Source organism: Pedobacter sp. (assembly GCF_040513095.1).
GTDB lineage: Bacteria > Bacteroidota > Bacteroidia > Sphingobacteriales > Sphingobacteriaceae > Pedobacter.
Map to the genome: position 1 here is coordinate 1 of NZ_JBEVDX010000106.1, position 41,378 is coordinate 41,378.

General features: G+C 44.2%; 30 protein-coding genes. 13 read left to right on the top strand and 17 right to left on the bottom strand.

Annotation, left to right across the window (positions count from 1 at the left end; translation table 11 throughout):
* Nucleotides 1–210 precede the first annotated feature (210 nt).
* The 5 genes from ABWY16_RS12725 to ABWY16_RS12745 form a co-directional block, all read right to left on the bottom strand.
* Nucleotides 211–1,311, bottom strand: coding sequence for a glycoside hydrolase family 43 protein (locus ABWY16_RS12725; protein WP_353905022.1), 1,101 nt, complete (start codon nucleotides 1,309–1,311; stop codon nucleotides 211–213).
* A 21-nt stretch (nucleotides 1,312–1,332) separates the two neighbouring features.
* Complete coding sequence (gene uxuA / locus ABWY16_RS12730; RefSeq protein ID WP_353905023.1) at nucleotides 1,333–2,505, bottom strand: mannonate dehydratase; 1,173 nt, start codon at nucleotides 2,503–2,505, stop codon at nucleotides 1,333–1,335.
* A 30-nt stretch (nucleotides 2,506–2,535) separates the two neighbouring features.
* The gene (locus tag ABWY16_RS12735) at nucleotides 2,536–3,282 is read right to left on the bottom strand and encodes an SDR family NAD(P)-dependent oxidoreductase (RefSeq protein ID WP_353905024.1); all 747 of its coding nucleotides are present in this window, start codon (nucleotides 3,280–3,282) and stop codon (nucleotides 2,536–2,538) included.
* The gene (locus ABWY16_RS12740; protein WP_353905025.1) at nucleotides 3,272–4,312 is read right to left on the bottom strand and encodes a LacI family DNA-binding transcriptional regulator; all 1,041 of its coding nucleotides are present in this window, start codon (nucleotides 4,310–4,312) and stop codon (nucleotides 3,272–3,274) included. Before ABWY16_RS12740 ends, ABWY16_RS12735 begins: the two co-directional genes overlap by 11 nt.
* A 106-nt stretch (nucleotides 4,313–4,418) precedes the next feature.
* A complete protein-coding gene (locus ABWY16_RS12745; protein WP_353905026.1) occupies nucleotides 4,419–5,447 on the bottom strand; it encodes a LacI family DNA-binding transcriptional regulator in 1,029 nt (342 codons plus the stop codon).
* A 117-nt stretch (nucleotides 5,448–5,564) separates the two neighbouring features.
* Between ABWY16_RS12745 and ABWY16_RS12750 the strand changes: the two genes are divergently transcribed.
* Genes ABWY16_RS12750 through ABWY16_RS12760 form a run of 3 tightly spaced genes read left to right on the top strand, consistent with a single transcriptional unit; the run spans nucleotide 5,565 to nucleotide 10,093 of the window.
* On the top strand, nucleotides 5,565–7,040 hold the full coding sequence (locus ABWY16_RS12750; protein ID WP_353905027.1) for a xylulokinase: 1,476 nt from the start codon (nucleotides 5,565–5,567) through the stop codon (nucleotides 7,038–7,040).
* Nucleotides 7,041–7,061: 21 nt separating this feature from the next.
* A complete protein-coding gene (xylA, locus tag ABWY16_RS12755; protein ID WP_353905028.1) occupies nucleotides 7,062–8,393 on the top strand; it encodes a xylose isomerase in 1,332 nt (443 codons plus the stop codon).
* An 11-nt stretch (nucleotides 8,394–8,404) separates the two neighbouring features.
* A complete protein-coding gene (locus ABWY16_RS12760) occupies nucleotides 8,405–10,093 on the top strand; it encodes a sodium/sugar symporter (protein ID WP_353905029.1) in 1,689 nt (562 codons plus the stop codon).
* A 69-nt stretch (nucleotides 10,094–10,162) separates the two neighbouring features.
* Here ABWY16_RS12760 and ABWY16_RS12765 read toward each other — a convergent pair whose 3' ends face one another.
* The 3 genes from ABWY16_RS12765 to ABWY16_RS12775 are packed head-to-tail and all read right to left on the bottom strand — an operon-like array spanning nucleotide 10,163 to nucleotide 17,082.
* Nucleotides 10,163–12,139, bottom strand: a complete 1,977-nt coding sequence (locus tag ABWY16_RS12765; protein ID WP_353905030.1) for a sialate O-acetylesterase — start codon at nucleotides 12,137–12,139, stop codon at nucleotides 10,163–10,165.
* A 9-nt stretch (nucleotides 12,140–12,148) separates the two neighbouring features.
* Entirely contained in the window at nucleotides 12,149–13,903 is a 1,755-nt protein-coding gene (locus tag ABWY16_RS12770) for a RagB/SusD family nutrient uptake outer membrane protein (RefSeq protein ID WP_353905031.1), read from the bottom strand.
* A gap of 17 nt (nucleotides 13,904–13,920) precedes the next feature.
* Nucleotides 13,921–17,082, bottom strand: a complete 3,162-nt coding sequence (locus ABWY16_RS12775) for a SusC/RagA family TonB-linked outer membrane protein (RefSeq protein ID WP_353905032.1) — start codon at nucleotides 17,080–17,082, stop codon at nucleotides 13,921–13,923.
* A 474-nt stretch (nucleotides 17,083–17,556) separates the two neighbouring features.
* Here ABWY16_RS12775 and ABWY16_RS12780 point away from each other — a divergent pair, with 474 nt between their 5' ends.
* On the top strand, nucleotides 17,557–18,675 hold the full coding sequence (locus tag ABWY16_RS12780) for an endo-1,4-beta-xylanase (protein WP_353905033.1): 1,119 nt from the start codon (nucleotides 17,557–17,559) through the stop codon (nucleotides 18,673–18,675).
* A 3-nt stretch (nucleotides 18,676–18,678) separates the two neighbouring features.
* Entirely contained in the window at nucleotides 18,679–21,537 is a 2,859-nt protein-coding gene (locus ABWY16_RS12785) for a glycosyl hydrolase 115 family protein (RefSeq protein WP_353905034.1), read from the top strand.
* Nucleotides 21,538–21,832: 295 nt separating this feature from the next.
* Here ABWY16_RS12785 and ABWY16_RS12790 read toward each other — a convergent pair whose 3' ends face one another.
* The 5 genes from ABWY16_RS12790 to ABWY16_RS12810 form a co-directional block, all read right to left on the bottom strand.
* Nucleotides 21,833–23,089, bottom strand: a complete 1,257-nt coding sequence (locus ABWY16_RS12790) for an MFS transporter (RefSeq protein ID WP_353905035.1) — start codon at nucleotides 23,087–23,089, stop codon at nucleotides 21,833–21,835.
* A 21-nt stretch (nucleotides 23,090–23,110) separates the two neighbouring features.
* Nucleotides 23,111–23,335 carry a hypothetical protein gene (locus ABWY16_RS12795; protein ID WP_353905036.1) on the bottom strand — a complete coding sequence of 75 codons (225 nt, stop codon included), beginning with the start codon at nucleotides 23,333–23,335 and terminating at the stop codon, nucleotides 23,111–23,113.
* Nucleotides 23,336–23,484: 149 nt separating this feature from the next.
* Nucleotides 23,485–24,219: a DUF4198 domain-containing protein gene (locus ABWY16_RS12800; RefSeq protein ID WP_353905037.1), complete on the bottom strand. Its 735-nt coding sequence runs from the start codon at nucleotides 24,217–24,219 to the stop codon at nucleotides 23,485–23,487.
* Between the two features lie 26 nt (nucleotides 24,220–24,245).
* Nucleotides 24,246–26,645 (bottom strand): TonB-dependent receptor domain-containing protein, encoded by a 2,400-nt coding sequence (locus ABWY16_RS12805; RefSeq protein ID WP_353905038.1) that lies wholly within the window; start codon nucleotides 26,643–26,645, stop codon nucleotides 24,246–24,248.
* 97 nt (nucleotides 26,646–26,742) lie between these two features.
* Entirely contained in the window at nucleotides 26,743–27,471 is a 729-nt protein-coding gene (locus ABWY16_RS12810; RefSeq protein ID WP_353905039.1) for a hypothetical protein, read from the bottom strand.
* A 512-nt stretch (nucleotides 27,472–27,983) separates the two neighbouring features.
* Here ABWY16_RS12810 and ABWY16_RS12815 point away from each other — a divergent pair.
* Together ABWY16_RS12815 and ABWY16_RS12820 are read left to right on the top strand one after the other, a co-directional pair.
* Entirely contained in the window at nucleotides 27,984–28,136 is a 153-nt protein-coding gene (locus ABWY16_RS12815) for a hypothetical protein (RefSeq protein ID WP_353905040.1), read from the top strand.
* A gap of 8 nt (nucleotides 28,137–28,144) precedes the next feature.
* Entirely contained in the window at nucleotides 28,145–28,867 is a 723-nt protein-coding gene (locus ABWY16_RS12820) for a type 1 glutamine amidotransferase domain-containing protein (RefSeq protein ID WP_353905041.1), read from the top strand.
* A gap of 126 nt (nucleotides 28,868–28,993) precedes the next feature.
* On the opposite strand, the gene ABWY16_RS12825 is transcribed toward ABWY16_RS12820, so the two are convergent.
* Complete coding sequence (locus ABWY16_RS12825) at nucleotides 28,994–29,650, bottom strand: phosphatase PAP2 family protein (RefSeq protein WP_353905042.1); 657 nt, start codon at nucleotides 29,648–29,650, stop codon at nucleotides 28,994–28,996.
* A gap of 103 nt (nucleotides 29,651–29,753) precedes the next feature.
* On the opposite strand from ABWY16_RS12825, the gene ABWY16_RS12830 reads away from it, so the two are divergent.
* From ABWY16_RS12830 to ABWY16_RS12845, 4 genes are all read left to right on the top strand, one after another.
* A complete protein-coding gene (locus tag ABWY16_RS12830) occupies nucleotides 29,754–30,818 on the top strand; it encodes a DUF6588 family protein (RefSeq protein WP_353905043.1) in 1,065 nt (354 codons plus the stop codon).
* 112 nt (nucleotides 30,819–30,930) lie between these two features.
* Entirely contained in the window at nucleotides 30,931–32,526 is a 1,596-nt protein-coding gene (locus tag ABWY16_RS12835) for an ankyrin repeat domain-containing protein (protein ID WP_353905044.1), read from the top strand.
* Complete coding sequence (locus tag ABWY16_RS12840; RefSeq protein WP_353905045.1) at nucleotides 32,526–33,014, top strand: DUF2271 domain-containing protein; 489 nt, start codon at nucleotides 32,526–32,528, stop codon at nucleotides 33,012–33,014. The genes ABWY16_RS12835 and ABWY16_RS12840 overlap by 1 nt, the downstream gene beginning before the upstream one ends.
* A gap of 15 nt (nucleotides 33,015–33,029) precedes the next feature.
* Nucleotides 33,030–35,228 (top strand): PepSY domain-containing protein, encoded by a 2,199-nt coding sequence (locus ABWY16_RS12845; RefSeq protein WP_353905046.1) that lies wholly within the window; start codon nucleotides 33,030–33,032, stop codon nucleotides 35,226–35,228.
* Nucleotides 35,229–35,236: 8 nt separating this feature from the next.
* On the opposite strand, the gene ABWY16_RS12850 is transcribed toward ABWY16_RS12845, so the two are convergent.
* Both ABWY16_RS12850 and ABWY16_RS12855 read right to left on the bottom strand, forming a co-directional pair.
* Nucleotides 35,237–36,226: an FAD:protein FMN transferase gene (locus ABWY16_RS12850; protein ID WP_353905047.1), complete on the bottom strand. Its 990-nt coding sequence runs from the start codon at nucleotides 36,224–36,226 to the stop codon at nucleotides 35,237–35,239.
* A gap of 70 nt (nucleotides 36,227–36,296) precedes the next feature.
* On the bottom strand, nucleotides 36,297–38,744 hold the full coding sequence (locus ABWY16_RS12855) for a TonB-dependent siderophore receptor (protein ID WP_353905048.1): 2,448 nt from the start codon (nucleotides 38,742–38,744) through the stop codon (nucleotides 36,297–36,299).
* Nucleotides 38,745–39,007: 263 nt separating this feature from the next.
* On the opposite strand from ABWY16_RS12855, the gene ABWY16_RS12860 reads away from it, so the two are divergent.
* Together ABWY16_RS12860 and ABWY16_RS12865 are read left to right on the top strand one after the other, a co-directional pair.
* Complete coding sequence (locus ABWY16_RS12860) at nucleotides 39,008–39,682, top strand: response regulator transcription factor (RefSeq protein WP_353905049.1); 675 nt, start codon at nucleotides 39,008–39,010, stop codon at nucleotides 39,680–39,682.
* Nucleotides 39,682–40,932 carry a sensor histidine kinase gene (locus ABWY16_RS12865; protein ID WP_353905050.1) on the top strand — a complete coding sequence of 417 codons (1,251 nt, stop codon included), beginning with the start codon at nucleotides 39,682–39,684 and terminating at the stop codon, nucleotides 40,930–40,932. Before ABWY16_RS12860 ends, ABWY16_RS12865 begins: the two co-directional genes overlap by 1 nt.
* 80 nt (nucleotides 40,933–41,012) lie before the next feature.
* On the opposite strand, the gene ABWY16_RS12870 is transcribed toward ABWY16_RS12865, so the two are convergent.
* Nucleotides 41,013–41,378 (bottom strand): TonB-dependent receptor domain-containing protein (locus ABWY16_RS12870; protein WP_353905051.1); only part of this gene is annotated, 366 nt, incomplete at its 5' end.

The following is a 41,378-nucleotide window of genomic DNA, read 5'->3' on the forward strand; positions in this document are numbered from 1 at the left end:
CTATGAGAGACAGCGTAATTGCACCAACGATCAATACGACTCAGATTGACCCGGCAATCGCCGCCAATCTGAATATTGTCATTAAAGAAGCTATTCCTGCGAAGTTAAAAGTAACTATGAGTAATACTTTTGGTTTCGGCGGACATAACGGAACGGTTGTTTTTAAAGCATTATAAATTCTTAAGGGCGCCATTTCCTGGCGCCCTGCTTTTACTTTTTGTACGGACTGATCGTTCTGATTGTCCCGTCAGCCTCATGTTGGAGGGTAGTTACCTTTATATTTCTTAAGTGCGTTTTGCCATTTGACAATTGCGTATCATGATAAAAAATAAGCCATTTTCCTTTGTATTCTATAATGGAGTGATGGGTTGTCCAGCCCACTACAGGCAGCATTATAATTCCCTGATAGGTAAAGGGGCCATAGGGCGAATCCCCTATTGCATACACCAGCTTATGGGTGTCACCGGTGGAGTAAGAAAAATAATACCTGCCATTGTACTTATGCATCCAGGAGCCCTCAAAAAACCTGCGGTCGTGATCTCCGCCCAGTAAGGGCTTACCATCTTTATCCAGGATCAGCACATCTTTTACTTCCCCGGCAAACTGCTTCATATCAGGACTGAGTTTAGCAATTTTCGCCGTGAGCGCAGGTTCTTTATCTTTCCCCAAATCTGTCTTGGAGCCATTCGCCGCGTATTGTCCATTGCTCCATCGCTGCAGCTGTCCGCCCCAGATTCCACCAAAGTACATATATGTGCTTCCGTCAGTATCAGTAAATACAGCCGGGTCTATGCTGAAACTGTTTTCTATTGGTTTTTTTTCTGCTGTGAATGGCCCTGCGGGTGTGCTTGCTGTTGCTACCCCAATCCTGAAAACGTCCTTTTTGTCTTTAAGCGGAAAATAAAGATAGTATTTTCCATTTTTGAAAGCGGCATCCGGTGCCCAGAGCTGCCTTCCGGCCCAGGGAATATCTTTAACTGTTAAAGCCACACCATGATCTGTTACCTGTCCGCCAATGCTGTCAACTGAGAAAATGTGATAATCATCCATTGCAAAATGATCACCATTGTCATTCTCAGGTATGCCTGCGTCAATATCATGCGAAGGGTAAATGTAAATTTTATCCTCAAAAACATGCGCAGAAGGATCGGCAGTGTACATTTTAGTAATCAGTGGCTTTGAGATCGCTCCATTAAAAGCAGTGCTGTCTGCAGGAGCTGCAGTTTTCTTTTTTTCCTTACACGCTGTCAGTACCAGCAGAGGCAGGCTAAGCAGCAGAAGCAGTTCCTTGTTCATCAGTTTATACATCATATTTGGTTTTTCTATAGTTATTTATTGTTCAAGCGACCTTCCTATTCCCAATTCCAGTCCCCTCAGCTCTGCCAGGCCTTTTAAACGCCCGATAGCAGAGTAGCCCGGGTACGTCTTCTTATGCAGGTCGTCCAGCATCTGGTGTCCATGATCAGGCCGCAGCGGCAGCGGCACGCCGGTTTGCTGCATCAGTATCACCAGTTTTTTCATCACTGCAAACATGTCCACGTCCCCACTCAAATGCGCGGCTTCATAGAAGTTGCCTTCCACATCCTGGGTTGTATTCCGTAAATGCACAAAATGGATCAGCTTGCCATAACGGGAGATAATTCCGGGAAGGTCATTTTCCCGCAGCACACTGAGCGATCCAGTGCAGTAACAAAGTCCGTTCGCTTCTGAAGGGCACGCGTTTGTAATAAAATCGAGGTCTGCCTCGGTGCTGACTATCCTGGGTAAGCCGAGAATAGGATATGGTGGATCATCTGGATGGATAGCCATTTTAATACCTGCTGATGCTGCCGCAGGAATGACCTCCCTCAGAAAGAAACTGAGATTTTCCCGTAAAACCGCAGCATCTATAGCTGCATAGGCTTTCAGGGCTTCCAGGATAATTGCAGGTGTAAATTGTACATCAGAGCCGGGCAAACCCAATAAAACACTGTTAAACAGGTAATCTTTATCTGCTGTGCTCATGGACTCAAATTTTGTCTTAGCCAAGCTGGTCTCTTCTGCACTGTACTCCTTTTCTGAACCTGGCCTCTGCAGAATGAAAAGATCAAATGCAATGAAAGCAGCCTTTTCAAACCGGAGGGCTTTACTGCCATCAGGCAAAGTAAATGACGGATCAGTCCTCATCCAGTCGAGCACAGGCATAAAATTATATGTTACTACTTTCAGCCCCGCTGCCGCCAGGTTCTGCAGACTTACTTTATAATTTTCAATCAGTTCCATGTAATTGCCGTCACGCCGCTTTATAGCTTCATGTACAGGCAGACTTTCAACTACATTCCATTCCATCCCGGCATCTGCAATGACATTTTTACGCAGCAGGATTTGATCAACGGTCCATATTTCTCCTACGGGAATATGATGTAACGCAGTAACTACGGCCGTACATCCTGCCTGACGGATATCCTGCAGGCTTACCGGATCAGAGGGACCAAACCAGCGCATACTTTGTTCAAATTGTATCATGAGCTTTGCAATCGATTGTCAAATTATTCATTAAAATCCGATAGAATTACCTCCATCAACCGGAATGACTACTCCTGTCACATATTTGGCACTTTCAGAGCTCAGGTAATAAACTGCATCAGCGATGTCCTCAGGTAATCCCAGATGCCCCATCGGTGTGCGCGACAATACTTTGTTTTTCCGCTCAGGATCGTTATCAAGTGCTTTGGAAGACATGTCTGTTTTGATGAAACCGGGAGCAACGCAGTTAATCCTGATCCCCAGTGGTGACAATTCAACAGCCATAGCCTTTGTCATTCCTTCAATTGCAGACTTGGCTGCCGTATAGGCAATCACTTTCGGTATTCCATACTGAGCTGCCATCGAACTGATATTGACTATTGACCCGCTGCCGGCACTGTTCATGACTTTTGCCACTTCCCTGCTTATTGCAAAAACAGCTAGTACATTGGTTTGGATCACATGTAAAAATTCATCATCCGTCACTTCCAGGAAGGGCTTCTTATGATTGATTCCGGCATTGTTTACCAGGATATCAATCTGGCCAAATTCAGCGGTAATCTCCTCCACAAGGGCAGGTATAGATGTAATCTGCTGCAGGTCCAAAACCTTGTAACTGCATAAACTGCCCAGTTCTGCGGCAGTATCCCTGAGATTTTCTTCGTTTCTTCCGATCATTACCGTAGTGATCTGCTCCGCCACCAGCTTCTTTGTGATCGCCAGGCCTAAGCCTGCAGCACCCCCGGTAACAATGGCTACTCTCTTTTTATTGGTCATTTGACTTCTTTTTTAATGATGATTCCCTGATCACCAGTTGCGATTTTAATATGATAGTATTAGCCAGTGCAACATCACTTTCCCCCCTGATATGGGTTACCAGGTGACGGGCAGCGATTTTCCCCATTTCTTCACCGGGGTAATTGACGGTTGTCAGCATTGGTTCAGAAATCCGGGAGATCACATCATTGTTAAAGCCGGCCACAGCGATATCTCCGGGTATTTGAAGCCCGGCATCCTTGAACACTTTCATGCAGATTACGGCTGAAAGGTCGTTCGCAGCAAACAGTGCATCGGGCCTCACTTTCATCTTTAAGATCTCCCTGGCAGCACTGACTGACGACTCTTCAGTCAGGTCTGTCTCAAATACTATCTGCTCATCATAAGGGATCTGGTGTGCTGCAAGCGCATTCATATAACCAGCCTTCCGGTCATGGTATACGTTTCGCATCAGGCTTCCCGTAAGATGCGCAATCTTGCTGCAGCCCTGTTCAATCAAATGCGAAGTAATGTCATATCCGGCTTTTGTATTATTGATCACAACTTTATTAAAATCGTCATTTTCAATTACCCTGTCTACAAAAAGCAGGGGAATACTGTGCCTGATATAGCCATCGAAATGATCCAGGCTTCTCGTATTGGCCGCAAGATTGACAATAAGCCCGTCCACCCTGTTGTGCAGCATGGCTTTTGCATATTTTATTTCATTCTCCTCCAGTTCAAGCGACTGGCTGATGAGCATATTATAGTTGGCACTGTTAAGCTCCTTTTCTATTCCGGCAAGTATAGCTGAGATAAAATAACTGTTTAACCTTGGTACAATGACCCCTATTGTATTGGTTTTCTGGTTACGCAGATTTCTTGCGAAAGTATTGAACCGGTAACCCATTTCATTCGCTGTATCAAATATCTTTTTCCTGGTCTTTGGGTTCACTGCAGGATTATCCTGCAAGCCCCTGCTAATGGTTGATGGAGCCAGTTTCAGACGCTCAGCGATATCATAAATAGTAATAATCTTCTCAGCCTTCATATATAGACAACCTAAATCAGGGTCTAAAGTAGTAAAATTTTACTAAAATGCAATCCGTTGCATTATTAAAACATCAAGAAAACCACAGCTTTACAAAAACTGTATTTTAGCTTCTGCTGGTCGATTTACGGACGATGAGTTTAGGTTTTATACTCACAATTTTTGGCTCCACACCATAGTCAAAAGCTTCCATTTCCTGGAAATAAAGATTAGCAATCGTTTTACCCATACTTATACTGTATTGATCTATAGTTGTGATCGAAGGGCTGGTAATTTCAGTAAAAGGCTCATTGGAGTAACCGCATATGCCAAGTGTTTCCGGAACGGCTATCCCTTTATCAGTAGCTACTTCAAGCACTCCCAGGGCAGAGAAATCGGAGGTTGATGCGAATATGGCATCAGGTGGATCAGGCAGGCTCAGCAATTCCAATGTGGCCTTTGCACCCAGTTCTTTAGTCCAGGCATTTTCACACATCAGCTCCTCTAAAACCGGAAATCCAGATTTACGGATTGCGCTGAGATATCCTTCTTTCCGCTGACGGAAAATATCTATATCCTGCGGTCCTTCCAGTAAGGCAATTCTTTTGTACCCCTGTGCTACCAGGTGCAGCACTGCTTCCTGCGAGGCACGTTCATTGTCGTTAATTACCTTAAAAGTATCCAGTTCATCCACTACACGGTCAAACTGGATCAGACGGATATGCCTGTCCAGCACCTGCTGAAGGTGCTGATAAGAGCCTGTTTCGGCAGCAATGGAGATTATAATGCAGCTTACATGCTGGTTGATCAGCGCATTGACGCAATCAACTTCACGGGCGTGGAGCTCGTTCGACTGGCATATGATCAGGTTATATCCCTTTTTATAAGTGACCTCTTCCAGTCCGGCGATAATATTTGAAAAAAAATTCTGATTGATCCTCGGCACCACTACCCCTATCGTAGGATTATTGCCCTTCCTTAAATTGGAAGCCATCGCATTTTGCTGATAGTTCATTTCCGCAGCAGTCTTCAGTACTAATGCCTTGGTTGCAGCGTTTACTTTTGAGCTGTTGCTCAATGCCCGGGAAACAGATGAAGCTGCTAAATTGAGCTTCTGGGCGATATCATAGATAGTTGTTCTTTTCTGGCGTTTCATTATAAATACAAAAATGTAAAAAATAATCGGGCAATCGATTGCATAATAAAAATATTAACCTAAATTCGTTTTCCGTAACCGGGTATAAACTTAACAATTGCAATAACAACCACATATATGTTATTACTAGGAATAGATATTGGAACGTCCTCTATAAAAGTAGCTGTTGTAGATGCAGCAACTCAGCAAGTTGTCAGCTCAGCACAATTTCCGGAAAAAGAAAGCTTAATCACCGCACTGCAGCCGGGCTGGGCTGAGCAGTCACCAGAAATGTGGTGGGATCATGTGCAGCAGGCCTTTGCCATTTGTAAGGCTACAGGCAAATTTGATGCGCAGGATATTTCATCAATAGGTATTGCTTACCAGATGCATGGATTGGTATTGGTAGACAGGGAGCAAAAACTGCTGAGAGACAGCATTATCTGGTGTGACAGCAGGGCTGTAGAACTTGGCAATGCCGCATTCGATGCCCTGGGGCATGACTTTTCACTGTCGCACCTGCTCAATTCACCGGGCAACTTTACTGCTTCGAAACTGGCTTGGGTAATGCACAATGAACCAGAACTGTATGCTAAAATCGATAAGGTTATGCTTCCGGGGGATTTCATTGCTATGAAACTGACTTCTCAGATTACCACCAGCATTTCTGCGTTATCGGAAGGAATCTTCTGGGACTTTCAAACCAATAGTTTATCAGCAGAACTGATGAATTACTATGGTTTCAGCCCTGCACTTATACCAGAGATAAAACCTGTCTTTGCCGAACACGGAAGGGTATCGGCAGCTATTGCAGCTCAGCTGGGGTTGAAAGAAGGAACGCCGGTAACGTATAAAGCCGGAGACCAGCCAAATAATGCGCTTTCACTGAATGTACTGGAACCAGGTGAGGTTGCCGCAACAGCTGGCACCTCGGGCGTAATCTACGGTGTAAGTGATCAGCTGACGTACGATGACCAGTCGCGGGTTAACACATTCGCACATGTAAACTATACAGAAGAAGAAAAACGTTTAGGCGTATTGCTCTGCATCAACGGCACAGGAAGCCTTAACCGCTGGACAAAAAACTTATTCGGATCTTCTATGAGTTACGCCGCAATGAACGCTGAAGCAGGCAAAGTGAAAATCGGTGCTGAAGGACTAAGAGTACTGCCATTTGGAAACGGTGCAGAACGTATGCTAAACAACAGGCTTGTGGGTGTACATTTTCAAAATATCGACTTAAACCTGCATTCGCAGGCCCATCTTTTCCGTGGCGTACAGGAGGGCATCGCTTTTGCATTCCGTTACGGATTTGACATCATGCGCTCAAACGGCATGAGCCCGAATGTAATCCGCGCCGGAAAAGCCAATCTGTTTTTAAGCGACCTTTTTCTCGAAGCATTTGTAAACAGCACAGGAGTTCCGGTAGAACTGTATGAAAATGATGGCAGCGTTGGGGCAGCACTCGGATCAGGGATAGGTGCTAAAACCTTCTCGGCTCCTGCAGAAGCATTCAGCAATATCAAATGCCTTCAGGTAATAGAACCTACTGTAAGCGACACCTATGAGCCCGTTTACCAGGAATGGCTCAGTCTTTTGAACAAACAAGATTAATCTAAAATATAAACAAATCATATGACAAATGTAATTACGGGAGAAAAAGAATTCTTCAAAGGCATCGGACAGGTAAAATTCGAAGGCGCTGAATCAGACAATCCACTGGCTTTCCGCTGGTATGATGAAAACAGGATCGTTGCAGGTAAAACATTGAAAGATCACCTGCGCTTTGCCGGCGCTTACTGGCATTCATTTGTGGCCACAGGAGGAGATCCGTTTGGCGAACCAACAATCATCCATCCCTGGAATGAAAAAGCTGATGCCGTTGAAAGGGCAAAGGATAAGATGGATGCTGCATTTGAGTTTCTTACCAAAATGAACCTCCCTTTCTACTGCTTCCACGATGTGGATGTGGTTGATTACACCAACGATGTAAAAGATAATGAAAGACGCCTGCAGGCACTTGTTGAGTATGCAAAACAGAAACAGGAAGCCAGCGGCGTAAAACTGCTATGGGGTACTGCCAACCTGTTCTCGCACCGCAGGTACATGAACGGTGCATCCACCAATCCGAATTTCCACGTGCTTGCCCATGGTGCTGCACAGGTTAAATTTGCACTGGACGCAACTATCGCGCTTGGCGGAGAAAACTATGTATTCTGGGGTGGCCGCGAAGGTTACATGAGCCTGCTGAATACCAACATGAAACGTGAACAGGAACACCTGGCTAAGTTCTTACATGCTTCAAAAGATTATGCACGTAAACAGGGTTTCAAAGGTAACTTCCTGATAGAACCTAAGCCATGTGAGCCATCCAAACACCAGTATGACTATGATGCAGCTACAGTAATCAGCTTTCTGCGTCAGTATAACCTGATGGACGATTTTAAACTGAACCTCGAAGTAAACCATGCTACGCTTGCAGGACATACTTTTCAGCATGAAGTTCAGGTCGCAGCGGATGCAGGGCTTTTGGGTTCTATGGATGCCAACAGGGGTGATTACCAGAACGGATGGGACACTGACCAGTTCCCTAATAACATCAATGAACTGGCAGAAACTATGCTGATCTTCCTGGAAGCAGGCGGTTTACAGGGCGGTGGAATCAACTTTGATGCAAAGATCAGAAGAAATTCTACAGATGCAGCTGATTTGTTTTATGCGCATATTGGCGGAATGGACACCTTTGCAAGGGCACTGATCATTGCAGATAACATCCTGCAAAAATCTGATTATAAAAAGATAAGGACAGAGAGATATGCTTCGTTTGATGGTGGTGCGGGCAAAGATTTTGAAAACGGCAAACTTAGCCTGGAAGATCTGACAGCTTATGCGATTGAAAAAGGTGAGCCTGAAACGCTGAGCGGTAAACAGGAACTGCTGGAAAATATCGTTAACAGATATATTTAATCTATCAGATTATGCATTCATTAGGCACATACGACTATGTCGTTTTCCTGGTCTACTTCCTTGTTGTAGCCCTTTATGGCTGGACAGTTTACCGTAAAAAGCAGGCACAGGCAGAGAATTCCAAAGATTTCTTCCTGGCGAAGGACTCCCTGACCTGGTGGGCTATCGGCGCTTCCCTCATTGCCTCAAATATTTCTGCGGAACAGTTTATTGGCATGAGCGGATCTGGCTTTACCATGGGCCTGGCTATAGCAACCTACGAGTGGATGGCCGCAGCTACGCTGATTATAGTAGCTACGTTTTTTATCCCGGTATATATCAAGAATAAGATCTACACTATGCCCCAGTTCCTGGGACAGCGCTACAACAGTACGGTGGCAATGATCATGGCGATCTTCTGGCTGCTCCTGTATGTGGTAGTCAACCTTACATCAATATTATACCTGGGCGCACTGGCCATTAACAGTATATCAGGAATCAATACTACAGCCTGTATGTACATCCTGTCCATATTTGCGGTGATTATCACCCTTGGGGGAATGAAAGTGATTGGATATACAGACGTGATCCAGGTTTTCTTTCTGATTCTTGGCGGACTGGCTACAACTTACCTTGCCTTACAGCTGGTATCAGCACACTTTGGTACTACAGGGGTGCTCAACGGGCTGGGACTGATCAAAGAGAAAGCAGTTGACCATTTCCAGATGATCTTCCACAAGGAAAATCCGCATTACATGGACCTGCCCGGCTTATCAGTACTGATTGGCGGGATGTGGATTGTGAACCTGAACTACTGGGGATGTAACCAGTACATTACGCAAAGGGCACTGGGTGCAGACTTAAAAACTGCCAGAGGCGGATTGTTGTTCGCAGCTGCCCTGAAGTTGCTGATGCCTGTCATCGTAGTTTTACCCGGGATTGCGGCTTATGTACTGTACAAGGAAGGTGCCGGATCATTCCAGATGGATATGATGAAGGACGGTTCGCTGAATGCGGATTCCGCTTATCCGGTGTTGCTTAACCTGCTCCCGGCAGGACTTAAAGGTTTGTCTTTTGCAGCGCTTACGGCAGCTATTGTTGCCTCACTGGCAGGGAAAGCAAACAGTATTGCTACGATCTTTACACTTGATGTTTACAAAAAGGTCATCAATAAAGATGCCGATGAGAACAAACAGGTAATCATTGGACGCATCACTGTGATTGTAGCTATGATCCTCGCGATCATTATTGCACCACAGTTGGGTATAGATAAAAAAGGAGGTTTCCAGTTTATTCAGGAGTATACAGGTTTTGTATCACCTGGTATCTTTGCTATGTTTATCCTTGGTTTCTTCTGGAAAAGGACTACTTCCAATGCAGCTTTATTTGCTACCATAGGAGGATTCCTGATGTCTGTAGGATTTAAGGTATTGCCTTCTTTTGCAAATCTTCAGTGGTTAAACCCTATGGGTTTCTCTAAACTGGTAGAGCAGAAAGATGGCAGCATGTTATACGAGATCCCTTTCCTTGACAGGATGGGTTTTGTATTCGTCATCTGTATTGTTGCGATGTATATCATCAGCCTGTTTGAGAACAGGAACGGAGTAAATCCTAAAGGTCTGGAGATCGACCGTGGGATGTTTAAAACCACACCTGGATTTACGGTTGGCGCAGTGCTGATCATGGGTGTGATTGTTGCACTTTATACTATCTTCTGGTAGTACAGGTATAGACAGCTTTTAATAGCCCCCTGCACAAGCAGGGGGCTATTTTTTATACCTCAGTATCTATTATTTACCAGTCATAAACGGGGAAGCCGGAAGCCCTTCCCTATTGTACAGATTAGCTCCTTCGGGATTATCCGCCCAGGCATATCTTACATAAAGTGGTTGTTTGACTTCGTCATTCCATACGATGACTTTATCCCCCTGAATACGGGCTTTTGCCCATAAAAACTTTTTATCAGCACCGGCAATGGCAAACTGCATCAGCTCTCCTCCTCCTTTGGCCATTAATCCGCTTCCTGTATTGCTGAAGAAAACGCTGATTGTACCTTTCTCTACCTGGGCCGACTCATATAAGGGGCCGGAAGCAACCAATTTCTTATCACCGTAAGCCAGCTTTCGCGCAAGCAAGGCGAGCCTCTCCCCCACATCCTTTTTATTGGTTGGATGGATATCATTCCATTCACCGGCATCGATATTTACACTCATTGCCGTACCTGGCACTGCTAACGTTTTAAGTTGTTCCTGCCGCAATTCTGCCCACTGGCTTTCAGATGGCAAATACTGGACTTCCATGAAATTTGGCAGCTGTGCGTATATGAATGGCAAATCCGGCTGATGCCACTGCCGGCGCCAATCTGCAATAAGTGCAGGCAGCAAATAACCGTATGCGGCAGGCTGAAAAGTATTGGCTTCTCCCTGATACCAAAGTACACCTTTGACAGCAAAATTAACTGCAGGGGCAACCATCGTATTGTATAATCCGGACGGTTCATTCTGCATCATAAAACCAGGACCCGGGGCTGGGTTTTTTAACAGGTCAAACACCTGCCCTACCTTATATTGCCAGTCGCCCCGCAGATCAACCTCCTTATTTCCTATGACCAGCCGATAAGGTTTATCGGGTACAAAACCACCTTTACCGGTATTACTCACAACTTTTACCACAATTATATTCCTGCCCGCCTTTAATAGCCCTGCAGGAATTAAATATCTTCTTGGGGGGTACTGATAGGAAGTAGATCCTGCAAACACTCCATTGACATAAACCATATCCGCGTCTACAATCCGCCCCATAAACAGCATTGCAGTTTTTCCCTGTTCCGTAACAGGGAGTTCCACTTCCTTGCGGAACCAGATCACACCATTCAATCCCCTTACGCCCTGATCTGCCCAGTAACCAGGCAGCCAGAAAGGATGCCAGTCCCGTGGCACATAGGCAGGATCATACCATTTTAGTGTCCCCCGCATCCCGGCGTCCGGATTTTCTCCCTGCCTGCCCTCCTGCTCCGCAGTTGGCCCGGTGCTTTTTTGCGGTAAGGGTAAGGGGCGGGTGATCTGCTGCATGTATGCACTATCCTGAAATTTTTTCAGCTTCTCTGCGTATTCAGGTAAGTGTTTGAGCCCTTCAGCACTAGTCCATGCCTCAACAGGTGTTCCCCCAACACTGGAATTGATAATGCCTACGGGAACATGGTACTGCTGGTAGATTTTTCTGGCGAAAAAATAAGATGCAGCTCCAAAGTTTAACACATTCTCAGGAGTTGCATTCATCCACTTCCCCGGAGGTAAATCCTCATGCAATGCGCTTACATCAGCTGCCGTAGGGACAAAAAAGTTGCGGATCCGTGGGTAGTTGGCTGTTTTAATGTCTTCCGGATACCTTTCTTTTACCCGCTCCATATTGATTACCATATTGGATTGCCCGGCACAAAACCAGACATCTCCGATCAGGATATCATGAATTACCAGGTGGTTGCTGCCTCCTATATCCATATCATAAGGCCCCCCGGCTTCCATCGCAGGTAACAGCAGCATCCATTTGCCCTCGGCTGATGCTTTGGCAGTATAATTTCTGCTCCTGAAGCGGAGCCTGATCTTTTCACCAGCAGATGCCCAGCCCCAGATTTTGAGCTGTGTATTGCGCTGCAGCACCATACCATCACTGATCAGTTGCGGCAGACGTATATTGGCCAGGCAAACATGCCCGGCCAATAACAAACCGCTCATAAGAATAACCGCTAAACAGTTGCGTTTCATCATTTCCTGATTTTAGTATCCGGGATTTTGTGGCAATGCTGGCCCCGTTGTAACCAGGTTGATTAGTGAAAGAGGTATAGGACGCAACGAATACGCTTCGGCAGGACTGGTTTTTGAGTATCCCGGATAAGCTTCTGAATTGTAGAGTTGCAGGCGGCGGCCCAATGACTGGGTACGGGTAAGATCCCACCAGCGTGTACATTCTTCATAGGTTTCGCGTGAACGCTCATCCAGGATAAAATCCAGTGTAACCTGTGCAGGGCCTACCTGCATCGCTGCCGCGGCTGCGGTATTTTGTGCAGCTGTATTTGTCGTTTTATAAGCCGCTCTCGACCTGATAACGTTGAGCATATCTGCTGATTTCTGAAGGTCGCCGGCTTTAAACAGGGCTTCGGCCGCCAGTAAGTAAACATCCGCAAACCTGGCCAGTACAAAAGGACGCGTTGAGGGATCGTTTACTGCAGCCCTGTTCGGATCATCATATTTCTTTAACGAAGGGAACACTATCGGGGTATAAGGATTAGCTGTTGTTCCGGCGGCTACAGCAGGCGGCAGTAAGATCACCCCCTTGAATGTAGCGCGTTTTGCAGCTCCCGGATCAAAAGGCGGGGTCCATATTGCAGTGTCCACACCAACTGTTAAAGCCCCCCGTGGTGTAGACACACCGGCGGTATTGGATATCCAGGTTGTCTGGAAGGTTTTATCAAACCTGCTGTCGCTGCTCCGTTCAGCAAAAACCCGGAGCATATAATCTGTATTGGGCCTGATCCGGATGAAGGGCCTTCCATTGGGAATATCACGTGTCATCAGTGCTGCCCCTGTAGCAGTTGGGTAATTTGCTGTGATGGAAGGATAATTTGGTCGGAACAGGTAATTTGTTACATTGTAATTACCACCTGATCCGCCGGGTGCGTAATTCCCATATTTTGTGTCACTGCTTTCGTCAATTACAAACAGTGTTTCTTTGCCATAATCATTTGCAGGCCTGAACGCATCTGCAAAATCCTGCCAGAGGTCAATACCATAAGCAGCACGGTTATCTATCAGCCCCTGGAACGTTGTTGCAGCAGCAGCAAAATCACCCGTCTGCGCTGCTTTTGACCAGCCCCTTGTAAGGTATGTTTTGCCAAGAAAGTATAAAGCGGTAGCCTGGGTAGCAGCTTTGCCACCAAAAGGCTGTGCAGGTTTCAGCTGTAGTTCTTTGGATGACTCACTAAAGTCTTTAATCATCTGTGTATACAGATCCGCCAGAGGAGCACGGGAATCCGAAGTAGTTGGATTGGTAATCAGAGAGATATGCAGAGGCATTTCACCGAAATTCACAACCATGTAATAATATAACATTCCACGCAGGAACTTGGCCTGGGCTACATACTGTGTACGCTGTACCGGATCTGTGAATACGTTTGCATTTTCAATTACACCATTCAGCGTATTGATATCGGTATATGCATTTTGTACGATATACCTGAAATCATCCAAACCTATGTTTGCGTAGGTGAACAGTCCGATATTACTCGTACTGCCTCCGGCCAGTGTCTCATCCGTTCCGGCAACCAGCTGATTGGTAAAACCTTCAGTTCCCCAGAGCCCTCTCAACGAACCGTAAACACCTGTTATGCCACCGATTAAACCAACCGGCGTACTAAAAGACTGCTGTGTTAACTGCGTCTTCTGGTTTTCATCTAAAAAACTTTTTTTACAGCCACCAGCACTGAGTGTGGCTGTTGCTGCTATAATTATAGAAATCTTACTGTATAATTTCATCTGAATACTATTTAAAATTAAAATCTTGCGCTTACACCTAACTGATAAGTACGTGTTGGCGGATTATTTAAGTTGGCAGTAATTGCACGGCTTGTTGTAGTTCCTGCAGTACCACCACCTGCTGTAGGTGTTGTACCCGCAACAGTTGAAGAAACAGCCCCGCCTGTCGCATTGCCTTCCGGATCAATTCCATAACCACTTTTAACCAGTGGAGAATAAATGATGAAAGGATTAAAACAGGTAGCGTATACTCTCAGTGAGCTCAGTCCGGAGCCTTTCAGCATCCCTGAGTTAAAGGTATAACCGAGGTTGATACTGCGCATTTTAACGAATGAGCCATCGCGTACAGCGAGAGTTGAAGCATAGATCTGCTTATCATTGGCGGCATCCGGTGCGGGAAAGGCATTTGTAGGATTTGTTGGTGTCCAGTAATCTACCTTCCACTGGTTCACACGGCTGTTACCGAAGAAGGGATAGCCTTGTGCGCTACCGTCAGCCGAGAGGTAAGGTGCAAGAATTTTTTGTCCTACACGTGCATCCGCGACAAAGGAAAGGTCAATTCCTTTGTAACTGAACCTGTTGGTAATCCCTCCTGTAAAATCAGGTTGAAAATTCCCCAGTATCTGTAAGTCACTGGCGTTGATTTTACCATCATTGTTCACATCTTCTACCTTAATCTGACCAGGTTTCTGACCGTATACAGCGGCCTGGGCAGCCTCATTTGTTTGCCATATCCCAACCTTTTTCACATCATAAATCACATTGAAGGGCTGTCCCACAAACCAGTTGTTCCCCAGGTCCTGCTGTATTCCATCATGCAGGGCCACGATCTCGCTTCTGTTCAGTGAGATGTTGAAATCAGTGGACCAGTTAAAACCATCCTGATTTTTGATATTCACTGAACTCAGGGCTATTTCAAGTCCCCTTCCCTTGGTTTTACCTTCATTGGCCGTATATGAAGTGGCCCCATTTGTATAGGGCAGGTTCACCACCTGCAGAATGTGGTCGGTCTTTTGGTCATAGACATCCACTGTACCGGTAATCCGGTTGTTGAATAAGGCAAAATCTAAACCGATATCCAGCTGTTTGGTAAACTCCCAGGTAAGGTTCTGGTTGGCCAGACTGCTGAGCAAATATCCGTTAGCTGCAGAGCCCGCACTGCCGATAGGCCCGAAATTGTAGAAATTACTGGAAAGGTTTCCAGCCGAGGAATAGGCATTTACCGACTGATTGGAAGTTTTACCATAACCGCCCCTTAGTTTCAGCGCGGAAACTACATTTTTAATGCCACTGAAAAAACTCTCCTTGTCGATATTCCATGCAGCACCGAATGCTGGGTAGACATAATATTTTTTGGTCGGGAATACAGATGATCCGTCATCCCTTACTGTAGCCGTGACAGAATATTTACCATCAAATACGTAGTTCAGGCGAGCCATATAGGAGATCAGGCGTGTTTCAGAATATCCACCTGCACCAGCGCTCACTGTGGCGGCCTGCTGTAAATTATAGTTTTGAATATAATCTGCCGGGATACCTACGCCGTTAAAGCTGTTGTTTTGAAAATGGTCCCGCTCAATGCTGTATAGACCGGTAAAAGTTACATGGTGCTTTTCCTTAAACGTTTTATCATAAGTCAGCAAATTCTCGATGGTGTAGGTATAATTCTCAGTGGAATTAACAGATTCATTGGCCTGTGTATAGGATGTGGCCTGATTGTAAAAAGTATTTGGTCCGCTATAAGAACCACCATTTCCGGAGTAATAGCTCAGACCGGCGTTTGCACGGTACTTTAAACCGTCGATAATCTTCAGTTCGCCATACAATGTGTTAACAGAACTTAATCTCCGGCTTTGGTTGGTATTTGTTTTGGTATCCCTGATCGTTAGCGGGTTTACTGTTGCCGCATCTACAGAACCCACCAGCGGAAACAGATTAACTGATCCGTCGGCATTGTATGGTGAAACCAGAGGGCTAAGCCGGATTACTCCGCCCACCGGGAAACGGTCGGCACCATTGGTAACCGCCAGATTCGGCGCTACCGATCCCCCGATTTTTACACGTTCACTCACCTGATGATCGAGTGTAGCCCTTAAACTGTAGCGTGTAAAGTCCTGTCCATAAACGATACCCTGTTCCTTACGGTAACCGGCGCTCAATGAAAACTGTGTTGATTCGGTTCCGCCGGTAATACTCAGGTTCTGATTATTCACATACCCTGTTCTGAAAATAATGTCCTGCCAGTCCGTATTGGTGCCATTGGCCAAACCTGCAGCTTCTGCAGCAGTTAAGTTGTAAGCGCTGGTACCCGGATTTACACTGTTCAATGCTTTTGCAGTCTCCTTAAAAGCAGCATATTCCTGCCCGTTCATAAAGTTGTAGGAAGAGGTTCTGTCGCTGATACCATAGTAAGCGTTATAACTGATCACAGCTTTTCCCGATTTCCCGCGTTTTGTGGTAATGATGATTACGCCACTCGCACCTCTTGAACCGTAAATTGCTGTTGCCGAAGCATCTTTTAACACATCAAGGGTACTCACGTCATCGGGATTGATATCATTGATACTACCGCCGATAAAAGGGATTCCGTCCAGCACAATCAGTGGGCCGTTCTGTGCATTTGCGGCACTGCCGGTAGCTCCGAGTGACCGCTCGCCCCGAACGCGGATCTGGCCGGCGGCTCCCGGCTGGGTACCGCTTGCCTGAATATCCACACCTGCCAAACGACCCTGCAGCTGGTTTACAACATTGGTAGCCGGAATTTCTGCAAGTGCAGCACCACTGATAGATGCGACTGCACCCGTCACATCCTTCTTACGTTGTGTACCGTAACCTACGACAACAATCTCGTTCAGGTTACCGGATTCCGGCAGCAAAAATACACTGACCGGCTGTACAGTGCTCGCCTGTACCTCTTTCGCGGTATAACCAATGTAAGAGACTATAAGTGTCGCTGCTGTACCGGGTATATTTAATGAGAAATTACCATTATTGTCAGACGAGGTGCTGCCTTTGCCTGATTTAACCCTGATAATGGCGCCCGGAAGAGGCGCCCCCTTTTCATCGGTGACTTTTCCCTTCAGAACAGCATTCTGGGCAAACACAATTGCCGGGAAAAAAGTAATGAGCAATAGTATCCCTATCGCATGATACAATTTTGTGAGTTTGATTTTTCGCATAACAAAAGTTTAATATTTGGTTTATTTTTTTTAAGAGGGTAAAAAACTATTCGGGCATATTTATTTCTGATAAAAACTGGTTACAATAAATTATGACAGCGCATCAGCAGCTGCCGGTTCATAAAGAAGATATCATCGGGTTTCATTGAAGCACAGGCTGATATATTTGGTTACGACGATAAATGTAGAAAGAATTTTGAATATTGCAATCGATTGTAATTTTTTTTCCTAAATTTATTTTTTTATTGGAGGGAATTGACTTTGGTGATCATCAGCGAAAAACGAAAAACTAATCCTGATTCCTGAAGACATTACAGGCTGGAATTTATCTTAAAGGCAATTATAGCGTGACAACATCTAAAATATAGTGCTCTAAAAAGTGAATAACCAAATTATAAACATTGTAAATAAGTAGGCAACTGCAAAAAGAAAACAGTTTGAAAAAGCTGAAATCGATTGCATTATCTGATGAATATGGGAGCTAACAAAAAACTAAAAACCCTGCTTGTTCAACTGGCAGCAGGAACATGCATCAGCATTTTTACGGGTTTTATCCTTCAACGTTCTGCGCCTGTCGTTCCGCAGCAGGAAAACAGCGGACTGAAAGATTATTACGGGTCCTATTTCCCTATAGGAGTAGCTGTATCAGCAAAATCTCTGGATGGTGCCGAAGCAGTACTGATCAGGAAACAGTTCAACAGCGTCACACCGGAAAATGCCATGAAGATGGCCGTGATCCATCCTCTTGAGAACCAATATTTCTGGAAAGATGCCGACTACATTGTAAATTTTGCAAAGGAACACGGCATGAAGGTCCGGGGACACAACCTGTGCTGGCATGAACAGGTGCCCGACTGGATGTTTAAAGATAAACAAGGCCGGCGTGTTACAAAAAAAGTTCTTCTGGGGAGGCTTAAATCACATATATTCACAGTTGTAAAGCGGTACCAGGGAAGTGTATATGCCTGGGACGTAGTTAATGAGGCTATCGGTGATGATCAGCATACCTTTCTTCGCAATTCCCCGTGGTACCAGATCTGCGGTGAAGATTTCATCTTCAAAGCTTTTGAGTATGCGCACCAGGCAGACCCAAAAGCACAGCTTTTCTACAATGATTACAATACCGAGCGACCCGAAAAGAGAGACAGGATCTATAAACTGTTAAAAAAAATGAAGGCGGCGCATATCCCGGTTGACGGTATTGGATTACAGGGACATTGGTCGCTTTTCGAACCTGATACCAAAGATTTAAAAGACGCCATTGAGAAATATGCTTCGCTGGGCCTGAAAGTACAAATTACGGAAATGGATATTTCCGTTTATCCCTGGGAAAAGGAAAAGAGGGCGCTTCATCCTGGAGAAAATACAACTTACACGTCAATAATGGAGCAAAAACAGTCAGATAAATATGCTGAAATATTCAAAGTCCTGCGGGACGAGCGCGGTGTCATTACAGGAGTTACATTCTGGAATGTGTCTGACAGGCATACCTGGCTTGATGAATATCCTGTGCAGGGACGCAAAAATTATCCCCTGCTATTCGATCAGCAACTGCAACCAAAACAGGCCTATTACAGGGTGGTAAAATTTTAAACTATGAAAACATCATTTCTAATCTGTACGTTATTTCTGCTCATCGGCAACTGTACTCATATTTTTGCCCAGAATGACCATACCTATGTATCATCTAAAAACGGAAAAGGCTATTTTGCATTAGCTAAAACCGGCAAACAAGTTGCACTGCAGGTAAGCACCCTTGATTTTCCCGGAGTCCTGCTGGCCGCGAAAAACCTGCAGGCTGATCTGAAGATGGTGACAGGCAATGCTCCTGCCCTGTTTACAGATAAAACTGCGGCGGCTAAAACCGTCGTCATCATTGGTACCATAGGCAAAAGCCCACAAATTGATCAGCTCGTTAAAGACAAAAAGCTGTCTGTAAAAGCTATTGAAGGCAAATGGGAAACTTTTATCATACAGACTGTGGATCACCCCTCTGCGGGAATAGATCAGGCATTGGTCATTGCCGGTAGTGATAAAAGAGGGACTATCTTTGGTATATACGACCTCTCCTCTAAAATAGGCGTTTCTCCCTGGTACTGGTGGGCAGATGTGCCCGCTGTAAAACAAAAAGAACTCTACATTATGCCCGGCATACACACACTGGGCACCCCCGCCGTTAAATACCGGGGTATTTTCCTGAACGATGAAGCTCCTGCGCTATCCGGCTGGACAAAAGAGAAATTCGGCGGTTTCAATCACAAATTCTACACCCATGTTTTCGAGCTGATTCTGAGGCTTAAAGGAAATTACCTTTGGCCGGCCATGTGGGGAAATGCCTTCTATGATGACGATCCGATGAATGCGCAGCTTGCAGAAGATTATGGAGTAGTGATAGGTAGTTCCCATCATGAGCCATTGATGCGGGCGCATGATGAATGGAGACGATACGGTAACAAAGGCGCCTGGAACTATAGTACCAATCCCGATTCACTCAAAAAATTCTGGACGAAAGGAATACAGAGAATGGGCACAAATGAGAGTATTGTCACGGTTGGGATGAGAGGTGACGGCGACGAGCCTATGTCTGAAGGTAGTAATATCGCCCTGCTGGAAAAGATCGTGAAAGATCAGCGGCAGATCATAGCTGAGGTAACGAAAAAGGATATTACAGCTACGCCGCAGCTTTGGGCCCTGTACAAAGAAGTACAGGATTATTATGACAAGGGTATGCGGGTACCGGATGATATTACACTGTTGCTCTGCGACGATAATTGGGGCAACATCCGTAAACTACCCAAACTTACTGATAAACCCAGGACTGGCGGATATGGAATTTATTATCATTTTGACTATGTAGGAGATCCCAGGAATTACAAGTGGCTAAATACCAATCCCCTTCCGAGAGTGCAGGAACAGATGAACCTGGCCTATGAATACGGCGCAAAACAAATCTGGATCGTCAATGTAGGCGATCTGAAACCGATGGAATTTCCCATTGAATTCTTTCTTGATTATGCCTGGGCACCTGATAAATGGCCTGCAGATAAATTGAATGATTACACTGTATTGTGGGCAGAGAAACAATTTGGCAAAGCATATGCCCTTCAGATCGCATCCGTTCTGTCCAGATACCTGAAATATAGTTCAAGAAGAAAACCAGAACTACTCAATGAACAAACTTACAGCCTAAGCAACTACAGGGAGTTTGAGCAGGTCATTACCGACTATGATCAACTGGAAGCAGATGCACAAACCATCTCCAAATTCATACCGGCAGATGCTAAAGATGCCTATTACCAGCTGATATTACATCCTGTACTTGCTTATGCTAATCTCAACAGGCTCTATTATGCAGTCGCCAGAAATAAATTATACGCCAGTCAGGCGCGGGCAGCAACAAACGCAATGGCGGATAGTGCAAAAGCTTTATATGCAAATGACCAGGCCATCACAGCCTATTACAACACCAAATTATCCGGTGGAAAATGGAACCATATGATGGACCAGACACATATAGGCTATACCTACTGGCAACAGCCTGAAGTCAATAAGATTCCTGAAACCAGGGAATTAAATATACCGGAAGCCCCAGCTATGGGCGTAGCGGCGGAAGGATCTGAGGAATGGTTTCCTGAAACCATTAAGGCCCTGCAGCTGCGCGCATTATACAATCACCGCAGCGATTCAGCATATATCGAAATATTTAACAGGGGCAAAAAGCCATTTCAATATACAGCGGTGCCTGCAAAAGACTGGATAAACTTAAGTCGTTCCAGGGGGATCATCAGCAGCCAGGAGCGACTGGCAGTGAAAGTTGATTTTGCCAAGGCTCCTCCAGGCCGGTCAGTTGTGCCGGTTTTGATCAGCTCAGAAAATGGCGAAAAGGCAACCGTTATGGTTACAGTATTGAATGAGAGTATCCGGGGACAGAAAGGATTTCTTGAGGAGAACGGGTACATATCTATTGCTGCAGAACATTTTACCAGGGCTGTTGACGGTCAGGATGTGAAATGGAAAATCCTGCCGGATCATGGCAGGACCGGAGCCGCTGTAACTGCTTTCCCTGTGACCGCAGCTGTACAAAAAATTAATGCAGACAGCCCAAGGCTTGAATATCTCTTTAGTGCAACAAAAGCGGATAGCCTAAGCGTTAGTACCTATCTCTCACCAACACTTGATTTCAGCAATACAAAAGGGTTGTTTTATGCGATTTCCATCGATGATGAAAATCCACAGCTGATTAATATAAACGCAAATAAAAGAAGAGACTGGAGCACCAATGTAGCCGAGAACATTAATATACTCACATCAGTACATCAGCTGAAAAACACTGGAGTCCACACATTAAAGTTCTGGATGGTAAGCCCGGGAGTTGTGTTGCAAAAACTGGTGATCAGCGCTAAAAATATTCCTTACAGTTATCTGGGGCCGCCAGAAAGCCCTTTGCTGAAGTAGCACTCTTGCAATTGAATAGATTCAGTAAAAAAACAAAGCCCCCCAATCCTGAGACCGGGGGACTATTGCGTCCATTTGTGTGTGACAAATTATTTAACCCATTAATTCAGAATCACCAGCATATAATAAATATGCAAACTCATTCTTCGTCTTCCTAAAACACCACATTAAGGAAGACAATAACAAAACACACCAAAAGAACAAAGCGGACACTTAATTCATATGTAATGGTCCTGAACCCTCACCTGACAATAAAACGCGGGCGACTATTGAAACGCTACAGTCAATGGATCTTTTAATCTTTTAATAATTCTGCGGGCACAGGTTTTGCCGCATGAGCGAGTTTCTCTGCATCAATTCTCAGAAAGCGGAAGAGTAGAATACCGATTACAACGGTGATGATCCCCTGAGCCATTACAGTATCAGGTGTACCGATAAATTTGGAAAGTGTACCTACCAGTAAACCACCAAGCGGCTGCATGCCAAAAAACGCCATTGCATAAAAACTGATTACCCTGCCACGCATAGCGGGGTCAACAGTAGTTTGGATAAGGGTATTGCTGATTGTAATCTGTGACATCATTCCAAACCCGGCTACGGTGGCGAAAACCAATGCCAGCGGATACCAGGTGGTATGGGAAAATAAAATCAATCCCACACCAAAGATAATGGTATTGGTAGCCAGGATTTTCTTAAGATTCCGGCCGGGCTTCAAAGAAGCAAGGAATATGGCACCACAAAAGGCACCAAGTCCTATCACACTGTCAATCACTCCAAATGTAGAGGCAGTTCCCTTAAAGATGTCTTTTGCATATACAGGAATCAGTGTGGAATAAGGTAAAACAAGAAGGCTGACAAGCGAAAGGGTAATCAGTACAAACTTAATTGAAGGAGTATTTTTGATGTATTCAAATCCTTCTTTCAGTTCTCCCAGTACATTCTTGGTAATTGGCTTTTCAATGTATTTTGGCAGTTTCATCATTAGCAATGATCCAATCACGGCGATAAAACTCACAGCATTTAATCCGAAACAAACATCCTGGCCAAATTTCTCCAGGGCAAGACCCGCCAAACCCGGCCCGATCAGCCGGGAAAGGTTAACCATCGAAGAATTCAAAGCGAGAGCATTGGGCAGATCAGCTTTATCCTCGACCATCTCATAAACTAAAGATTGCCTTGCGGGCACATCAAAAGCATTGATCAATCCCAATACAGCGCTCAGGGCGATAATCTCCCAGGCATTGTAATGTTTAAAGAAGATGAGTGCTGTAAGGATGACAGCCTGTGCCATGGAGGCAAACTGCGTAGCAAGCAGTAGCTTAAATCTGTCATAACGGTCGGACGCAATGCCTCCCAGAAAAGAAAATACAAAAGACGGAAACATACTCGCAAACAGGGTAAGCCCCAGCATAAATTTGGAGTGTGTTTCCGAATAGATGACCCAGCTTACTGCGGTCTTTTGCATCCAGGTGCCAATCAGCGAAATCGACTGGCCACTGAAATACAACCTGTAATTTCTGCTTTTAAAGGCATTAAACGTACTGATATTCATTTTAAGGTACCAGACAGTATATTAATTTCTGTCCGGTGTTCCTGGTGCAATGCCTTTATCAACGTCTAAAGTAAAAGATGATTCAGAAGCTTTATCAGCCTGAGTCAAGTTATCAATTTCAGATGCAGTTTTGTCTTCCTCAGTTGGTGGGACAGCATCTATTCCATCAGATTGTACATCCTGCTGACTAAACTGTTCGTCTGCTTCTTCTTCGTTAAATGAGGTATTATCTTCCGGAGTGATCATAATTTTAAGGTTTGTTTGTAAATATATATTAAACGCAGTTATCAGAGGCTTGTTTCAAATATTATTACAGCAAATACAGATATCAAAAAAGCCGTCCCTGTGTAAACAGACAGACGGCTCTCTTTGAATAACTTATATACTCAGGTTGCTTATTCTAAAAGCATAGTTGCTGAAGCTTTTTCCCTGAACACGTCATAATGTACACCCCTGAATGTACCTGACTGTTCAAACTTAAGTGTAACCAAAGCAAAATATCTTCCTGCTTTGGGCGCATGAAAAGATACTTTTCCATTTTCGTCTGTTGTGAGTTTCTCTTCGGGCATTTCAGGGTGGCGCATTAACAATGTTGCATTGGGCACAGGTTTTCCATGCAGCAAAACCTGGAGGGTTACATCAGCACCAGCTTTGCTTCCCATATCCTGTACAAGTGACAAATCTGATAATGCAGACGGGGCAATCGCTTCACTATCCCCCACCTGAACTGTAGTCCTTCCATAATAATGCTGTTTAGCCACGCCGATCTTTGAAGTTGACTGACTCCAATCTTCTACCCTGCGTTGTTTGCATTCCAGAAGAAACACATAGATGCCTTTTTCTTCGGGTGTAAACTTTGCCTGATAGTCGGTATCTTTCGGGGAGAAGGTTAAACTGATATATTTACCGGTCGGACTGATCGCCCAGCAGGTAAAATCTTTCACCTGCTGAAAATCCTCTGTGGTTGTTTTCTGAAGTCTGTATAAGCCATATGATCCGAAAATCACTTTTATCGTCTGGGCTTTGCCAACCTGTCCTTTTGCATCTGCTTCGATCCATAAAGAATCAGCTTTAGTTGTCAGTATACCGGATAAGACAACCAGAAAAATTAACAAAATACGTTTCATCATGGTATAAGTTTTTCAGATTTCAAACATTAGAATTTCAGTGCTATACTACCAAGGAACCTTGCAGGAGCCTGTGGGGTTAACCTTACAGACCATGTTTTTTCGCTGGTCAGGTTGTCTACCTTTATACCGATACGGTATCTAGGCTGATCGTAAAATACAGTTGCATCAAACATTGCATAAGAAGGAATGATGATTTGGCTGGTTGTAGTGTTTACGTAGTACTGCCAGCTGGCAATGTTACCTCCGAAACCCGCACCCAATCCCTGCAGTTCACCCATAGGAATTCTGTAGCTTACCCAGAAGTTATATGAACGTGGCGGGCCTGATACTCCCGGGCGCAGGCCGGTAGTAGTCGGAGAAGCTTTAGTGAGCTTGCTGTCATTGTAGGCATAACCGGCAACTATGTTTAACCCCGGCATAGGATTCGCGGTCAGGTCAACCTCAACACCTCTGCTTAACTGAGTTCCATCCTGGATCTGATAACCGTTGGCACTGGAAAGGTCGTCACGTAATACGTCAGCAACTTTAATATCATAATAACTTACTGTACCGGCCAATTTGTGATCAAACAAATCCGCCTTCACACCAAACTCAAGCTGATTGGCATGTTCAGGTTTAAGCGCACTGCCATCGGATGTCTGCCCGCTTTTATTAAAAAAGCCATTCATATAGTTACCAAAAACCGATAGATGGTCTTTCGATACTTCATATACTGCACCCAGTTTTTGAGATAAATTGTTTTGGTTATAAGGTCCTGTCTGGGTTCCTGATCCGTTCAGTCCGCCAGCAGTAACTCCTGTAACAATGTTGTAAACGCCTCCGAATTTATAACGGTTTGCGCGCAGGCTGAGCATAATATTTAACCTGTCAGTAAGATTGATCACGTCAGAAAAATAAGCTGAGTAGGTGTTGTCGCGGTTAGTTTCTTTGCGCAGTGTTCCGCCCCTGCTTGCTAATGAGTCTACTTTAAACTTGCTGATACGGCCAGCGTAAGGATTGCTGAATTTCAGATCCGGAGAAGCCGCAGTTCCTGCAGTTGTATTGATAGTTACCCTGTCAAAGTCGTTGTAATTATTGTAAAAATCAAGTCCTACTACAAGACGGTTCCGCAGCCCTGCAACTTTAAAATCACCAATAAAATTCTGCTGGATATTGGTAGCGATAAACTGAGTGTAACCGGTAATCACATTCGGGCGTAAGGTAGAATCTGTACGTCCATTGAGTGCCGTTATATATCCGCCGATTGATGAGCGGGCACGGGATACAACCGTTTGAGAAGTCCAGCTTTCAGAGATCTTATAATTTGCCTGAGCAAAAATATTCAGCATCTGAGTTGTATACGGCAAATCATTGCTTAAGAAGGTTTTGTTATATGGAAAGCCCATATCTGCGATGGATTTTCTACCAGGTGTAGAAGCAGCATTGAATCGTACTACTGATGTTCCTTTTGCTTGTCCGAATTCTATATCAAATAATAATGAAAGGCGGTCGTTCACCTGATAAGAGAAGCTCGGGGCAAGAGTCAGTGTATTGGTAAAACCCTGGTCCTGGAAGCTTTTCTCCCAGCTGGTAGCTCCATTTAAACGGAATAAAGCTGTTTTACTTTCATTAATAGGTGAGTTTACATCAAAGGTAAGCCTGTTAAAGTTCCAGCTTCCGCCGGTAAAGCCCACTTCACCGCCAACACCATTAAAAGGTTTTTTTGTAACGCGGTTATATAAACCACCATAACTGCTTGAAATGCTGGTGCCAAATAATGTTGCAGAAGGGCCTTTGATCACTTCCAAACGTTCAAGATTTACCGGATCGAGCATAGCAAACGCAGCACCGGCCACACCATTCCTTGCATTAGGTTCTGTATCAAAACCGCGTGAACGGAAAGTTACCCTGCCCTGGTTAGCAATCATTGGTATACCTGCTCCAGGAACATTTTTCGCGATGCTGGCCAGATCCACAGCCATTTGCTCCTGGATCAGTTCCTTTGGAATCGACGCATATACCTGTGGGTTCTCGAGGTTTTTGATGGGCAGTTTCGCTATATAGATACTCTCTTTTTTAGCAAATTTGTTTGTGTTGTTGCCACCAATGATGACTTCCTGAAGCGCTTGCACGTTTTCTTTAGGAAGCTGGTAATTCGCTGTAGTTGTCTGCCCTGCTGTCACGGTGATTTTCAGGTCTTTCTGTGCGGCACCAAGTACCTGTATCCTGATCGTGTAAGCGCCTTCGGGGATGTTGGCAAAGGCATAATTACCGTTATCACTTGTCAGCGTAGTCTGTTTGGTTTCGACAATTGCAACCGATGCCGAACCAAAGGGTTGGCCGTCAACAAGTGTAACTCTTCCGGAAATTTTTCCGGTGGTCTGGGCAAAAGAGTTCAGGGGGCCTGCCATGATGCAGGCGATAAGAACTAGTAGTAAAGATTTCATCAATAATTGAGCTATGTGTTAGTGTAAGTATTACACTGCCAAAGATACAATTATTGTTTATAATCAATCTAATTAGACACGAAGTATTTCATTTTTTTTATTTTTCGAGCAAAAAATAATTACATCTGTGCCTTATGCTCACATATGGAACGCCTTTATATGAACCTGGTTCAGGATCGTTCCAATCTTCCCTTATAATATATAATCCCTTCATTGTCAACACGAATGACGCCTGCCCATTTTCATCCACAGATAGTTCTTTCTCCCAGTTTTCCGGGTTAAAAACACGAAGCTTGGTCTGCTTTTCTGCAGGCTGACCGTTCTTGAAAGGTTTTACAATAAGCTGCTTCCCGATCTGTTCAGTTAGTATATCCAGATACTGAACAGGCTTCTTTACGGAGCCATCATTTTCAACTTTGTAAGCAGCACACAGGTAGTCTACAGGACGTATATTGATGCCACCGGTTTTTGACCGATCTACTACAGGATGAGTATCGTTGATACCCAGAATCTGATAAACTCCCTTTTCCTTCGGGATGAAAGATCCTTCCCAGCCATCGCCCTTTAATGAGATGGAGATATTTGTCGCCTTTCCTTTTTCATTCAGAACACTTAGCCTGAATTCACCTGTGAGCTTCAGCTCAACTCCTTTAACGGGTACACGAACACCTGATTCTTCAATATTTCCGTAATATATCTTTATCAGGACCGGCTGGTTAACTTTCCCGGAACCTTTCACGTCCATCCAGTAAGCGCTGGCGCTGCAAAAAACCGGGAATAATAGCACGAATGCCAGCAAAGAGCCGTTTTTTAAACTAAATTTCAAATTCGCAGTTGGCATCAATACATTTCTACTATGTGAACGTAACCATCTTCTACCGGTAACAGCTATCAATTAAAGGCCGCAAGTTCCGGCTCAATTCTAAAGAAATTCTAAACAGTCTGAATGCAAAACCAGATTAAACAGCGTTATGGTGACAATAGCATGGGATTGACCAGAGTCTGTTAGGGGAAGATGCTCAATAGATTTGAGATAGGTTTACCTGCAGCAATATGTATTTTCGCGAAGAGAGAAAAAAAATGGCTGGTCACACCGGACAATAGCGGACGTCTGCAGAACTTACAGGACTATAGCGGACACGTAGCTGAAAATCAATACGTTTTGCTCCCTGGATGCTTATCTTTGTATCATGGCTCTGGCTTTTATCTCCGCCTTCAACTAAGATAAGAAGCAACGTTTTTTGACATCATGTTTAGTAAACGACCCTGAATGAATTCAACTTTAAAGAACCTTTGCAGAATTAGGTTGTTATCGGTTTAACTTAATCAAAGATACCCATGGAAAATTACACAGAAAAAGATGAACAGGTACAACCTAATACCCCCGATACAACTAAACAAAAAGATACCGCAACTGAAGAAACCAATGGCAGCGAACACCAGCAGGTAGATGAGGAAGGTAATGAAGTTAAACCCGAAGACATCAAATGATATCAGGTATGAAAAAAATTCTGATGGTGATCACCTCGCATAGTGCGATGGAAAATACCGATAGCAAAACCGGGGTTTGGCTTGGTGAGTTCACTGATCCTTACTATGAATTCATTGATGCGGGTTATACCGTAACACTAACCAGTCCGAAAGGCGGCAGACCCCCGGTTGACTGGGTAAGTGAACTGACAGAAAACATTACAGAATCAAACCGCCGTTTCCAGGAGGATGAGATTGCAAAGGCCGCATTTTCACATACAAGTGTATTGAACCTCATCAATCCTGCCGACTACGACGCAGTATTTTATCCAGGTGGCCACGGCCCGATCTGGGACCTGGCAGTAGATAACAACAGTGGATTACTGATTCTGGATTTTCTGGACACAGGCAAGCCTGTTGCTGCCGTATGCCATGGCCCAGCTGCGCTGATCAGTGCAGAAAGATTAAGACCTGGTCTATTGGCTGGCAAAACCATCTCCGCATTTAGCAATACTGAAGAAACAATGGTTGGCCGCAGTGGAAATGTACCTTACCAGCTTCAAACACGGCTTGAGGAACTTGGTGCAAAAGTGAAAACAGCTATTGCTCCCTTCCTGTCTCATGTAGAACAGGATGGACTGTTGATCACCGGCCAAAACCCGCTATCTGCAGGGCCAACAGCAAAAGCGCTGATCGATTTTATGAAATCTCAACACTCCGGTGCAGACAACATTGTTACAGTCAATACTTAATTGTAAGAGAATTCTATTCAGACACTACGTAAAAGATAGTGTTTGAATAGAATTCCATCAGGTATAAGCAAGCTGCTGAAAGAGGCCTCTCAAGTGGATTCCCAATCAAAAACTTATGCTTTACTTTTATACATCATGAAGCCTTGCTGTTTTTGGCAGATAGAAATACCCCAGAAGTGATAAACACAAGACACCCAACATAGCCCCTCCCAAAACATCCGTAAACCAATGCGCCCCAAGGTATATTCTTGAGAACGGAACCAGCAGGATCATAGCCGCAGATATGCTGGTTACAATGATCCGAACAATTTGATTTACAGACTTCAGGTTGCGCATCGCGATGATCATAAAGCCAAAAAACACAGTGTAAAATAAGGTATGTCCACTTGGAAAACTTTGTTCCCTGGTAATTTCCATAATCTTTACCAGGTCTTTTGCGGGCCTGGGCCGGTTGATCAGTAACTTGGTAAGTGCGCTCACCAAACCGGATAATGCGCTGAGCAGGCTGAACAATGCTTCCCTTTTGTAACCGGATATAAGGAACCCAAATGAAGCCACAGCAACTGTAACCGCTGAGTAAGGCATAGTACCAAACAAGCTGACAAAATACATAAAATGGTCCAGCCTTACATTCTGATGTCTCTGAATGAAGTGGGATATACGGAGATCAATAGATGATAACGGAAAGAAAAAGATAAGACAGCTTAAACCTACAAAACCGGCAGCAATGATTAAAAGGGTATTTACGAGGATGCGGCTTTTATTTTTGCTGAGAACTTTCATTATTCATCGGTTAAGGGAGGCTAAAATGCAAAATATCCCCAGCATTTTTAGCTGAAAACAAAATAACAAAGATAATGTTGTCTGAACACATAATCTGAAAAACGTGAAAAAATTACTACTCTCGATCCTTATTATTTTAGCTGTATCCTTTAGTTCCTACTCACAGATCGGCTTTGAACAGTTATTAAAAGCCGGCCCTGCTGATGCCGCAACCTTAGTCAGCTCTTATGGTGACCCTTTGTTCAAAGGTTTTGGACTCGGCATGAACAGTGGCTGGACCAACACAGCCAAAACACTTGGATTTCTTCATTTTGATATCAGGGTGACGGGAACAGCAGTAGTTGTCCCTTCCTATGCGCGGGCATTTGACGTTACCAAAATCGGCCTTTCATCGCATTTACAACCCGCAAACCCTAATGAGGTCATGTCGCCAACTTTCAGTGGGAATACCGGTCAGAACGGTCCGCTGATGAACCTGTTTGATGATTATGGAAATAAAATAACTTCGTTTGATCTGCCTCCGGGAGTATTGAAAGGTTTTGTGCCTTCGCCCCAGCTACAGGTGACCCTGGGCCTGGTCCTGAATACTGATGTAACCGTTCGCTGGGCGCCCAAAATCGTGCTCAACAATGATTTTGGATCTGTGTCCCTGACTGGATTTGGTATTAAACACAATATTATGGACGACTTTGCCAGTGGCAAAGGAGCGCGCAAACCCTTCGATCTGGCCTTCGCAGCAAGTTACAATAGAGTACGGTACCAGAAGAAGCTGAATTTACAACCTTTGGAAGGTTCAGTGCCGAAAGACCCGGATCAGCTGAAAGATTTCAGTACCCAGGCAGTATATGGTAACTTTGACAATTATCTGGTGCAGATGATCGTGTCGAAACAACTGTCTTTTTTTACACCTTATATCGCACTTGGATACAATACCTCAAAAACACAGTTTGGGATTGAGGGTAATTTCCCGATCCCCACAGGTATTTCAGGAGATCAGCTCAGCTATACAACTTACACTGATCCGGTGAAAATTAACTTCACCCATGTAAAAGGCATGCGGGCAGATATGGGCTTCCAGCTGAAGTTTCCGATACTGACCATATTTGCATCATACGGGCTGGCCGACAGCTATGGTATGGTGAATGGAGGAATAGGCATAGGCATATAATTGCATAGTGTAAATTAACCCCCGGGAAGACGATAATCCTTTTTATTTAGAATTATTCTTGTTAAATTCGTGCCTGCCGTATCTGGCTTAAAACGCATCAATTCAACACACCATGAGGAAACTTCTCTTAGCAATTTCAACCTTTATTTCGTTTTCAGCTTATGCCCAGGAAAACACACTGCTTACTCAAACTTTCTGGCAGGGCTCACCGGATGTCAATACTGTTAAAACAGCCGTTGATAATGGTGCAAATCCTTCCCAGATGAATGCTATGAGCATGGATCCCGTAGTTATGGCCATCAACGCACAGGCGCCAGAGCAAACTATTGAATATTTGCTGGCGCAGAAAGGCAACAGTGTGGATAAGCTCACGCATGATGGCAGAACATATCTGCACTGGGCCGCGAACCGCGGAAATGTGGAGTTGCTCAGGTATCTTATCGGCAAAGGCGCAAAAGTAAATATTCAGGATAGTCATGGTACTACTCCCCTGACATTTGCAGCAAGCAGCGGACAGCAGAATACAGCTGTTTATGATTTACTGATTTCTGCAGGTGCTTCATTAAAAACAGACCTTAACGGGGATGGTGCAAATGTGCTTCTCCTTGCAGTATCAAATGATAAAAAATTATCCCTGACTGATTATTTCGTAGCGAAAGGGCTATCGCTGAACAGCGTTGATGCTGATGGGAACACAATTTTCAGCTATGCAGCCAAATCAGGTGATGCAGACCTGCTGAAAGCAATTTTACAAAAAGGTGTAAAGCCCCAATCATCAGCAATGCTGATGGCTGCACAGGGTGCCGGTGGCCGCCGTGGTGGAGGGGGCGCCAGCCTGGCGTTCTACCAGTATCTGGAAAGCCTCAACATCAACCCTGCGGCCACAAACAAAGGCGGGGAGAACGCGTTGCATTATCTTGTAAAAAGGGCTGACCAGACGGAGATCATCAAATATTTTCTTGCGAAAGGTGCAGACGTGAATCAGGCAGATCAGGATGGCAACACTGTTCTGATCAATGCAGCGACAGCCAACCGTGACACAACAGTTCTTGCGCTGATCATTCCAAAGGTGAAAAATATCAATCAGGGTAATCAAAAAGGTGCTACAGCCCTCGCTTTAGCAATGAAAAGCAATTCTCCGACAGTTGTCCGCTACCTGATTGGCAAAGGTGCAGACGTAAATGTTTTGGATAAGGAAGGCTATAATCTCGGCTACTACCTGATAGAATCATTTGGGGCAAGAACTATGCAGGGATTCCCTGGTCAGGCGCCACAGGAAGCAGGCCTCACTGCTGCGCCAGCCAGAGCGGGACAGGCGGGAGCAGGACAGGGAGGCAGACCAGCCGGAGTAAAAGGGAATACGGATTTTGATGATAAAATGGCCATTCTGAAAGAGAAAGGCTTCAACTTTACTGTGCCACAAAAAAACGGAAATACATTGTATCACCTCGCGGTCGCAAAAAATAACCCCGCGCTTTTCGAGCGTATCCAACCCTTGGGGATAGATATTAACGCGAAAAACAAAGAGGGCCTGACCGCTTTACATAAAGCTGCTTTGGTCGCTAAAAATGACACGCTGTTAAAATATCTGGTAGCTAAGGGAGCAGCAAAAGATGCCCTTACCAATTACAAAGAGTCAGCCTTTGACCTGGCCAGCGAAAACGAGTCACTCACTAAAAATAATGTAAACCTTAACTTTTTAAAATAATGATATCCAATTTCTTTAAAGCAGCCTGCCTTTTCGTTTTAATCTTATTTGCTGTTCCGCTAAATTCCAGCGCCCAGTCAACATCCAAATATAAATGCATGGTCCAAATGAGCAGTTACATGGGTGATGGTGCTTATATTGTCATTTCGCTGATCAATCCCAAAGGTGCTTATGAAAAAACATTATATGTGCTTGGTTCTGACAAAAAGTGGTATAAAACGTTGAAGGAATGGAATAAATTTTATCTGAAACAGCCAAAAATCAGTGGTATAACCGGCGCTTCGGTAACTGCCGGTGACCGCAGCGTGAGTATAATTGATATTGAAAAATCAAAAATTAATGCAGGTTATAAACTTCGTTTTGAATCTGCAGTTGAGGATAAAAACTATAATGTAAAAGACGTTGAAGTACCTTTAACTGCTGAGGGACTCTCTGCGAAAACAGAGGGCAGCGGATATATCCGTTACGTGCGTTTTAGCGCCAATTAATATTTATTCTTAAAGATGACAATTTCAGTCTGGAGATACAGCCACCTGGTACTGGCTGTATCCTCTTTTTTGTTGCTTGTGCTGGCCTCAGTAACTGGCATAATATTAGCTTTTGAGCCATTGCTGGTCAGGAACCAGCCCTATCGAGCTGAGCATTTTGCAGACGTTACTGTTGCACAGACATTAAGTGTCCTTAAGAAAACTCATCCCGACCTGAGCGACCTGACTGTAGATAAAAACAGTTTTGTACAGGTCAAAGGCACAGATGCCGGCGGGAAGAAATTACTGGCCTATGTCGATCCGCAAACGGGGAAAGTCCTGGGATCCCCGCAACCGGCAAACGAGTTTTTCCAGTGGGTCACTGCATTGCACCGTTCCTTATTCATGCATGAAACAGGGCGGTTTTTTATTGGCCTTGATGCCTTTCTGTTATTGCTGATCACGCTTTCCGGAACAATGCTGATTATCCAGCGACAACGGGGAATCAGGCGTTTCTTTTCAGGGATAGTCAGGGAAAATTTCGCACAGTATTATCATGTCGTATTGGGACGGTGGTCGCTCCTGCCCATATCGCTCATCGCCTTAAGCGGCACCTATTTATCACTGGCAAGGTTTGAATTATTCGACACTAAAACGAAGACCTTAAAGGTAAATTTTGAGGAGATCAAATCAGCTCCGCTCAAGAAAATAGCCGATATGGAAGTTTTCAGGAGCATCAGACTTACTGATGTTGATGCTATAGAATACCCTTTCTCAGAGGATGCAGAAGATTATTTTACCCTCAAACTAAAAGACCGGGAAATTGCGGTTAACCAACTTACAGGAGAGGTCCTTGCTGAAGTGAAATATCCCCGCGCTGTATTGCTGACTAATCTAAGCCTGGATGTTCATACCGGCCGTGCCAGCAGCATCTGGGCAATTGTTCTGGCTGTTGCTACTGCAAATATATTTTTTTTCATTTATTCCGGTTTCGCTATGACGCTGCGGCGCAGGTCAAACCGGACAAAGAACAAGTACAAGGCAGAGGAAAGCAGATTTATCATCTTAGTAGGATCAGAAAATGGCAGCACCTTTGGCTTTGCCCGGCTGCTGCATAAGCAACTGCTTAAGGCTGGAGAAAAATCTTTTGTTGCTGAAATAAACACTTTTACTTTTTTTCCCAAAGCAGAATACCTGATTGTAATGACTGCTACATACGGGCTGGGAGATGCACCTACCAATTCATCGCAGTTTGCAAAGCTGATTGGAAAATATCCTCAAATTCAGCCATTAAAGTATTCAGTGGTTGGTTTTGGGTCACAGTCCTACCCCGACTTCTGTAAATTCGCATTCGATGTAAATCATACGCTTTCCAAACAGTCCTGGGCCGTCCCTCTTACGGACATTCATACGGTTGATGATAAATCACCAGCTGATTTTGGCATCTGGGCCGAAGCCTGGTCGCAGCAAACAGGAATAACTCTTTCTGTTTTGTCCGAACTAAAGGCAGCCCGTGTAAAAGACCTGGAGAAGCTTACTGTGATCAGTAATACAGCAAACGAAGCATTTACAGAAGGCATTTTTAATATCGCTTTGAAGGCTGGCAAAAAGTTAAAAGTAACATCCGGAGATCTGCTTGCCCTCTACCCTGCAAACGATCACCGTGAAAGGCTGTACTCTGTGGGTATAGTTGATGGAGAATTACGGTTAAGTATCAGACTCCATCCCTCGGGATTAGGTTCGACTTATTTAAAACAGCTGGTGCCTGGCGAAAAAATTCCTGCAAAGATCATTGACAACCACCACTTTCATTTTCCGGATACTGCACCTGAGGTTGTCATGATATCCAACGGAACAGGTATTGCTCCATTTATAGGAATGCTTAGTCAGAATACACGACGTGTTCCTGTCCATTTATATTGTGGCTTCAGGGATAGTTTATCATACGGGAGCTATAAGTCCTTCTTAAAGGAACATCAGTCCAAGCGCCAGCTTTTACAGCTGCATCCGGCACTTTCAAGAGAAGGCGAAAAACACTATGTAAGCCAGATCCTTTCCAGAGATGCTGATTTTATAGGCGGAGTACTAAATAAAGGTGGGGTCATCATGATTTGCGGTTCACTCGCCATGCAGACGGACGTCATGCAATTGCTGGATGTAATTAGCCTGGAATATACCAAAAAGAGTATCAGCTACTTTCAATCACACAACCAGATCCTCACGGACTGCTATTAAATCAGTTCTTAGGGCAATTTCCGTTTGCCAATTTTGAGCTCTGGCGATGAAAGTATATCCCCCTCATCAGTAATGATTATATAGTGATAGGCGGGCGATTTATTGATAAATGCTATTGCTGCGGTTTTTCCCAGCACCATCATTGAAGTACTATACCCATTGGCAGCCTCTGCGCTTGGTCCGAATACCGTTACACTCGTTAATCCCGTTGCGGGGTAGCCGGTTTTTGGGTTGATAATATGCGAGTAACGTTTCCCATCAAACATTACAAATTTTTCGTAGCTACCGGATGTTACTACCGACTTATCCTTTAACTGCACTACAGCCATTATGGTATCAGGCTGAAGTGGATTAGTAACCCCTATCGTCCAGTTCATGCCATTTGTCTGCCGGCCCCAGGTACTCATATCACCGGAGCCATCCACTATACCTGCTTTAATTCCTCTTGCAATCATCATTCTTCTTGTCCGGTCTGCAGCATAGCCTTCGCCCAGAGCACCGAATCCAATTTTCATTCCCTTCAACCTGAGGAATATCGTAGATTTGATACTGTCAAGAATAATATTTTTAAAGCCAACTTTTGATACTGATCTCTTAATCGTACTATCAGCAGGCATAACAGACATAGAGCCGTCAAACTTCCAGATCCTGTCCATTGCTGCAAAGCTGATATCAAATGCTCCGCCGGTACTTACAGACAAAGCAAGGGCCCGTTTGGTGAGGTCAAAAACTTCCCTGTCTACTTTTACCGGCCGGATACCCGCGTTGCTGTTGACTTGCGAAATCTGGGTTTCCGCTTTCCAGTCAGAGATCAGGTTCTCTATTCTTGTCACTTCTGCGATAACGGTATCTATGTTACGTTCTGCAGATGCAGAGTCCTTAGCCACGATCGTAATGTGCCAGCGGCTACCCATTAATTTTGTAGTTCTTTTGCGCAGCACCTGTGCGCTGGCATCGAAAAACGGAAGGCATAGAAGCAGTAAAAGTATTTTTTTCATGAGTTGCCGGGTATAACAAAACCGCCTGGCAGCTAAGCTTCCAGGCGGTTCTGCTAATGTAAAGAAAAACTTAAAATTTATAAGTCAATGTTGCGGCGAACATACGTGGCGCAATTGGGTTGATACTGTAACGGTCGTGTGCAATGTAGTTTAACGTATCAAATATATTTGAAACCTTCGCTAATAAAGAGAAGCGCTGAAAGCTGTAACCGGCAGAAAGGTCTACCGTTGCAAAGCCTTTTAATGGCACCAATGAATTATACGATGAAGTTTTTGTTACTACTCCTGTTGCTGACGTAGTACGAACACTGTTCAACTCTCCCGGATCAGCACCAACCAGGTTATTTACACCACCAGTTCTCTCCCCTGTGTAGAACGCCGAAGCACCAAGCTTAAGTCCTTTCACGGTGCCTTCATCGAAGGTATAAAAGATCGATCCATTAACTGTTTGTTTTGGATTGTTTATTAGTCTTTCCCCTTCTACCTGAGAGCCCGGTAAGCCGGTTGTATTTGTATAACGCATATTGTTATACCCATAACCTGCGATAAAGTAAAAGTTTTTAGAAAGCGTACCATTCACGTCTACCTCAAAACCATCACTGGTAGTTTCTCCACTTAATTCCCTGAGGTTACTGTTGGTATTGGGATTACCATTCTGGTCCAATAAGGCGGTTTGTGCGAAATTGCTGTTCTGAATTCTGTACACACTCAGGTTGGCAGATAAACGGCCATCCAGGAATTCATTTTTCAGGCCCAGTTCATACTGATTTACGATCGAGGGCTTTAAGTTATTTCCGTAGATGTCAGTACCTGTGTTAAACGTAAAATTGTTGGTGTAACTGGCGTAGATTGAAGTGTTATGCAGTGGCTGATAGATCAGGGCAAATTTTGGTGAAAAAGCATTGTCTGTTTTATCAGGTGCTGTTCCATTCCTTTCCTGCTGTCTGTCATAATTAAAGATTGTAGTATGGAAAGCTTTCTGGTAGGTCCAGCGTACACCGGCAAGGAATTTAATCTTGCTTGTCAGGCTCACTAAATCCTGCGCATATACCCCAAACCTGTTCTGCGGCGTAGTTGTCAAAGCAGTATCAGCTCTTGACGGTACATCAGTACGTACGTAATATGTTGAGGGATCAAATATGTTTATCCTGTCATATGCAGTACCCACTACACCCGCCGCAGTTGTATATTTAAAAGTATTGCTTTCAGTTACGATGCGGGTAAAGTCAGACCCAAGGAGAAACTGGTGTTTCAAGGATCCTGTATTAAACGTACCATTCAGATTTACCTGAGCCGTATAGTCTTTCTCTGCCGTTTTAACCGCACTTAGTGATCTTGTCCAGTCGCCGTTTGCTGCAATTTGCATCGGTACACCTACGCTGAATCCTTCAACATCTGTATTCTGGATTGAACCAATAGCTGTCAGTTTCCAGTTCTCATTAAATTTATGGTTAATGGTTAAATAACCAGCTTTTTGTTCCGTATTGTTATAAGCCCATTTGGGATATATAAAGCGGTTACGGGGTGCATCAGGCACTTCAGTAATGGTAATACGTGCATTTGGAACGCCAACTCCTGCATCTGGAACGATGTCAGATTTAAGATAGTCTGCCTGTAACAAAATTTCAGTTTTCTCTCCGATTTTATAAAGTAATGAAGGATTTACGTAAGTTCTGTTGGTATTGACAACATCTCTGTAGCTATTTGCATTTTCGTGAGTACCAATAACCCTGAATGCCAGATTTTTAGTAATCGGGCCATAAATATCAACCGTTGGTTTGTACTGGTCATAGCTGCCGGCCAGCATTGATACCGATCCTCCCCAGTCAAATCTTGGTTTCTTGGTTACCATATTGATAATTACACCGCCGGAAACATTCCCGTATAACAGGGCGGAACTGCCTTTTAAAACTTCGATAGATTCCAAGGTGCTTGCATCAGGGAAGCCCATGGTGTTGGTAATCACACCATTTTTAAAGATGCTTCCACCGGAACCTGCAATACCAATGCTGTAGCCACGCGCAGAAAATGTTTCAGCTACTCCGCCACGTGTTTGCGTAAGGGATACACCGCTCACATTTTTAACCACATCACCCAGACGAATAGCCTGCTGGTCAGCAATTACAGTACTGCTGATTACACCTGTACTTTGTGGCAGATCAAGCGGGCGTATATTTGCTTTTCCCAGAGAAACCTTTCTGTTAAGCGTTTGCGCACCAGTTACCTGCACTTCATTCAGATCGGCAGAATTCTCATCCAGGATAAATTCCTCATGGTTTGTTTTTCCTTCGGTAACTGTTACTGTACGCTCAACAGTTTTCAGTCCAACCGAGGAAATCCTCAAGGTATATGAACCTGGTTTAACATTATTGATAACGAACTTCCCATCGTCATCGGTTGTGGTTACTTTTTTAAGACCTACCACACCTACACTTACAGATGAAGCGGGTTTTCCGTCACTGGTCTTCAGGGCACCGGTAATTTTGCCGTTTTTGTTTTGTGCATTCGCTGTTGCCATAAATAGGCAGCAGGCAATGACAGCTACTAACAATTTGTAAAGTATTCTCATCGTGTTTTTGTGAATTATTGGATTTTGTTTTTATTGACAGATTGAAGACCTGGATAGTGCAAGTTATTTTTAATCAAAAGATTAAGGGATAAAAAACATACATTAATTTGTATCAAGTCTAAATAAGCCTTATTATTGCGCAAAGATTCATGCTAATTCTAAAGAAATTCTAAAGAATTCAGAAAATATGATTAACTATTTAAAATAGGCATATGAAATTATTATTTGTGGAGGATGAGCCCGTTATAGTAGAAGAAATGGTTACCTACTTCGGGTCGCATGGATTTATATGTGAACAGGCAAATACATTGAAACAGGCACATGACAAGATCACTTCTTACCATTACGACAGCATAGTTTTAGATATTAGTTTGCCGGATGGCAGAGGCCTGAATCTGATCTCTTCTATCCGTGAACATAATATTGATACAGGCATTTTAATTTTGTCTGCCAAAGATTCTCTGCCGGACAAGCTGGAAGGTCTAAATCTTGGTGCTGATGATTATATGACCAAACCATTTTACCTGGAAGAACTCAATGCGCGCATCCATGCGCTTTACCGGAGAAAGACACTGAAGGGAATTGATAAGATCAGCTTTGATAATTTCAAGTTAAATCCGCTTTCAAAAACTCTGTCGCATAATGGGGGTGCTATCAACCTTACAAAAAAGGAATATGAGTTACTGCTTTATTTTTTGGTCAACAAAAATCGTGTAGTCAGCAAGCCATCAATTGCAGAGCACCTCTGGGGCGACTTCTTCGATCAGGCTGATAACTTTGATACAGTCTATGTACACCTGATGAATCTCAGAAAAAAGTTAAATCAGCATAGCCGGAAAGATTATATCAAAACTGTGTACGGGATGGGTTACAAATTCACGGTCTGATGAAATTGTTGTCAAAGACCAGTATAAACTATTTGTGGGTAAGTGTAACTATCCTTATCGTTACCGGGATATTGCTGTTCATTCTGCTATTCAAATCAGATTCGGAAGAACAAAGGGAACAGCTGGAATTGCAGGCTGACATGGTAACGGCAGAACTGAATGCGGGGCACGCGATAAATTATCCACTGGTGAGGATTACCACTAACCAACATCCCGATCATAAACCCGTATTTAAGGATACGGTGATCTATGATTACATCCAGAAAGCATATGAAGGATACTATTACCTGAGGCAAACAAAAACAATTAAAGGTAAGCCTGTTACGCTGACGGTCATGACCACCAGTATTGGATCAGAGGGTATTTCAAAAGTCATAATTCTGATATCTGTTGTATCTGCCTGCATGCTTGTTCTTGGAGGAGGTACAATCAATTATTTCATGAATAAAAAGATTTGGAATCCGTTTCTGCTCAACCTGAAGCAAGTACAGGTCTATTCTGTTTCTACACCGGGCAACCTGGACCTTATTCCTTCTTCCGTTGATGAATTCGAAGAACTGAATAAGGTCATCACCGATCTGGCTGAAAGGGCGAGACAAGAATACAGCGGCCTTAAGGAGTTCACAGAAAACGCGTCACATGAGATTCAGACACCTTTGGCCATTATTAAATCCCGTCTCGAAAGCATGAGCCAGTTTACGCTGGATCCCCGGTTTGCAAATTACCTGTCAGACACGAAACAGGCCCTAAACCGGCTCAGCAAAATTAACAGGGGCTTGCTGCTGCTGGCGAAGCTGGACAATAATGTCTTCCCGGACAAACAGGAAATGCAGCTGGATCAGGTCATTCTAACTATGTTAGGACAGATGGAGGATTTGTTTGATCACCGTAAGATGGCGCTTCATTCAGATATCCGGGAAAAAACTGTACATGCTAGCCCATACTTGCTGGAGATTCTTATTACTAATCTTCTGTCCAACATCCTGCAGCATGGTGAGCCCAACAGCACAGTCAGCATCCAGCTTTCAGCACAGCATATGGTATTTTCAAATGCTGGGAATCCGCTGGGTTTTCCTCAGGACAAACTATTCAGCCGCTTTGGGAAAACTGTTGCGGGATACAAGGGAAATGGCCTGGGCTTGTCAATCGTGCACCAGATATGCGTAGTTCATCACTGGAATATCGTTTATGCTTACAGCGATGGCAGGCATACCTTTCAGATCGATTTACCATCATCGTTGCCTGCATAAGGCAGCATTTCAGGTTTTTCATTCATCCTGAAATTCATGCAAGCTGACCAATAGTGCATCAGCTTGTTGTATAAGGCACCTTACAGTTTAAATTGCAATGTCATATAATATCCCCTTGGATCTGAGGGTAGAATTCCGGGCCCCGGGTAACCATCTGCCCTTCTGGTGAAATATTTTTTATCCAGCAGATTGTTGATACTTCCAGACAAAGTAAACCATTTCCAGTTGTAGCTCATGCTCAAATCCATCACCTGATAAGACGGAACTGCACCATCTACAGCTGTCGGTGTTATTTCTGCGTTGGTAGCATCAGAGTATTGTTTTCCCACAAAAGAATACTGCAGCGAGCTGCTGAACCTTTTGTTACCAAAAGAAATCCCGGTACGGAAAAGAACCGGTGGCACAAATTCTACTTTTTTATCTTGTATAGCTGCTTCCTTTGCATG

What these genes read in the sequence shown, in the direction of transcription:
- ABWY16_RS12725 (WP_353905022.1), bottom strand. Translation starts at nt 1,311, where the DNA reads ATGATGTATAAACTGATGAACAAGGAACTGCTTCTGCTGCTTAGCCTG.
- uxuA (WP_353905023.1), bottom strand. Translation starts at nt 2,505, where the DNA reads ATGATACAATTTGAACAAAGTATGCGCTGGTTTGGTCCCTCTGATCCG.
- ABWY16_RS12735 (WP_353905024.1), bottom strand. Translation starts at nt 3,282, where the DNA reads ATGACCAATAAAAAGAGAGTAGCCATTGTTACCGGGGGTGCTGCAGGC.
- ABWY16_RS12740 (WP_353905025.1), bottom strand. Translation starts at nt 4,312, where the DNA reads ATGAAGGCTGAGAAGATTATTACTATTTATGATATCGCTGAGCGTCTG.
- ABWY16_RS12745 (WP_353905026.1), bottom strand. Translation starts at nt 5,447, where the DNA reads ATGAAACGCCAGAAAAGAACAACTATCTATGATATCGCCCAGAAGCTC.
- ABWY16_RS12750 (WP_353905027.1), top strand. Translation starts at nt 5,565, where the DNA reads ATGTTATTACTAGGAATAGATATTGGAACGTCCTCTATAAAAGTAGCT.
- xylA (WP_353905028.1), top strand. Translation starts at nt 7,062, where the DNA reads ATGACAAATGTAATTACGGGAGAAAAAGAATTCTTCAAAGGCATCGGA.
- ABWY16_RS12760 (WP_353905029.1), top strand. Translation starts at nt 8,405, where the DNA reads ATGCATTCATTAGGCACATACGACTATGTCGTTTTCCTGGTCTACTTC.
- ABWY16_RS12765 (WP_353905030.1), bottom strand. Translation starts at nt 12,139, where the DNA reads ATGATGAAACGCAACTGTTTAGCGGTTATTCTTATGAGCGGTTTGTTA.
- ABWY16_RS12770 (WP_353905031.1), bottom strand. Translation starts at nt 13,903, where the DNA reads ATGAAATTATACAGTAAGATTTCTATAATTATAGCAGCAACAGCCACA.
- ABWY16_RS12775 (WP_353905032.1), bottom strand. Translation starts at nt 17,082, where the DNA reads ATGCGAAAAATCAAACTCACAAAATTGTATCATGCGATAGGGATACTA.
- ABWY16_RS12780 (WP_353905033.1), top strand. Translation starts at nt 17,557, where the DNA reads ATGGGAGCTAACAAAAAACTAAAAACCCTGCTTGTTCAACTGGCAGCA.
- ABWY16_RS12785 (WP_353905034.1), top strand. Translation starts at nt 18,679, where the DNA reads ATGAAAACATCATTTCTAATCTGTACGTTATTTCTGCTCATCGGCAAC.
- ABWY16_RS12790 (WP_353905035.1), bottom strand. Translation starts at nt 23,089, where the DNA reads ATGAATATCAGTACGTTTAATGCCTTTAAAAGCAGAAATTACAGGTTG.
- ABWY16_RS12795 (WP_353905036.1), bottom strand. Translation starts at nt 23,335, where the DNA reads ATGATCACTCCGGAAGATAATACCTCATTTAACGAAGAAGAAGCAGAC.
- ABWY16_RS12800 (WP_353905037.1), bottom strand. Translation starts at nt 24,219, where the DNA reads ATGATGAAACGTATTTTGTTAATTTTTCTGGTTGTCTTATCCGGTATA.
- ABWY16_RS12805 (WP_353905038.1), bottom strand. Translation starts at nt 26,645, where the DNA reads ATGAAATCTTTACTACTAGTTCTTATCGCCTGCATCATGGCAGGCCCC.
- ABWY16_RS12815 (WP_353905040.1), top strand. Translation starts at nt 27,984, where the DNA reads ATGGAAAATTACACAGAAAAAGATGAACAGGTACAACCTAATACCCCC.
- ABWY16_RS12820 (WP_353905041.1), top strand. Translation starts at nt 28,145, where the DNA reads ATGAAAAAAATTCTGATGGTGATCACCTCGCATAGTGCGATGGAAAAT.
- ABWY16_RS12825 (WP_353905042.1), bottom strand. Translation starts at nt 29,650, where the DNA reads ATGAAAGTTCTCAGCAAAAATAAAAGCCGCATCCTCGTAAATACCCTT.
- ABWY16_RS12835 (WP_353905044.1), top strand. Translation starts at nt 30,931, where the DNA reads ATGAGGAAACTTCTCTTAGCAATTTCAACCTTTATTTCGTTTTCAGCT.
- ABWY16_RS12840 (WP_353905045.1), top strand. Translation starts at nt 32,526, where the DNA reads ATGATATCCAATTTCTTTAAAGCAGCCTGCCTTTTCGTTTTAATCTTA.
- ABWY16_RS12845 (WP_353905046.1), top strand. Translation starts at nt 33,030, where the DNA reads ATGACAATTTCAGTCTGGAGATACAGCCACCTGGTACTGGCTGTATCC.
- ABWY16_RS12850 (WP_353905047.1), bottom strand. Translation starts at nt 36,226, where the DNA reads ATGAAAAAAATACTTTTACTGCTTCTATGCCTTCCGTTTTTCGATGCC.
- ABWY16_RS12855 (WP_353905048.1), bottom strand. Translation starts at nt 38,744, where the DNA reads ATGGCAACAGCGAATGCACAAAACAAAAACGGCAAAATTACCGGTGCC.
- ABWY16_RS12860 (WP_353905049.1), top strand. Translation starts at nt 39,008, where the DNA reads ATGAAATTATTATTTGTGGAGGATGAGCCCGTTATAGTAGAAGAAATG.
- ABWY16_RS12865 (WP_353905050.1), top strand. Translation starts at nt 39,682, where the DNA reads ATGAAATTGTTGTCAAAGACCAGTATAAACTATTTGTGGGTAAGTGTA.